The sequence below is a fragment of the Pseudoalteromonas sp. JC3 genome, assembly GCF_030291895.1.
GTDB lineage: Bacteria > Pseudomonadota > Gammaproteobacteria > Enterobacterales > Alteromonadaceae > Pseudoalteromonas.
Map to the genome: position 1 here is coordinate 2,023,014 of NZ_CP127855.1, position 57,671 is coordinate 2,080,684.

Sequence of the window (57,671 nt, forward strand, 5' to 3'; positions counted from 1 at the left end):
GGTTTTCAACTCGCATTGAAATATAGCCATTTTCGGAGCGAATTTGGCCAGCAGACATGTTCGCTGAGAAGCTCTTTACTGCATCCGAAATTGCTCTAAAACTTAGGCCGTATTCGCGCATTTTATCCGGGCTTATCTCAATAGAGATTTCGTAGTTCAGGCCACCATCAAAGCGTACAAGGTTAACGCCAGGTAACGACAGCATTTCTTCATGAATGCGATTACCAAGCTCTTTAAGATCATGGGGACTCAAGTCGCCATTGAGTGACAACCACATCACTTCTTGGTTCTCTTTTTCGTGACGTACAATAGGACGCTCCATCCCTGATGGGAAAGTTGAGACGGAGTCTACTTGCATTTTTATTTCGTCGAGTACTTCTTTAGTGTTGTACTGCTCGTCTACTTCTATCCAAGTTTGCGAGTAACCGCGGTTAGAGTAGGTGATCAAGCGCTTGATCCCTTCTAGACCTTCCATGGATTCCTCGATCTTAATCGTGATCCCTTCCTCGACTTCTTGAGGTGCCGCGCCCGGATACACTGCTTGAACACTTATCCAGTTACTTATATATTGCGGAAACATTTGCTTGCGGATCGAAAACGCGGTAAGCAAGCCGCCCACAATAATAAATATCATCAATAAGTTTGCTGCGACTGGGTTACGTGCAAACCAAGCAATTAAGCCTTTTTCTGTGCTTTGACTATGCATAAACCTTACTCCTCTTTGAGCGCCAATTGGGTGTTTGCGCTTTGCGAAGGAGTATCGTCTGTACGTAGTTGCATCCCTTCAGACGGATAGTCCAGCGCTGAAGTAATGATCTGTTGGCCTGACTCAACGCCGTTATCAACGACGACCATGCCATTGTACTCTCTAATAATATTGACCTTTTTGTAACTCAGCTTGTTATCATCATCCAATGTTGCAACGCGACCTTCTTTCACTAAGTGATGAGGAAGCATAGTGGCATTTTGCACTAACAAACCTTGAATATCAGCATTGATATAAGCGCCAAAACGTAGTGGTTTTACGTTGTTGTGATAAGGCTGTTCGACTTGAGCAACTAGGTAGGTCATACGACTTTTGTTATCGATAACGCCTTCACTGCGGACTATTTCACCTTTCCAACTCATCGGTTGACCAGCGACTTCAGCTGTGATCACGACATCGGTGCCAACACCTTGTTGAGGTAAGTATTTCAAATCGTTATCGGCAACAGGGAGGCGTACTTCTGCAACAGATGTCGCATTGAGTTTTCCAAAGCCATTACCGGGATTGACTACACTACCAAGGCTTACGGTACGAGACTCTATAATCGCATCGTAAGGCGCTTTGATATAAGTACGCTCTAAATTTCGGTTCGCTCTTTTCACCGCTGCCTGCGCAGCTTTAAAGCTTGCTAACTTTTCAGCGAGCTGAGGTTTTCTCAAATAGAGTTCGGAAGGTATTTTTTCGTTAGCATTTGCTTTAATCCTTTGCCATTCTGCTTTTGCTACTTGCACCTGAGCTTGTTCTATTTCTAGCGCTGAGCTGGCTTGTGCTAAAGCCGCTTCGGCTTCAATCAGCGACGCTTCATAGTCATTCGGGTCGATGCGAGCAAGCACGTCACCTTCTTTGACAAAGCCACCTTTGACAAACTTGTCAGACAATGAAATGACTTGACCGCTGACCTGAGCAACAAGCTCAGTACTGTATTTTGGCATCACGATACCGTATGACGATACGTTCAGCCTAGTTTGGTCAATATGAATAGGTTGAACCTGTACGAGAGGATGTACTATTTCTTCTTTCTTCTCTTCTGGAGGTTGTTTCATTGCAGACATGGCAACAGCCGCTGCAATTCCCACCGCAAGAACGGCAATTGGTAGAATTATTTGTTTTTTACTAGCCACGTTAAAATCCTTCCTGTTGAATGATTCTTGATGACCCAGATTAACGGCTCTAGATCATCGATAAGCTTAAGAATACGCGAATAGTTATGTCGAGGTGTTTAAATCCAGACTGAATATGTAACAAAGCTTTGCGTACCTAAATTTATCGTTACATTCTTAAAAGCGATTGATGCTTTTACGTGTAGTCGATTTTTCGATAAAATGCACCACTTATTGTCAAAATTGCGAGAAACAGAATGGATTGTAGGCTTGGTTGTGGCGCTTGTTGTATAGCACCAAGTATTTCAACACCCATTCCCGGTATGCCAAATGGTAAACCTGCGGGGGAGCGGTGTATTCAACTAGATGAAAATAATCTGTGTAAACTGTTTAACCAGCCAGAGCGCCCACAAGTGTGTTTGCAATTTAAGGCCATGGAAGATGTGTGCGGTGACAGTAATGAAGCAGCGATGCAGATCATCACAGAACTCGAAATGTTGACCTAACTAGCCTCTGGTTAACTGATAAAAAAACGCCCAGAAACTTACCTGCTAAGTTCTGGGCCTAGGGAAAGGCTCAAGATTGAGCCGTGCGCTAACTAAAAACACCTTCTAAGACTGTAGGGAGAAGTAGAAAGTACTGTTAAGTTTAGTTAACCTTTCATTCTTTTTACAAATAAATGAATGATTTATTAAGTTTATATAAAACAAAGAGTTGTTCTTTATATTCATAATTGGTCTTAAAAATATCAAAAGGGTATATTCAGGTTATACCCAAGTTATCAACAGGCCGTCTTTAATTAAATCCCGAGGCAAACTGTTTTTAACTTTATTCTTTTGCCATTTTCCTAACCCGATGGCACTGCCACATAGAGTGAGGATCACCTCTCCCGTTAGTTTGGTAACTTCATCTAGGCGTATATCTTTGCCATTAAAGTAATCTTTTGCTTGCTCTTTTGTTAGTGCTAAAGTGTTTTTAGACGCTAAGTGACCGAAAGTAGTGGCAAACTCATGCTCTAATCTTACCCCGTTTTTATGGGTAGTACCGATTAAAATCCCTATGCGAGAATATTTGATCTTATCTTGGATTGCTTCAAAGTTGTCAGGAAATAACCACACCTCTTTATCGCGCTGCATCAACTTACCGTCAAGTTGGGTAATACCAAACTGTTTTTTTAGTACGGATAACAATAGTTGAGTGGTTTTCTTGTCTAGTTCCTCAAAAGGGAAAGCGCCTTTTTTCTGCTTTGGATTTTTAACGGCAACAGAGTGTAACTTCTTAAATCGAGCAATGAAAAACCCTTCGCTATCATATAGCTGAGGCCACACATGCAAGTATCCTTCGGACGTTGTTGCTTTTTCAGCACCCTCAAATAAGGTCGACAGGTTTTCGACTGCTACTGCTTGAGGATAATTATCAATGAGGTGTTGGCATACTTGCTGATTTTCCAACGGTGTTAATGTGCAAGTTGAATACACTAAGGTGCCACCTGGCTTTAAGGCTTGAAATGCGCTGTCTATCAGTTGCTTCTGCACTTGTGCAATTTCAACATTAGACTCAATTGACCAGTTTTTAAGGGCATTTGGGTCCTTTCTAACAGTGCCTTCTCCAGAGCATGGCGCATCAAGCAAGATGTTATCAAAACATTCATGCATATAATCGCCAAAGATACAGCCGTCAAAGTGAGACAACGCAACATTTCGTATGCCCATACGTTTCATATTTGCTGCAAGCGCTTTGAGTCGAGATGACGATAGCTCATTAGCGATTAGTACGCCACGTCCATCCATATAAGCCGCGAGTTGCGAAGTTTTCGAACCCGGTGCTGACGCCATATCCAAATTAATATCATCACCGCTGATAGTCGATTTCAGTGCCGTGGGCGGCAACATGGAACTAGCTTCTTGGACATAGATGCAGCCACTTAAATGGATATCTGTGTTGCCGATAGCAAGATTAGCTTCTTCTTGCTCATTTCTTGATATCCAAAACCCTTCCTCACACCAAGGGATTGGCTCTGCCTGCCAATCACTTTTTTCGCAGTAGGCTAAGAATTCCGTGATGGACATTTTTAGGGTATTGACTCTGACTGCTCGGCGTAAAGGAGACTGGCACTTATCTATAAAGTCTTCGATGTTAAGATGGTCTGGTAAGTAGGTTTTTATGTCGTCCAGAAACGCGCTGGGAATATAAGTTGATTTGTCCACGCAGTTACTCAAGTTATAAGCTTTCTCTCATTTTACACTTTCATGAGTGAAAAATGCATATTTGTTGTGACGATGGTGATTATTAAGCAAAACTCATGGCTGACAATAAAAGACTATGGTTATATAATCCTCGCGAAATATCGCGAGGATTGCTATGTCTATTATCAAACACTTTTTGGCGGACCCTAAATTATTATTGAATGCGGTTGGAGAGGGGATCTATGGTTTTGACCTTTCTGGTAACGCTGTTTTTGTAAACCCGGCCGCAGAGCGTATGACTGGGTGGCAAAGTGATGAGCTTTTGGGGGAAAAAATACATCAGTACCATCATCATAGTCATGCAGATGGGAGTGATTATCCTGCTGATGAATGTAACATCTACAAAACGATGTTTGATGGTAAAACACGACAGGTAACCAATGAGGTGTTCTGGCGTAAAGATGGAAGTTGCTTTCCTGTGGAATATACCTCAACCCCAATCTTTAAAGATCAGCAAATTATTGGTGCAGTCGCGATATTTCGCGATGTGTCGCAACAGCACAAAACTGAAAATGCACTAAGAGAGGCGCTGAATAAAGTTCAAGTACTGACTGAGCAACTTAAAGATGAAAATGCCTACCTGCTAGAAACATTAAATGAAAATTGGCAAGACTCGGGTTTGGTGGGTAGTAGCGCAATATTTCAGGCTATGTTGGCGCAGCTAGAACTGGTTAGTCAGACTGACAGTACGGTATTGGTTTTAGGAGAAAACGGCACCGGTAAAGAGCTTGTTGCTAGAAATCTGCATCGTCTTAGTGAGCGCTCATCGCAACCTTTCGTTAAAGTAAATTGCGCTGCTTTTTCACCAACCTTGATTGAATCTGAATTGTTTGGACATGAAAAAGGTGCATTTACTGGAGCGAATGAAAGACGTAAAGGACGTTTTGAGTTGGCGGATAAAGGGACCATATTTTTAGATGAAATTGGTGAGTTACCGCTAGAAGCGCAAAGCAAGTTATTACGTGTATTACAAGAGCGAGAGTTTGAGCGTGTAGGGGGAAGTAAGTCGATTCAAGTAGATATACGTATAGTCGCAGCGACCAACAGAGATTTATGGCAAATGGTCGAGGGTGGGGAGTTTAGAATGGATTTATATTATCGTTTAAACGTTTTTCCTATTCGAGTGCCTGCACTAAGGGAGCGTATAGAGGATATACCCGTATTGGCCAACAATCTCATCGTGCAGCTCAACAAAAAGCTGGGCAAGCAACTACGCGGGATCTCTAAAAAGGCTATTCATGCGTTACAGCGTTATGATTGGCCAGGCAATATTCGAGAACTCCAAAACGTGTTGGAGCGCGAAGCGATATTATCTAAAGGTCGTTTAATTGATTTATCTCAAGCACTTAACGTTACTGAGCAGCATAAATCTGAAAACGGTGAACTGACTTTAGCGCAGGCGGAAGCTGAGCACATATTAAGAGTGCTAGAAATAAGTAACTGGAAGATCGCTGGCAGCAACGGGGCGGCTGATAAGTTAGGGCTACCCGAAAGTACGCTAAGGTCGAAAATGAAAAAACTAAAAATTGCTAAGCTTTCGTGATATTTCGCGCCTATTCGTGATATTTCGCGATATTGAAAATATAATAAAAATAAATACGATAAAAATCAAAATGTTATAAACTTTCAGATTGGTCTGAAAGTTGCAATATCAAACTCGTGTATTACCAATGTAGCAAATAACATGAAGTTTGATATCAAAGAAGAAGACATGATCATTAAGCCCTATAAACAAGAAGGGCCTATTTACGTCAGAGAGCAAAAAGGTTTTTTCCAAAAAATAAGAAGAAACCTTGGCTGGTTTTTAATGTTAACTTTCGTTCTCATTCCTTGGATCCCGTACAACGAGCAGCAGGCCATCTTGCTTGATTTTGGTAAGCAGCAATTTAGAATATTTGGTGCCACCTTTCTCCCTCAAGACTTTATGATTTTAGCCTGGATTTTTATGGTGGGTGCCTTTGCTTTATTCTTTGTCACGACTTGGCTGGGTCGCGTGTGGTGTGGTTATACTTGCCCACAAACAATTTGGATGCTGATGTTCACTTGGGTTGAGCACCGAGTGGAGGGGACTCGTAACCAAAGAATAAAGTTAGACAAATCAAACTGGGATAGCAAAAAAGTCGCGAAGAAAACGGCCAAACACGCTATTTGGTTGATAATTTCGGTGTTTACTGCCACTTCATTTATGGCCTATTTTATACCTGCAAAAGAGCTGTATCTAGACATGTTTACGCTTGAGTGGACTGGCCTTACTTCCTTCTGGGTATTCTTATTCGCACTTTGTACCTATGGAAATGCGGGCTTTCTACGAGAAAAAATGTGTACTGTGGCATGTCCATATTCTCGTTTCCAATCGGTTATGTTTGACAAAGATACGTTAGTCGTCACTTATGATAGCGAACGAGGTGAAAATAGGGGCCGTCGTAAACGCAAAGAGGATCCAAAACAGCTGGGGCTCGGCGACTGTGTAGACTGTAATTTATGTGTTGAAGTGTGCCCAGCTGGTATTGATATTCGTAATGGCTTGCAATACGAATGCATTAACTGTGGTTTATGTATCGATGCGTGTAACGAAACGATGAATAAATTCGGCTATCAGCCAGATTTGATTAAGTATCAAAGTGAGCATCAGCAAGCGGGTAAAAAATCCAATCCGTTTAGGTTAAAAATAGTAGGCTATGGTGCTATTACCGTATTGATAGTAGTCACTATGGTGATTTGGGCATTCAATCGAACACCAATAGAAGCTTCTGTCATTCGCGACCGTAATGCGCTTTATCGTGTTAATTATGAGGGGTTAGTCGAGAACCCATACACCTTAAGTGTAATAAACAAAACACAGCACGATTTAACTTACACCGTGAGCTTAAAGGGACTGCCAGATGCGAAACTTACAGCTCCAATCACAACGCATATCGCTGGCGGCGACATGGCGTTAATCCCAGTAACAGTGACCGCTGATGGCTATGAGCTTAAAGGTAAGCGCACTCCAATCCAATTCACTATAGAGTCGCAACAAGATGCCAATATTAGCATCACGAAGGACAGCTACTTCTATAAAAATTAGTTTACACTCCCCCCGACTCAAGGCGCTTGTATTATGAAGCGCCTTTTTTGTGTGCATATATGCACAATCTAACGCTAAATTTATGGCTTTCTCTCTGAACTTTTAGCATATAAGCTTACTCTTATTGAGAATGAGTTTTATTAGCTGAATATTATGTTTAAAAATACATCGCAACACTATGGTTTGTTAGCCATCATCTTTCACTGGGTTAGCGCGCTTGCGGTATTTGGCATGTTTGGTCTCGGGTTGTACATGGTTGAACTCAGTTATTACGATCCTTTCTACCGTGATGGCTTACATATTCACAAAAGCATAGGAATACTGCTAGCAGCTTTGATAGTACTTAGACTGATTTGGAAGGTTACTAACCCTAGCGTGAAACCCGAAAGCGAAGCCACTCCCATGGACAAATTGCAAAACACAATAGCACATGTCGTTCACGTCGTTTTGTATTTAGGTTTGTTTGGGCTGTTTGTCACAGGTTACTTAATTTCTACCTCAGATGGTAGAGCAATAGAGGTGTTCAACTGGTTTTCTGTTCCAGGTATTGGGGAGCTGTTTGATGAACAAAGTGATATTGCAGGCACTGTGCATTTATATATTGCTTGGGGGCTCATTGGATTAGTGGCGCTGCACATTGTGGGAGCGCTAAAACACCACTTTATTAATAAAGATCGTACCTTAGTTCGAATGCTCAAGGTACCAAACGCTACAAAAGTTGAGGATTAAAACATGAAAAAAACAATCATTGCATTAAGCATGGCAGCTATGACCTTATCGGCCGGAGTAAATGCCGCGGATTATGTAATTGATACTAAAGGTGCACATGCCTTTGTAAACTTTAAAATTAAACATTTAGGATACAGCTGGTTGCATGGTCGATTTAATAGCTTCGAAGGCGACTTCAGCTATGATGCAAAAAACCCAAATGCGTCAAAAATCAATGTAGTGATCGATACTGCTTCTGTTGATTCGAACCATGCAGAGCGTGATAAGCATTTGCGCGGTAATGATTTTTTAAACGTAAAAGCAAACCCAAAGGCGACTTTTAAGAGTAACTCGATTACTTTTAGCGATGATACAAATGCGAAGGTGAAAGGAAGCTTCACACTCAATGGGGTAACAAAGCATATCGAGTTTGATGTTAAAAAAGTGGGTGAAGGTAAAGATCCATGGGGTGGATACCGAGTTGGCTTTGAAGGTGAAACTCAGTTAAAACTTGCTGATTATGACATCGACTATGATCTAGGCCCGGCATCAACACACGTTACCATTGGTTTGCACTTAGAAGGTATTCGTAAGTAATCTCTACTAGCACCACGTGTTACTACATACGTGGTGCTGCGCTTTACACTCTAGGAGAAGTCCACTTTTCAAATGCAATATTAGTTTTAGAAAGTTAGTTTTTAAAGATACTAGCTAGCTGTGGCTGAAACTGCTCTGGTAACCAACGAGACATAGCCAGTCTAAACTGTTCGTTTTTATGGGCTTGTTTTAACGCTTCGCTAATTGCAGCTATCTGTTCCTTACCAATCGCATTGTTATTACAGCCCGCATATCCAGCTGTTATCTGCGAGGCAATACTCAATCTAACTTGTGTCAATTCATCTTGCTTATCAACATGCAATTTGTGGTAGTGGTGTTCGCTTGGGTATCCAAGTATCACATCGACTCTTTTTTTAAGTAGCATGATAGTCAAACTCTCTAACGTATCTCTTCCTGGTCTTATGAGCACTTGCTTGGAAGGCAAACTCGCCAATAACGCATCAATTTCATGGCCAAACGATCGATTTGCCGCGACACCTACAGTTAGTCCGTGCTCAGTTACGAGTTTTTCCAAATCAATTGCGCTGTTGGTAATGCCAAGTGACTGTGCAACATCTTTCCTTAGTGCGGCAGAGGTTGATAATCCGATAGTGGAATACTCTTCACTAAAAGCGATATGTCTTTGCCGCTCGACTGTTTTATAGAGGGAGATCATACAATATTGGTTGTTGAAATTAGAGAGCTCATGTATGGCCCTAGATGCGGGGAATACTTTATAATTAAAAGTGTAATCGGGCATCTGTTGTTGAATGAGTTTTATCAATAACTCGTCTCGTCCTTGCCCTTCCAAATCGTCAGCAAGGATATAATAAGGCGCGAAATCTATCGCAATCCAAGTTATTTGTTTTGCAAATACAAAACTGGATTGAAAGGCAATGAAGAGGAGTAAGATGATTTTGATCAAATTGGGTCACTCTTGCTGAACTTACAATAAGCTTAGCATTGTTTGCGATGTTGATGATTAAATTAATGTTTATTTAATTTGTATTTAATGTTTACAGAGGTTGGCGGTATGCTAGCTTTAAAAGAAGTTTTAGTTTTGGGTAAAAGCATGCTAGCAAAGCTCAGTTAAGCGATTGAATATAGAGTTTGATTGCAGTGCGTTAATCCAAATATAAGTAGATAAGGCCACATGGCAAGGAAAGTCATAAAAGCCAATAACGATAAATTATTAATAAGGAAAACCTATGGCTATATTAATCGTTACCGATATTTTCGGTCATACGGATCATATTGATCGTTTTGCTAAATCGCTTGGAAGTGACGTGCAGGTGCTTTCACCATTTATAGAAGAACCAAATAGTGTCTCAGAGTCGGATTGTTATGAGCTGTTTTTGGCTCAGTGTGGTCATCGTTTATATGCTGATAAAATATCAGCAGCGATTTCTGAATACAAACCAAAACTTATTATTGGCTTTAGTGCAGGCGGGGCTGCTGCGTGGGTTGCATTGTCTGAACAAGGTGCATCTCACTCTGTCGAGCAACTTATTGCATTTTATCCCAGCCAAATACGTAACCATCTAAATATTAAGCCCAGCTGCGATGTGTCTATCTTCTTTGCTCAAGTTGAATCTCATTTTGACGTTGAGCTCGTCATTGAGCAGTTAAAAGATAAAAAAGGGTTGAATTGTATCCGAACGCGGTATTTACACGGTTTTATGAACAAGCTTTCGGGTAACTATGACGAGTACGCATACTCGCATTATCAGTATTTTTGCCAGCGAGAAGCGCGTAACTATTTTGAGGTTGTGCAACAAGAAGCGGAGTTTTCATAACAACATACGCAAAAGCGGCTTGAGCGAACTACACTAAACACTAACTTATCATACTTTAAGGAGTGAAAGATGTATCCAGAGTTGCCTGATTATCAACATTTTTATAGTAATCCGATCGCCAAACCTCCATGCAGAATGCTAAATGCACAAATGTACGGTTTTTTTGTCAAAGGAAAAAAATCAACAATCCAAACCTATGTTGATAAAACGCTTAATTCGGTTTCTAGTAGTGAATTTGTATTCAGGGCCCTAACCGATTGGTGCTTATTGACATTTACAGATATTGAAAATATCGCGTCAAAAGTGCCGCCATTTAGTAACTATGGATATATGCAAGAAACCGATGTCATCATCTGGTTGCCAATTCTGCAAGTCAATCTCGAAACGTTAAAGGCAGAACATCTATATTGGTATCCAGCATTTATCTCGGTCAATAACATTAACGCGCTGATAAATGGTCGAGAAATATGGGGCTACAACAAATATTTATGTCGCTACGAAATGCCTGGTAACTTTGGCGACCCACTGAACTTTTCCCTCTCTCTGGAGACCTTTAAGGAATTTGATCCCAACGTCAAAATGGCATGGCATGAATTGTTATCCATTGAACCTGAGGATGACGGGGAGTCGTGGTTAAAAGAAGTGTTGGAAGTGGGTGAAGAAATTGCTGAGCTTTTCAAAGATTCAGTGTCTGATTTAAACGTCGATAGCCGATTTCTTAAGCAGTTCTTATCGGGGTTTACCCACCCGCAAATGGATCAAGTATTATTTAAGCAGTTCCCAGATGGTCATGCCGAGAAGTCTGTATACTCGGCGGTAGTACATTCCCCTTCAGAGGTGAAGAAAATCCACAAAATAGGCTTTATCAAAGATGATTTAAGCTTGAATCTACAACGAATGGATGCGTTTCCACTCGATAAAATGTTTGGCATTCCATTAGGCAAAAGCGAGGTCAAACTACCTTACTTTGTGAAAATGGACTTCGATCAGGCAGGAGTGGAAGAAATTGTTTCCAGTGCTCAGAGTATGACTAATCTCCATCGTTAGTGTATTTGTGGCATAAAAAACACGATTTTTTACTAAAGCGATATTTGCATGTTTAGTTGTCTTCCTATGTGGCTTTAGATGTTGCTCGTCAACAGGTTAGAAAAAGGAAGGTTTATGAGTAAACAAAAAGTAGCAATACTTGGCGGCGGTGTTTCGGCAATGACTGCTGCGGTATACATGACTGAACAAGACGATTGGCAAGAGCGCTATGATATTACCGTTTATCAGCAAGGTTGGCGCTTGGGGGGCAAAGGGGCGAGTGGTCGTAATGCTGAATACGGCGAACGTATAGAGGAGCACGGCCTTCACGTTTGGTTTGGTGCCTATGTCAATTCTTTTAGGGCAATTGAGACCGTTTATAATAAGCTTGAGCGCTCAAGTGATATCCCCATTCACACTTGGCAACAAGCGCTAAAACCACATAGTTTGGTGGTGTTGCAAGAATATATTGATCAGCAATGGCAAACTTGGTCAGTAGATTTCCCTGAGATCCCAGGTAATCCAGCAGATGGCACACTCGATTTACATTTTTGGCAGATTTTAAAATTACTTGCGGCTTGGCTGCACAAGTGGGTTGATGATTTGGAATGCGAAGTTGAGAAAACCCACAAATCCACACAACTCAAAACAAAAAAAGAAAGAGACAAAACGCTGCTTGCTCACTTGGGACAGGAAGTTAAAAGTTTTTTTGATAGTGTAGAAGAAAAAGCTAGAGCTCTATTTGATGACGCAGAAAACCAAGCCCAAGAGGTCGTATCCACACCAAAGCTGTTAATAACGCAACTTAGTAATTTTCTAACGGTACGTGAAGCTGATCATCGTTTAGAAAATAAGAAAGATCACTTAGTTGTTTGGTATATGGTTCGAAAAATTAGGCGCTGGTTGCAGTCTGAAGTAAATGACTTAATTGATGACAACCCTGTCATTAGACGTCTATATATATGCATAGATTTAGGTGTTGCGATGACCATTGGCATGCTCCGAGACAAAGTCTATTCACGAGGGTTTGGTTATCTTGATCAATACGATTTTAAACAGTGGCTCAAGCGCAATGGCGCAAATGAATTGCTGTCTGTGGAGTCTGCACCAGTCCGCGGCTTTTATGATCTCGTTTTTGGCTATGAGAACGGTGATTTTAAAAAGCCGAATGTTGAAGCTGGAGTTGCGGCTTTGGCCATGCTTAGGATTATGCTGTGTTATCGCGGTGGTGTGATGTGGAAAATGCAAGCGGGAATGGGAGATATTATTTTCTCTCCTATTTATGAGCTGCTCAAACATCGAGGCGTTCAGTTTGCGTTTTTTCATCAGGTTGAATCGTTACACTGTACACAGGATGATGATGGTCATTATGTTGATAGCATTCAATTAATTCAACAGGTTAAACTAAAAGAGACGCAAAGTTACGAGCCTCTGGAATTAGTCAAAGACTTGCCATGTTGGCCAAGCTCGCCACTGTGGCAACAAATTGACCCGCAGCAAGTGGCACTACTTAAAGAACATGAGATTAACCTAGAGTCTTACTGGTCTAATTGGGAGGCGGTTTACCAACAAGCATTTGGACAGAGGTTACCGAGAAAAACACTAAATAAAGGTACTGATTTCGATTTAGTGATTTTTGGGATCTCAGTGGCAAGTCTTGAGCCACTTTGTCAGCAATTATTGGCTAAAGATAACGGCTTAAAGTTGCAAGCTGAAAAGGTCAAAACTGTTGCGACTCAAGCATTACAGTTGTGGCTTACTAAAACTGACAGTGAACTGGGTTTTCACGATCCTTCTGGTAGTAATGAGCCACCAATATTAAGCGCATTTTCTCAACCTTTTGACACTTGGGCCGCGATGTCTAATTTAATTGAGGTTGAAGATTGGCCAAATACACAGCCAAATAACATTGCCTATTTTTGTAGTGCTTTTACCTGCGCAGATTATCCACCTCCGAGCGATCATGAGTTTCCTGAGCGCATGAAAGCTCAGGTAAAAGAAAACGCATTGCAAAAACTTAGATTACAGATGCAGCCACTGTGGCCAGAGGCTTATCATGGTAACGACTTCGACTGGAACGTATTGTTTGATGTTGATAATAACGAAGGTGAAGTTAGGTTCAACACTCAGTATTGGAGGGTGAATGTCGACCCCAGTGAGCGTTATGTGTTAAGTGTTGTTGATAGCAGTCAATTTCGACTGCCTACGGACGGCTGCATATTCAATAACCTCTACATTACTGGAGATTGGATTAAAACCGGTGTCAATGCAGGTTGTGTTGAAGCTGCAGTGATGGCTGGCATGCAAACGAGTAGAGCCATCACCGGATATCCTCAAAGCATTAGTGGAGAATCAGGGTTTGAGCCGTTTAAATAACCGAGTTATTACTCTTTAGGCGCTAAACGAACGCTTGATTTTTGAACCGTTAGTTGTACAACTGTATTAGCTTAACCTATATTCTACGCCCTGCAATTTGCAGGGCTCAAATTCCACCTTGGTATAATTTGTATGTATTATGAACGATAACTTGAACCTTAAAAAGGTAATCGGGTTCATTTGTTTGGGGGTCTTTTTAATTCAGCTATACTGATAGTGCAATTGCATGATATAGCTCGGGATTCAAACTATGCCACATCCAAATGTGCTGTTAAATACGATAACACTAACATTACTCTTAGCAGTCTCGATGGAAGCATCAGCACAAGTCGAAGAAGAAATCGAAGTCATTGAGGTCTACGCTCAAAAAAGAAAGCAATCTATCAATGATGTTGCTATCGCTATTAAACCCATATCCGGACAAGTCATCACTGACGCGGCGCTGAAAGATACGACCGAACTAGGTAGTTTAGTTGCGAATGTAAAAATCAGTCAAAATGCAGCTGAGGGTACGCCCCCTGCGGTCAGCATTCGAGGTGTCGGACTTGTCGATTATAACACGGCTAACACTTCTCCGGTTGGGGTGTATTTAGATGGTATATCTGTTGGGTCTGCGAATAATCAAATCATTAACTTGTTTGATGTTGAACAAGTTGAAGTGTTGAAAGGTCCACAGGGTACACTTTTTGGTAGAAATACCACTGGGGGGGCAATTTTAGTGCGCACGGCGCGCCCAACAGATGGTGATTTTACTTCTGTCAGTGTAGGGGTCGGTTCTGACTCTTTATCAAGAGCTCGTGCGACGCTCAATTATAGCCTAGATCAAAATAGCGCGGTGCGACTTGCAGCTAGCCACAATAACTATGAGTACACAACGTATAACTTACAGCCTGACGCTCCTGAGGCGTATATGGAACAAAATGATGTTCGACTAAGTTATTTTGGCGAGTTTGATAAGTTCAGTGTTTTTGTGAAATTAGATTATGGTCATTGGAATGGACTGGTTCAGCCAGTCGGGAATATCGGATTATTCTCAAACCCTTTGGATGGTTCATTATGTTCTCCAGCCCAAGCGGGCACTAGCAACTGCGTTGATGCGCTTGGCTTTAATATTGGCAGTGACGATTTTTGGGCTGTACGGGTCAATAATTATCAAAAACATCACAGTATAAGCAAAGGCGTTACAACAGAGGTCGCGTATGCACTGGATGACCGGTCTCAACTTATTTATCTTGGGGCTTTCAATCGCTTAGATAGGATACATGGATTTAATTGTGATGGAAGTCCATTTTCATTGTGTGAAGGCGAGTTAGGACTTAAAAATGAAAAGCTGGTGAATGAGCTTAGGTTTGAGCAAAGTATGGAGACCGGCTTTCTAACGGTAGGTTTATTTCAACTAGAAGAGCGTATTTATCAAGATAATTTTAATGACTTATTACGTGATTTTAGGGGAACCCCTAATGGTGCAAGTGCGGCGACCTTTTTCTATGATAATGATATTAAAGTAAAATCAATGGCCTTATTTGGTCAATATGAATATGAAGTTAGTGAGCATACAGATGTACTCGTAGGAGTAAGATATAGCGATGAAGATGTGAAGTATGACTCTTTTTCCTATTTAAATGCGCCTTTTGGAGGTAATCTCGCTGGCATTTTAGTTCCTGCCTACGACATTGAGGGAAAAGAGTCCGATAGTAATTTGTCTGGAAAATTGTCGGTTATCCATAAAGTTAAATCGGATAAAAGTGTTTATTATAGTTTATCTAATGGTGTAAAAAGCGGCGGCTATAACGGTGGCTTCCTTATTTCGAAGGATGCCGCGATACAGGCAAGTTATGGCCCTGAAGAACTAATCGCTCATGAAGTAGGCGCTAAGCTGTTATTTAATGACCTTAAACTTCGTACAAACTTGGCTGCTTTTTACTATGATTATAAAGATCAACAGGTATTTATGAATCAGGCTTCAGAAGTACTTGGAGCGCCGCCTTATCAGTTACTTGAAAACGTAGGTAAGTCCAAAATCTATGGTGCTGAGATAGAAAATACTTGGTATCTATCGGAGCAAACTCAGATAGGCTTAGATGTAGGGTATATACCTGAAGCTAACTTTGAGGAGTTTATCGATCCAGTTGGCGTTGTATTGACCGACAATCGTTTACCGTTTACATCCGAATGGAATATCTCTGGGCAAATAAATTATGCATTTAATTGGGATGAAGTTAGTATAAAAAGTAGAATAGCATTTGATTATCAAAGCGAATATTACTTTGACCAAAACGAATCTCCGTATGCTAAGCAACCCAGTTATATGCTTTGGAATGCTAATCTACAGCTGGAGTATAGAGACTGGCAGTTAGGTATTTGGGGTAAAAATCTTCTAGATAAAGAGTATAGCCACCTTAAATTTGACCTGAGTAGTTTTTTGGGAATGTTAGAAGACTTTAAAGGTGAGGGAAGAAGAGTAGGCATGGATGTAACATATCGATTTTGATTTTGCTTAATCACTATACGCATAAGTCACCTGACTTGGGGGTTGAAAACTTGCAGATACAATACCGAATCACAGGTAACTTTACTGAGGTAACAGGCTAGAATGCGTTTACTCCTGATCATTTTCAGCATAATTCTGGTTTCTAGTTTTGCCTATGCAGATCAGACTGTGTTGAAATTGACGCAGCCTTGGCAATATCAAAATTTACACCATGTTGGAAAGGCTTATGAGGCAAATTCTAGTACAAGATTTCCTCAAAACTGGGCTGAATTGAGTACGTGGGAATCTATTCATGAACCACTAAAAAACAGAGCGCTGTTTTCTGGTCGTTATTTCTTGGTTACTAAAGTCAGAAATGAAACACCCTTAAATGAATTTGTGCTTTATCCATACAATACGGTATTAAGCAAAGTTGAGTCGAGGATATATACACCGGAAACAGTCTTGCGAGTTTTCTCTGGGGGTAAGGTCGAAAATGAATTTGCATTTCATTATGGCAATCAAGTCACGTTAGAGCCTAGTCAAGATTATTATATCGTTACTCTCTTCGAGAGTGATTTCTTTTACACCCCGGTAAAGTTGACCATTGAGCCTCTTAGAGACTTTCAGCAGGAAGTGGTCTATGAAAATCTTATTATGACGCTTTGTTTTGGTGTCGGCATTGTTTTGGGGCTGTATAACTTATTAATCTACATCGGCTCTAAAGATATCACTCATTTTTATTACGCATTATTCACTTGTGTGTGGGTATTTGCGTGGAGCCATTTTTTTCATATTCCCGACGAGTTATTTGGGTTTTACTCTGCAAACTTACATTGGTTAGGTTTTGCGCTTGCGCCATTAACTAACGCGTTATTTTATATCCATCTTCTAAAACTCAAGGACGTTCATCCAAACTATGTGTCGATTTCTATTTGGCTTGGTGTGATAGCTGCGCTTGGACTACCGTTTTGTATTCTTTTCCCTGGCTTTGGTTTTATTTGGGCGACTTTAGTAACGGGGTTAGCGCTTTGCTTCGGACTATTTGTTGGTATTACGCGTTGGACTGAAGGATTTAAGCCCGCTCGCTATTTTGTAATGGCATATATTGCAATGGCGATCCCCAATATGGTGGGTAATTTAACGAACTTAAGTTTGCTGCCTGAATCGTCGAGTAACTTATATCTTTACGGTCTAATAGGTACTGCGCTTGATGCATTACTGCTGGCCTTCGCAGTTGCGGACAAGTTTAGAATTACCAGTGAAGAAAATATAGAACTCAATAAAAACCTTGAAGCAAAGGTGTTAAAGCGGACCTATGAGTTAGAGCAGGTGGCCTCAGAACTTAGAGATGCTAGTGAGGCAAAAAGTCGATTTTTGGCAAACATGAGTCATGAAATAAGAACACCAATGACGTCAATTATTGGCTATGCCGATGGCATTATGCTCGGAGATATTAAGCCACATGAGCGTAATCACGCTATCTCCGTTATTTTGCAAAACTCACGTCATGTACTTGGGCTAATTAATGATATTCTGGATATGTCTAAAATTGAGGCCAATAAACTAGAAGTTGAGTTGGTGGAGTCAAACCTTTTTCAAGCAATTGCGCATGTCGATTCATTATTGGGTAAGCAAATTAGAGATAAAGGACTGGAGTTTGCGCTGAATTATCATTTTCCGCTGCCTGATTTTGTGGTTATTGATCCCACTCGTTTGCGACAGATATTACTAAATCTCACATCTAACGCAATGAAGTTCACGACGGTTGGTAAAATCTCGATTGATGTGGCGTGTCAAAACGAGCGTCTCATGATTACAGTGCGAGATACCGGGATAGGAATGACAGCGGACGAGCAAAAAGAATTATTTAGCGCGTTTTATCAAGCTGACTCTTCCACATCAAGGAAATATGGTGGGACAGGGCTTGGACTAAATATCTCCAAAAGCTTAGCGAGAAAGTTAGATGGTGATATTTCGGTAGAAAGTGAGGTAGGCTCAGGTACTGCCTTTACTCTTACTGTTGGCCTATATACCACCGAGAAAACAAAGTGGGTGCAAAGTCTCGCTCAAATTGGTGATGTTCGTGAACAAGGCACAATACCTGATGAAATAAATCAAGAGCTTAAAGGTGAGGTGTTATTAGCTGAAGATAACACAGACAATAGTAAGCTTATTAAGCGTATTTTAGAGCGTATGGGTTTATCTGTGACGGCGGTAGAAAATGGTCAGCTAGCGGTACAGGCGGTACTAGATGGTGATTTCGATTTGATATTAATGGATATCCAAATGCCTGTAATGGATGGTGAGCAGGCGTTTAGCTTTATTCAGGCAACAGGGTGTAGCACGCCTGTGATTGCATTAACTGCCAACACCATGCAGCATGAAATTGAGCGTTACTTAAAACTTGGATTTAGTGATCATCTTGCAAAACCTATTGATAGAGTCGTGTTCAGTCAAAAGGTAGCTTATTATTTGGATATCCAAGTCGACGAGGAAGTTGATCTTCCTGAAGCCGAATTTTATCAGTTAAAACAACAGTATATTTCTGGGCTGCATGAGCAAATCATTCAGATAAAGAATCAAGCTAAGTATCAGGACTACGATGCGTTAGCAAGAACAGTTCATGCGATTAAAGGTACTGCTGCGATGTTTGATTGTATTGATATTCATAAAATTGCAAACGAGTTGGATGTTAAGCTGAAGAATAAACAACTAGAGTGTGTTGAAGTGCAGCTAACTGAGTTACTTGGTGCGATGACAACCGCTATTGAGTCAGAAAAGCAGCAAACCAAACAAGCTTAGGATTCTACGCCTTGTTAATATTTATAGCGGATAGGCATGATAATGAAAGGATTTTATACAACACCTTATCTTAATGGCTGCAGACTGTAGATTTGAGCCTTACTTAGGTCAGGGAAGTCCTTCCGCTGTTTATAGTTGGCATATAGATTGGAAAATATGGTGGTTTTGGATAGTTTATCTAGACTCGCAATAAATAAACGTCCACTGTTACGGTCTCCCGATATTACACTGCCTTTACAACACTGCTGAAATGAGGAGATAAGCGCTCTGATTGTGTTCTTATTGCCCGTATCCTGCAGTGCAATTTCTGCTTCTATAAAGAATGCAACCCCACTCCAATAGACTCTTTGTTGTGCGTTTAATGACCACATTTGTTCGCTCACTGTTTTAAGTGCTCCTTTATTCATTCGCGTATTTTTTGCGCCTCGGCTGAGCCCTGAGATTAATCTTGTACGAAACTCTGCAACATTAAAAATATCGTTCTCTAGCATAATGACATTTTGTAAATAGGTAGCAAGCCCCTCTGCAAGCCAGAAATCTGAGTGGTCAAGCAACGGGTGATAAAGGTGAGCAATTTCATGGTACAAGGTCCAATCTTTAATCAACACTCGGCTTGAGGTAAATCGTTTGATTTGGAGTAGAACAGCGTCGGGTTTGCCACGTTGAACCGTGGCCCATGGCACAGGCTCAGATGCGAATAAGCTCGGTTCAATGATAAATGGAAGTGTATCTTGTTGTAATATTCCCAAGGAACGCTCTGTTGCTTTAACACCGTGTTTTAGCCAAGTTTCCACATGTTGTCTATCACTGCCACTGATCCAGCTCTTATATTCGATTTCAATTTCGGTTGCCTGAGTGGATGCAATTAAGCCAAACAACAGTATAAACATTAATAATTTCATTATTTTCTCTACAATGGTTACTTTGTAAATAGACCTGAGAACGCATTATTTCATTCTTGATGTTGAGATTATCTCAACTGACCTGGTTGGGTGATTGTGTAAAACTGAATAAAACAACGTTAAAGGGAAATAAGATGAAAGTCACCGCACTTAGTTTATTGTTATTGAGTCCAATTGCTTTGGCAAACCCACTTTTAGGTACTTGGGAATTTGTTGAGGGAAAATATGCCACCACAGATGGCATTGTATCAGCGCAAGCGCCTAGCTTGACGTCGATAAAGTTAATTACGGAGGCTCACCACAGCTACATTACGCAAAGTGAAGGAAAGTTTAAATACGCTGGTGGAGGGAGTTACAAAATAGAGGGAGATAGATTTATCGAAACCTATGAATATGGAAATGTTACTTCCTTACTTGGTCGAACGATGTCATTCAGCTACAAGATTGATGGTAATTTATGGCATCATGAACTGTATGAAGATGGTAAGTTCGTCGAGAAGGAAGTATGGAAAAAAGTTCAGTGATCCCAAAGAAGATGCGTTATATCAGTCACGCATCTTCTCAGCTTCAAATCCAGTACACCGAAACACCAACATTGAGTGCAAAGCAAGTGCTAATCAAAGTGCATGCGTTTGGGGTTAATAGAGCAGACATTTTGCAAAAGCAAGGGAAATACCCTGCGCCTGAAGGCGATAGTGAGATATTGGGTCTGGAAGTGTCTGGAACGATAGTTCAAGTGGCGTCTCCTGAGTTTGAATATTTACTTGGTGATCAAGTGTTCTGTTTAACCTCTGGAGGCGGCTATGCTGAGTACGTGGTTGCACAAAGTGAATTACTCATGCCGTTAACCAAAGGCTTGTCATTGAGTTATGCGGCAGGCTTAGCAGAAGTATATCTTACGGCCTATGATGCGATTGTGCGAACTGGGCAGCTAAATTCCAATGGGATTTTACTGTGCCATGGCGGAGCTTCGGGTGTTGGCAGTGCTGCCATAAGGATTGCAAAAAGGCTAGGTGCAACGGTCATTACGACCCAAAGTAGCAAGGAAAAGGCCAAGTACGCAAAGGCTCTGGGGGCGGATTACACTATTAATTATTTAGACTGTGATTTTGCTGAAGAAATGAAAAAGCTTGGTTTGAAAGCAAATGTCATTCTTGATCCAGTCGGTGGTGAATACCTCAGAGCGAACCTAAGAGTTGCAGCAATGGATTGTCACTGTGTGATGCTCGCTATGCTAGGCGGAAGATATACAGAACTAGACTTTGCCAAGTTACTCGCGAAAAGGTTTAACTTGCACGGAAGTACGTTGAGAAACCGCTCATTGGACTATAAAACGGAATTAGTGAAAGATTTTCTGAATGAGTTTGGCTCGGACCTGCCGGATCAGACAATGAAGATACCAATATATAAGGAGTTATATTGGGATGAAATTGAGCAAGCCCACGATATTCTCGAACACAACCAGAACCTCGGTAAGGTGATAGTTAGAGTTAGTTGACTGTTTATTTATACAGTTGTTATGCTATCACTCTTAGTGATTAGAGGAGTGATTATTTTGACGTTCAAAATTGAAGAGAAAGTACCTTGCCCAGAGGAATATTGTGATTTGCGAATAGCCGCTGGATTATCTGCAAAATCTCTAGAAGCAGCCACAAGGGGACTACCTAACTCATTATATGGGGTTGCAATTCGACATAACGAACAACTTGTGGCAATGGGCCGGGTGGTTGGAGACGGAGGTTGCAATTTTGAAATTGTCGATGTTGCCGTCAATCCGCTTTATCAAGGGCAGGGATTAGGGCGTACAGTAATGGAATATATTGATGGTTACTTAGCATCAAATGTTTTGCCGGGCTCGTATGTTTCAATGATTGCAGACGAGCCAGCCTTTTACGAGAAACTGGGTTATCGCTTAGTAGCTCCAGCGAGTTAAGGAATGACAAAGAAGTTCACAGTAGGCTCCATTAAAAGCTCTAAAGTTTGAATTCTCAACTTTTTTCTTGGTAGATTAAGAAATAGCGATAGATATAGATAACTTTTGAAGGGTTGCAACCGAGTGGATCCGAATTATCGACCCTTGGCACGGGTTATAGAGAGTAGGTAGTGCTTTTCTTTATTTGAATTAGATCTAAGGTTGGTACAATCGAATGGATTCTTATTAGATAAGACTGAATATTTAGGAGTGGTACAACCGAGTGGATTCGAACCACCGACCCCTACCATGTCAAGGTAGTGCTCTAACCAACTGAGCTACGGTTGTATTATAAGATTTGGTACGACCGAGTGGATTCGAACCACCGACCCCTACCATGTCAAGGTAGTGCTCTAACCAACTGAGCTACGGTCGTACAATAACATTCGTTTATTAATTGTTTTCAGGTCTGTGCCTGTCAACGCGTTGTAATATATAGTGACTCAGCTAACGGATCAAGCGGCTTTCAGTAATTTTTTGATTGTTTGCCTTTTTTTTGTTCATACTGGAGGGATTTCACACAGCTCGTAAAATTTTTGCCACCATTTTACATGTGCTTTCGCAGAATCTTTAAGGTTATCCAAGTGTTGTTGAAGCGTGAGCGGATCGGCAAGGTTATTATTTTGATACAATAGGTGAATAGGCTGCCAGGCAGCGATCAACTCTTCCGTAGAAAGAGATAGCATTGCCTGATACGGCTGAAGAATGGATAAATAATACTTGTTGAAGATATTGTTTATGATCTGTGCCTGCTTTTTATTTCCGCTGCTTTTGCAAATGCCATCTTTTAGCCTAAGTTGTTGTAATTGGCGTGTAGTCGCATTATTCAGCTGAGTCTGTTTACGAACGCTCGTCACCAAAGATGAGACAAATCGCTGAGAAAGCACTTTTATAGCGGGTGTGAGTGTGGTTGGGTTGAGATTTTCTGGCGTATCCATGTTTATTGCCAGCTCTGCAAGCTCGTTAACGGCCTCTAGCATGTTGCTGTGGGCTGCTGGCAGCTCTAGTGGCACTTCTTCAGCGATTAACAAACTCAAACTTGCCAACTCTCTTTCAAATGTCATCATATGAAGAAAATAGCGTGGAAGCTGTTGATTCTTTTCCTGTACTGCTTGAGTTAATGTTTGTTGCAGCTCGTCGCTCGTGTTTGGGTGCTGAATGCAGTGAGGCGCTTGTTGAATAAATAAGATGTTGTATTTCAAGCGTTCGCTTGGGTAACTTACTTTCCCTAATTGATTATTGTGCGCAGCGATGAGATTTGTGACTTTGCAGTGTCCAGCGGTCGCGATGTCTAACATAGAAATAGTTAGCTCACTTGTCGGCAATGGTACTTTTTGTACCTCCGGATTGTAAAGTGGCGCTGGGAGTACCACCTCTATGTCTGTTGCGCTCGCCAAACGTTGTTGATATTCAACGGCAATATCGGTCGGCTGCTTGCTGCAACCGGCCAAAGTAAAAAGTAATAGCGTACTAGCTATTCGCTTGACTAATCTCAAATTTCACCCGTTTGTTTACGCATGTCACCAATAATACAGCCGCCGTACTCAAGCCAATAATAATACCAATCCAGAAGCCTTGAGGACCCATCGCAGGCGTTATTAAATCGGTCTTTGCTAATACATAGCCTAATGAAAACCCAATTAGCCAATATGATACAAAGGTAACCCAAGATATTGGCTTAGTATATTTCAGCCCCCTTAACACACCATTTGCCGAGACTTGTAATGCATCGGGCAATTGATACAAACAAGCCAGCACCATAATGCTGGTTGCAAGAGCGGCTACTTCAGTATTGTTGGTATAGAGCCAAACAATCTGATCTCTTCCTATATACGTAATGAGTGCGACAAATAGAGCAATTAAGGTGGCCAAAAGAAACGCGGTATTCACCGAAAGCTTAAGTTGGTCTAAGGCACCTTGTCCAGTTAGATTGCCGATCCGGATGGCAATAGCCATCGACAAACTTAATGGCATCATAAACAGCATTGTAGTGACGCTGGCTGCAATTTGGTGACCGGATACGGAAATAGGACCTAGATCTGCAATAAATAATGGAATGCACGCAAATAGCGTGACCTCAAAGAAGGTAGCCAGTGCAATTGGGAAACCAAGTGCTGCAACATATTTCATCATAGTTAAACTCGGTTTGGTAAAGCCGCTAATGAGGGCCTTTCCATCTATGTGTTTACTGTTCAAGCTATACACCCACTGTGCAATTGCCATTGACCAAAGCACGATGGATGTAGCGAGGCCACAGCCCGCACTACCAAGCGCTGGCGCGCCAAATTTACCATAGATGAAAATATAGTTAGCAACGACATTGATACAAAGACCAACAATACTGATGTAAAAAGCAGGCTTTGTTTGGCCAACCCCTTCGGTGACATTGCGGTATACCGTAAAGATCAAAAAGCCCAAGAGACCCCATTTCACAAAATCAATATAGCCTTGAGCGAGGGCCTGAACATTCTCACTTGCCCCAATATTTGAAAAAACAATAGAAGTAAAGTTCGCTAAAACCAAACCGACGGTAAAAAGCGCTAAAGCGAGATACAAGCTTTGCTGGAAAAATCGTTTGATCCCTGCGGGGTCATTAGCACCATGGCAATGCGCAACAATACTCGTAAGTGCAAGTAAGATCCCTTGTAAACTAAAAATCAAAGGGTTCCAAACACCCGTAGCAATAGAAAGAGCAGCTAAGTCTTCAGCACTGACTTGACCTGCCATCATCGTATCAACGACGGTCATTAAGACTAAAGTAACTTGAGCGAGAAAAACGGGGATCGCAAGTTGAAGCAAGCGCCTGGCTTCCCAAGTTGAAAAATTCATGGTGAGATACTACTTAAGGCGTAAAAACGTTAGTTTATTTTAGTGCTTTGTTTTTAGCAAAATTTTGCGGCTAGCAGTCGCAACTATTTTTATCTAGTCGGATATTCAATACAAATTAAGTACATCTCTTAGTGCGATTTCGCTACAATCTCAAGGATAAATTAAGAGGGTAGATATGTTTACAGGAATTGTTCAAACAAAAGCGACGGTGGTGTCGGCGAAGCAGGTCGATAATATTTTAAAATTAGTTATTTCTGTTGGTGCTGAATACCTCGATAAGCTGACCTTGGGTGCGAGCATAGCAATTAACGGATGCTGCCTAACGGTGGTGCACTTCGAACAGCCAGAAAATGATGTGGTAGGGCAAGTTTGCTTTGATGTGATTGATGAAACATTGAGACTCACTAATCTAGGTGAAGTACAAAGAGGGTCACAGGTAAATTTTGAGCGCTCGATGACATTTGGTACAGAACTCGGCGGTCATATAATTTCAGGGCATATTCAAACAAGCGCGAATATCAGCGAAATACATCGCAACGAAGGCAACTGTAGGATGCATGTAGCATTGTCAGAAACGTGGCATAAGTATGTTATGTACAAAGGCTTTATTGCGGTAAATGGTGCGAGTTTGACAGTGGGGGAGCTTGATCACACCGGCTTTTGGTTACACCTAATACCTGAAACGCTGGCGCTTACCAATTTGGGTACGATGCGTGTGGGAGATACTGTGAATATAGAGGTTGACCAACAAACCTATACGATTATTAATACCGTTGAAAATTACATGAAGAAGCAAACTCTATTGAAGCACAACTAGTACCTTGCCCGAGTAACGCCCTTTACCTCTATCTGCAGGTACCAAAAGCATTAGCTAAGGTTGTGTCAACTCGATAAGCAGCTCGCAAATGAGCTGCCCGTTATCTATATACTTCTACTTTGATTAAAACACTTGTTCGTCGTCGCTATCAACCCTAAGCTCAAGCTTATTGTGCAGTTGGTCTAAGTGCATATTTAGGTGTATTGGATTGCAACAAGCAGCACAGTCTTCGTAGTAGTCCTGATCGCCTTCACTTGTATCAAGATTGACAAAAATATGATGTCCACAATGCGGACATTCAATACGTTGTTGATATAGGTTTTTCATTGGCCCTCCACCTGAATTGGCCAAACTAAATACCTTTTAACTATAGCGCATTGTGACGAAAATATGGCAGTTATTTGAGCAGGGCTTGCACTTGTTCTGCCGCATCCCGTATGTACTTGCCAGCAAACAAGTTTGCCTGCACCAGAAGAGGATATAAGCGATAAATGTCTAAACGCTCAGGTGAATTTTCTGCGAGTGGATAGATAGACTCGTAACCACGATAGAAGTCATCTGGTAGTGGAGCGAATAACGAAGCCATCGCAATATCAACTTCTCTATCACCATAATAGCAAGCAGGGGAAAATAGCACGGGTTTTTGATGGCTAAAGCCAATGTTACCATGCCAAAAATTACCGTGAACCAGAGACGGTTGAACTTGGTGCGGAAGAAGTGGCTTAAGTTGCTCCACAAATGTGTCGATATCAGTGAGGATAATCCCTTTTTCAGCGAGCAGTTGTAGTTGCCAACCAATTCTTTCCTCAGCAAAAAAAACTTCCCATTTTTTGTGCCATTGATTTGGTTGCGGCAGCTCATGAATGTAATTGTCTTCTTCTAGGCCGTACATTTCCTGTTCATGACGTTGGTGCATTTTAGCAAGGCTTTGACCGCACTCAAGCCAGTTTTCATTGCGATGATCTAGTTCTAACCATTCCAGTACAATAAAACAAAATTCAACACTCGTACCCAGTGTTATTGTATCGGCAACGAGGAAATCAGAGTCGCGAATAAGCTTTTCACGATTAGATGCTTCACACTCAAATCGCTCTAAAGCTTGAATAGGAGCTACTTTGACCAAAAATTGATGGGTATCGTCTGCAATCTTATAGAGTTTTTTAGACCCATAACTTTTTAAGGTTTTTTTCGAAGAAAACTCAAAAGCGTCATGGAGAGATTCAGAGATTTGTTGGTTGACTTTGTTCCACATAAGTTAGATCCAACATATTCACTTACTCTAAAATATGGTTGAAATTCTCAAGATCACAAATACTTGAGGCCTTTTTCTAAAAAAAATAAAATATCATGTCTGTCATTTTATCCAAGGGAAGTACATTGAATAAAAATATCATCACCAATCTACTGGCGATACTGCTAACCGGTACTGGCTTCGCACTGGAAAACGATGTGTTGTTTTCGGTTGGATTGTTTGCACTATCTGGTGCAATGACGAATTGGTTAGCGGTACATATGTTATTTGAGAAAGTGCCTTTCCTCTACGGTTCAGGGGTTATTACGCTCAAATTCGAGTCGTTTAAAACGTCGATTCGAGAGCTCATCTTGAGCGAGTTCTTTAGTAAAGAAAAACTAGAAAAGTTTCTCGGCAAGGAGCACCCAAAGTTTGACTTGGCACCTATCGCTAATAAAGTCGATTTAAATCCTGCGTTCGACCGTTTGTTAAGTGTGATTGAGGCGTCTCAATTTGGCGCGATGTTACAGATGTTTGGTGGGACTGAAGCTGTACAACCGTTGCGAGAACCATTTATAGAGAAAATGCGATTAGCAATAGTTGAGCTTGGTGAACAGCCAGAGTTTGATGCTGCAATTGGTGAGTCACTCAGTAGTGGCCTACTTGGCGATGATTTACATCAAACCATTGAAAAAGCGGTAGATGAGCGACTTAATGAGCTAACGCCGCAAATGGTAAAAGAAATTGTACAAACCATGATTAAGACTCACTTAGGTTGGTTAGTTGTGTGGGGTGGGGTTTTCGGTGGTCTATTTGGGTTGTTGGCTGCAATCGTATAGTTGAACAGAGAAAAAGGCGTAGTCAGGGATTGCTACGCCTTGCTTTCTGTTTACAAACATGTCGACATGACTACTTTGAACCTGAGACAAAAATAGTCTTTTGGTCTACTTGAGCGATGTCTTTGATGCTGGTCCGTGTACTGCTGTCTACACCGAGGAAATCAGCGGCTTTGTTGAATCCATAGGTGGCTGCAAATTTACCGATTGGCATATCATTACAGTGTAGTTTTTCCTCGACAACTCGTTTTTTGAGGTGATTATCTTTAATGGTGTGGAACAGGTGGATTCTATTGTCTTTGACAACCGACATACAAACTTTGGTGGCTCTGCTATCATCCGCAGCAACAAAATCTGCTGCAGAAGCTGTTCCTACTACTAAAAGCGAGGTTGCACATACTAAATTTAACAGTTTCATGATTAGCTCCTTGGCTATCTCTAGGACACGTTATTAGTATTGCGAAAGTTTTCATGTAATGCTGTAAACCAAGTAATTCTGAATGTAATAGAGTATGTCAAATGTGTACCAGAATTCTAACTGCATGTAAAATATTGGATTATTTTATTTCTGAAGATACAGATAGTTGAAACTTTTTTTGCTATAAAATACTATTATCGATAATTTAACACCTCATTCTTACATTTACCTCTTATCTGCTACTTGTGTGTCAAAACGTGTCAATATAGATGCTAATTTACATTTTGTAATGGCAGCTAAGCCTTTTCAAATTACTCACTGATGACAACATGCGTTATAATATCTGGACGTTCGTCGTAATTACTTGTGACTGAAGCTCATAAATGCGTAAAGTGCGATGGCATGAGTTAAAGTCACAAAAAAACAATAGAGATGACAAAAAATGTATAAATTTGCTCCCTCCATAGTCGTAGCTGGCATTGCCGCAGCTTTGATGGGCTGTCAGGATAATGGCCCACAAAAAGAAAAAGTTACCATAGAGAAAAACCCATACCCAAGTACTTACAAGCCTGTACCTTCTCAATCAACCCTAATCACTAATGCAACCGTTCTGACCGGAACCGGTGAAAAGATAGAACAAGGTGATGTATTTATTGTTGACGGTAAAATCAAGCAAGTTGGTAAAGACCTATCTGTCACGGCAGATATTACCATTGATGCTGAAGGTAAATGGGTAACACCTGGCATCATCGATGTACACTCTCATTTAGGGGCTTACCCCAGCCCAAGCGTAGAATCGCACAGTGATGGTAATGAAATGATTAATCCTAATACTTCACAAGTATGGGTTGAGCATTCTGTATGGCCGCAAGATCCTGGCTTTAACCGAGCTAGAGAAGGGGGGATCACCACGCTACAAATCTTACCTGGCTCTGCAAACCTATTTGGTGGTCGTGGTGTTACCTTAAAGAATGTGCCAGCACCAACAATGCAAGCAATGAAATTCCCAGATGCGCCATATGGATTAAAGATGGCATGTGGTGAGAATCCAAAGCGTGTATATGGCTCCAAAGGTGTTGCCCCTTATACTCGCATGGGTAACATGGCAGGATACCGTGAAGCTTGGATTGAAGCTGGTGAATATAAGCGCGCTTGGGAACAGTACGAAGCCGAATATGCTGCTGGCTTGAATCCGGATGCACCAAAACGTGATATCAAGTTCGATACGCTTCGCGGTGTGCTAGATGGTGAAATCTTGATTCATAACCATTGTTACAAAGCCGAAGAAATGGCAATGATGATCGACTTGTCTAAAGAGTTTGGTTATCACGCAGGGACCTTCCATCACGGTATTGAAGCATACAAGATTGCAGATCTGTTAGGTGAAAACGGTAACTGTGCTGCGCTGTGGCCAGATTGGTGGGGCTTTAAGATGGAAGCCTATGATATGGTTCAGGAAAACGTTGCAATTGTCGATGCAGTGAAAAACTCATGTGCAATTGTTCATTCGGATTCAGATACCACAATTCAACGCTTGAATCATGAAGCCGCAAAAGTGATGAACACGGCTAACCAGTCTGGCTTTAACATCAACGAACAGCATGCAATTAAATGGATCACCTCGAACGCTGCTAAATCGTTAGGCATTCAGGATAAAACAGGATCGCTTGAGCAAGGCAAACAAGCCGATGTAGTAATTTGGAACACCAACCCGTTTAGCGTGTACTCTCGTGCAGAGCAGGTCTTTGTGGATGGTGGTAAAGTCTATGATCGTCACGATGAAAAATATCAAGCGGTTAGTGATTTTATGTTAGGTCAAAAGTAAGGAGTTGATGAGATGAAAACCATGAAACTAACCATGATCACTAGCGCACTGTTAGCTCACTCTGTTGCTTTTGCCAATGTTACCGCAATTACTAATGCAACGATCCATACCGCGACAGATGCTGGCGTACTTGAAGGTGCGACCTTAGTTATCGAAAACGGTAAAATAAAAGCGATTAACCCAGATAACGTGACTGCTGATGTAACGATTGATGCCAGCGGTAAGGTTGTGACTCCAGGTTTTATCGGCTCAATGAACCAACTTGGTTTAGTTGAAGTTGGTGCTGTTGCTGCTTCTCGTGATGCAGGCGATGACGATGCCGGAGTAGATTTTGATGCAAGCACCGCATTTAATCCACGTAGTAGCTTAATTGCCTATGCAAGAAAAGGCGGTGTAACGCAAAATTTTGTTGCACCTTGGGGTGGTAAAAGTGAGTTTGCAGGGCTTGGTTTTGTTGTTGACTTATCTGGTGAATTTAACAGTGTGACCGACAAGCAAACAGCGTTAATTATTCATCTGGGTGCCAAAAGCAAAGGGTCTCGTGCAAAAGCGTTAGATAACGTTGTTAAAAAGTTTGAAGCACAGCAAGAAAAGCTTGCTAAGAAAGACAAAAAAGACGAGGGAAAACCGAGTTCAGAAGAACAAGTGTTAACTCAAGTGCTTGCGGGTGATATGCCTGTGATTGCGACGCTTTCAAGAGCGTCGGATATTCTTGAAGCGATTAAGCTAAAAGAAAAGTTTGGTTTAGATCTGATTATTCAGGGTGCTGATGATGCGGTAGTGGTCGCTGAGCAATTAGCTGAGGCGAAAGTACCAGTTATTTTGAGTGCGGTATCAAACCTACCAGCTAGCTTTGACTCAATGCATGCAAGTCTAGATAACGCAGGTAAGCTTGAGAAAGCAGGTGTCAATGTCATCCTGTCAATTGGTGGTGACGGTAGTCATAACGTCTACCAGCTACGTTTTGATGCAGGTATTGCTGTAGCAAATGGCATGAGTCATGAAGGCGCACTTAAGGCGGTTACCGCTAACCCTGCGAGAGCACTGGGCATTGATGGCGGTGTGATTGAAGCAGGTAAACGTGCAGACATCGTAATTTGGAGTGCGGATCCTTTCGAATTCAGCACCACAATCGATAAAATCTGGATCAATGGTGAGGAAGTGTCTACTGAGTCACGCCACGATAAACTAAGAGACAGATATACGACAGATTCTGATATGCCAAGAGCGTATACGAAGTAATATTTTTATACAGGGCCTCATTTGAGGCCTTTTTTAGTTCGATTTGTCCCGTCCTAAATAACCTGAGATTTGGGTAAGGAATGAGCTAACTAATTGTTCTTAAAAATAATTAAATTATTTCCTTATCTAGCCAGTGAGTTTTAGGGATAACTCCGCTCTCGCGTCCTGCTACCGCCTAGGTACCTACATCCTTGTAGGCAAGGCGAATTTACGCACCAATAGCAGGCTATTGGAAGTGAATTCAACGCAGTTAGCGCTAAAACTGGCTGCTAGAAAGGCATTAATTATCCGAAGTTCAGGTTAAATACATTTGGCGGGTTTTGGCAACCCCGCTATTTTTGTTGCTTGTTTGGCTGGGCCTTTTGGAAATAACTTATACAAATAGATGCTATTGCCTTTATCCTCGCCTAGTGCTTTAGCCATTGCCTTTACCAGCATGCGGATCGCGGGGCTGGTATTGTATTCGAGATAAAAATTTCTCACAAACTCAATGACTTCCCAATGTGCATCTGAAAGCTCAATATTTTCTTCTGCGGCTAGAAGTGGTGCTAAATCTTTAGTCCATTGAGTATGGTCTAGCAAATAGCCTTGTTTATCTGTCTCGATAGTTTGGTTGTTAAATTCTAGCATGATGATTACCAAGTAATTGAATTGTTCATCGTAATGGTCAGCTCAACCCAATCTTTGTCAGAAATAAGCTTTACTCCGGCTTCTGGGACAATACCTCTGGCACTGGCGCAAGTTTGCAGCATCACCACATTTGCATCTCCAGCTGAGATACGCGTTTGACCAAAGCAGCCATCATTACATAATAAAATAGTGTCGTGATGGGATACAAACTGCAGCTGATCGCATGCTTCGATACTAGAAATAATATGTAGCGTACTCATAGTGTCACCACAAAGTCATGTTGTTTGATTAACGCAAGGATTTCATGTTGATTTTTGATTTCAGTATCAACAGCAAGGGAGTGTGCCGATACGTTAAACTCCTCCATAGCTGACTGGCAGGCATAAACTCGCTCGACATCATAAATTTCCAGAGTTTTTAATTGCTTAAACATGTCTTTTAAACCCAGTGTGGGCGCATTGAGGGTTTTCTGGAGCGATAGCACTGCAGGACCGGTAAAAAGCCAACTTACTTGTTGATCAATCGCTGCATAGATTAGTGCGACATCCAGCGCTTCTTTCAGACTATTTTGGTCAAATGGACTGGTTTGAGAAATGATTAACACGTTTTTACTCATTTAAACTGCATCCACTTATCAGACTTACTCGAGATCATGGCAAACTCCGCAAGGCCAGCAACGGTGAAAGGGCTAACGTCTTCGATGCTAACGCCGCGTTTTTCCGCAGCTGTGACACACAGCAACAGGGGGATCCCTTTATCTTTGATGCGTTGCCAAAGTGCGTTGACTTGCAATTCGTCGGAAGCGTGTACGATATTTTGACTGGCGTGATAAACACCATCTTGGTATAGAAAGATACACGCGATTTGATGGTCACTTTTAATAGCGGCATCGACATACCGTTCTAGTAAAGTTAACTTTGACTGTGCAGCTACGCCAAAGTGAACTGATATGGCTATTTGACTCAAATTTTACTCATAAAAAAAGCCCCGTAATGGGGCTTATTTTATCAGAAATTCTGAGTTAGTCATCCGACGCGCCTAAAAGGGCAAGGATACTGGTAAATAAGTTATAAATACTTAAATACAAGCTCACAGTTGCAAGCACGTAGTTTGTCTCGCCGCCATTGATAATTCGGCTTGTATCATAAAGGATAAAGCCAGACATTAATAACACGACTGCCGCGTTAATTGCCATAAACGCGATGCTAGATCCAATGAACAAGTTTACTAGGCTTGAGATAATAACCACGATTAAACCAACCGTTAAAAAGCCACCCATAAATGAGAAGTCTTTTTTCGTAGTTAGTGCATAAGCTGATAAACCGAAGAAAATTAACGCTGTTGTGCCAAGTGCTTGTGCTATCAACATGCCACCATTTGGTAGTGCAGCATAGTGATTAAGCATAGGCCCAAGGCCGAAGCCTAAAATACCAGTAAATAAGAATACAAGACCGATAGCAGAAGATGAGTTTGCTTTTTTACCGATAACAAAAAGCAAACCAAATGCAACTAATGAACAAACAATACCGGTAAATGCTGGTAATGCCATTGTCATTGAAATTGCGGCTGTTACTGCACTAAACGCTAATGTCATTGCCAACAGGAAGTAAGTGTTTTTCAACACTTTGTTTGTTTCCATTGTCGACATGACAGGTTTTGCAGTGTTGTATGAATGATTGAATGCCATGATTCAAGCTCCTTAATAAAACATGCTGATCCCAAAAATAACTAAGATAAGAGTATCAATTGTTATATGTTGGGGCAATGATTTCTTGATCAATATCTGTCGTTAATTGGGTCTCTACAGTAATATTTACTCAATACGTAAGACTTTGAATATTTTCAAAAGTTCGCTGAAATATCTAAAATACGCATAATTTTGACTGGTTCTTAGACGATTGAGCCAAATTTTACGCAAACGATCAAATAATTGAAAAAAAAGCTTCACAAGCGCACAGGGATTCTCTATTATTCGCCCCGCTGCGGAGAGATGGCTGAGTGGTTGAAAGCACCGGTCTTGAAAACCGGCATACGTTAATAGCGTATCTAGGGTTCAAATCCCTATCTCTCCGCCACTTATTTTAGATTCGTGCTATTAAGCGTGGATCATAGGTTTTGGAGAGATGGCTGAGTGGTTGAAAGCACCGGTCTTGAAAACCGGCATACGTTAATAGCGTATCTAGGGTTCAAATCCCTATCTCTCCGCCACATTTAAAGCCCTCATATTTGAGGGCTTTTTTGTTTCTGATAACAGAAATCTCCGGTCACCAGTATACTCTCAATAAAAATACCTATTAGACCAAAGTCGGCTAGTGCAGAGGCACTGCTTGCACAATACTCAGTAGTGTTGAATGAATAATTAGTGTAGAGAGTGTTGAATATGAAACAAGTTGGCAAAGGAGTAGGGTTCTCTTTATTATCACCGTTAATCGTGGGTGGTGTGCTTGGGATTTACTACAGCTTTACACTCGGTCGCAGTGAGATGTTCTTTAACTTACTACTCAGCGCAATTTCTAACGCATACATCGTTGGTCTTGCTATGTGCCTATTCGTTGTTCCCGGATATATCCTTATGTTTAGGTACAACAAGGTGCAATATGGTGGTCTGTTAACACTGGGCTTACTTGGTGGTGCGGTATTTAGCTATCTTTTCGCTGCACAATCGGGTGTCGGTTTTATTGTTAACGCCTTAATGTCAATGCTCGCAGCGGGGCTATTCTTGTTTGGTTTGCGGGCAGGTCATCGTAAAACTGAGTGATAATTAACCGAGCAGTCTCAGTTTTACAGATAATTAATACTTTTTCAGTCGAAAAGGTTTTAATTATTTCTCCGAAAGAGTACCTTTAGCTTTTGTCGTTCAATTCGTGAATTTGATGGTAATGCAAAAGCAAGACTTTTATCAGACTTTAGTTAAACAGGCTCAAGGGCTAATCAGTGGTGAACACAATGTGATTGCCAATATGGCAAACTTGAGTGCGCTTTTATTTACAACTCTTGAAGATATCAACTGGGCAGGCTTTTATCTTATGGATAGCGCTGAAGAGTTGGTTCTTGGGCCATTCCAAGGCAACCCAGCCTGCATCCGAATTCCTGTTGGTAAAGGGGTATGTGGCACAGCAGCTGCAACTTGTGAAACGCAATTGGTTGAGGATGTTCATGCGTTTGCAGGCCATATTGCTTGCGACGCGGCATCAAATTCAGAAATCGTGATCCCTGTTTTTAAAGATAATAAAGTGATTGCCGTGCTAGACATTGACAGTCCTAGTCTGGCAAGATTTGACGAGCAGGATAAGATCGGATTAGAAGCGTTAGTTAAAGTGTTTGAGGAAACGCTTTAATGAAAGATATGCTTCAGGTACAAGATTATTTGTTTTCTTACGCCGATGTTGGTGATTGGGAAGGCGAAGAAGAAGTTGTTGCAGAACGCTTAAATGAACTTATTCATCACGCATGGGATTTACTTCCTGAAGATTTAGACTGTGACACAATAGATAGGCTCATAGAAGGTATTTGGGAACATCTTCGCGGTGATTTAGCGCTTCTTGAAGCAGATATAGAAGAGCTAATTGACTGGGTTACACACTATATAAACTCGTCGCTCGATGAGCAGATGTAATTAATAGGTTTAAAAATGGAAACCACAAACAAGCTAAAAGACACAAATGAAGTATTAGACTTCTTATTTTCAGAATTTCCTAACTGCTTCAAGCAAAAGGAGGGGATTAAGCCATTAAAGGTTGGTATTTTCAAAGATATCGCTGAGCGTATTGAGGGTTCTGACAAAGTCAGTAAAACCCAAGTACGTCAAGCGCTTCGTAAATACACTTCAAACTGGCGTTATCTCGAAGCAGTCACTAAGAACGAGTTTCGTGTAGACCTAGACGGCAATCAGGCTGAAAAGGTTGAACAAGAGCACGTTGAACACGCAGAAAAAGCATTGGCCGAGAGCCGTGCCAAAATGGCTAAGCGTAAAAAGCCGCAGCGTCCAAACAATCGCGATGGCGAAACAAAATCTTACAAAAAGAAACCTCACTCAAGGGATCGTCAAGACCAAAAACGCCCTAAAATGAGTAATAAACCTGCTGAAGTTAAACCTAAGCGCAGTGGTAAAGTTGAACCTTTACCGGCTGAACAGGTCAAGGTTAATAACAAAGTTAAAGTTAAACTTGGTCAAGCGCTTGTTAACGCTACTATCACTGAAGTCAAAAATGATGAAGTGCACGTAGAGCTTGTAACAGGAATGCAAGTTAAAACTAAAGCAGATAGCCTATATATTCAGTAAGGAGTTGTATATGAGTAAAAAGTTACCACTCATTTCCCTAGTCGCCGCGTTCGTATCGAGTGTTACTTTAGCCTCAACAAGCACAGTCACTATTAAGGACTTGCCAGTTCTTAAACCTGAAGCGCAACACACCACGGCTAGTAAACGAGTGACTAACCTATTTACTCGGCAACACTACAAACGCTTCAGCTTTGATGACAGCTTATCGGATAAAATTTTTGATCGTTACGTAGAAGCCATCGACTTTAACAAGTCTTTGCTTTTGCAGTCGGATATCGATAGTTTTCAACAGTATCGTAAGCAATTTGATGATGCATTGATCTCAGGAAAACTGGGTTTTGCTTATGATATGTTTAACCTAAGCATGAAGCGTCGCTTTGAGCGCTATGATTTTGCCATTGGCTTACTCGACAAAGAAATGAACTTTGACAAAAAAGATGAGTTTATTTTTGATAGAGAAGAGCAAAATTACGCAACCGCGACAAGCGAACTTGACGAATATTGGCGCCAGCGCGTTAAATCTGATGCGCTGCGCTTAAAATTGACTGGGAAAAATTGGGAAGAGATCAAAGAAGTCCTTACCAAGCGCTACAAAAATGCGCAAAAACGTCTAGTCCAAACGAATAGTGAAGATGCATTTCAAGTAATCATGAATGCGTTTGCACGCAGCATTGAAGCGCACACATCTTATCTTTCGCCACGCCGTGCCGAACAGTTCAAAATGGATATGGACTTAGAGCTGGAAGGTATTGGTGCGGTATTAAGTTATGATGAAGATTATACTGTGATCCGTAGTTTAGTCCCAGGAGGCCCTGCGGACAAAACCGAAAAGCTTAAGCCAGACGACAAAATCATCGGTGTAGCACAAGATAATAAAGAATTTGTAGATGTTATCGGCTGGCGTTTAGATGATGTGGTCGATCTCATCAAAGGCCCTAAGGGGACCAAGGTTAGACTTCAATACCTTAAAGGTACCGATAGTCACGGTACGCCAAAAGTCGTTGAAATTGTTCGTGACAAAGTAAAATTAGAAGACCGCGCAGTTAAGTCTTCAGTCTTTGAAGCCAAGTATTCTGAGCTACAAAGCAAAATAGGCGTGATAGAAATCCCAAGTTTCTACAATAATCTTTCTCAAGATGTAAAAACTGAAATCGCTAAACTTAAAGAAGCCAAAGTAGATGGGGTTATCATTGACCTTCGTCAAAATGGTGGTGGCTCGCTTTACGAAGCGACCCAGCTATCCGGTTTATTCTTTGACCAAGGCCCAGTTGTTCAGATCCATACCGCTTACAATCGTGTCGAAAGTCAACAAGATAGGGATGGCATTACCTTCTACGATGGACCTTTGACTGTTTTAGTTGATCGCTACAGTGCATCGGCATCCGAGATTTTTGCTGCTGCGATGCAAGACTATGGCCGAGCAGTAGTGATTGGTGAGCAAACCTTTGGTAAAGGCACCGTGCAACAACATCGTGGCCTCGGTAAAAATTACGATTTATTCGAAAATCCTTTGGGAAGTGTAACCTACACTATCGCGAAGTTTTATCGTATCGATGGTGGCAGTACACAGCATAAAGGCGTGATCCCTGATATCTTGCTACCATCGGCAATCAACCCAGAAGAGTGGGGAGAGAGCCAAGAGGATAATGCGTTGCCTTGGGATAGTATCGTTCGTGCAAAATATGCGAGCCTCGATAATTTGTCGCCAACTATCCAATACTTGAGTAAGCGCCATGATGAGCGAGTAAAAGCAGAGCCAGAATTCGAATATATTTATAAAGATATTGAAGAATACAAAGCGCGCAAAGACGATAAGGCGATTTCATTAGTTGAAGCTGAGCGTATCAAAGAGCGTGAAGACCGCGATGATCTGGTATTAAAACGCACGAATGAAAGGCTGAAACGTCTCGGTTTAGAGCCAGTTAAAGATTTGGACGATGCACCAGAGGTTATTTCAGAATTAGACCCTTACCTTGAAGAGGCTGCGCTTATCACGCAGGACCTAATTTCATACGGGCGGGTAGCCAAAAACGAAGTTAAAAAATAAATAAAAGGCGCTTCAAGCGCCTTTTATTATGCCTTTTACACTTACTTTTACTTAACTAATTTTGTTATCATCTGCCAGATTTTCTAAGCTGATACTCTTTTGAGGCTTTTTGAGAATGGTGCGTGGCTCGACCACTGGCAACCTAGCTACTCAAAACGGCTCAAAACGGTATACTGCAAATAAAATAATTATAAGCATGGGTCGTCGTGCGTAGGAGTATTCCTTTTGAAACAACAAAAACAGCCGTCATTTATTGACGCCCTTATTCCGATCACATTGTTGGTCGCTTTGCTCGGTGCTGCGGTGTACCTCTATGGTGACAGCTCATCATCAGGTCCAAATCAAATAGCCCTACTTTTTGCAACATTCACTGCGGCGCTTGTCGGTCTAAAAAACGGTTTTACGTGGAAGACGCTTGAAGAAGCGATGATAAAGGGGATAACTATCTCTCTTGGTGCTATTATCATTTTATTGATGGTAGGTGCCTTAATCGGTACTTGGTTGCTGTCTGGAACAGTCCCAACACTGATATATTACGGACTACAAATTATCAATCCAAGTTGGTTTTATGCCGCGAGTTGTTTGATTTGTGGAATTGTGGCGATGAGTATAGGCAGCTCATGGACGACGGCCGCAACCATAGGTGTAGCGCTACTAGGTGTCGCGACGGGGCTTGGCTTAGATCAGGTCGTAACCGCGGGTGCAGTCATTTCAGGTGCTTATTTTGGCGATAAGTTAAGCCCATTATCTGAAACCACAAACTTAGCGCCTGCAGTTGCCGGTAGTGATTTATTTGATCATATTCAGCATATGCTTTGGACCACAGTACCTAGCTTTGTAATCGCACTTATTATATTTATTGTCATGGGCTTTAATGCTGAAGCGTCAAGTGAAGCGGGGCGAATAGATGAAATTGTGTCGATACTACAAACTAACTTCAACATTAACCTGCTAATGCTAGTTCCTTTGCTGGTGCTGCTTGGGCTTGCTATCAAGAAGATGCCCGCTTTTCCGGCGATTTCAATCGGCGCGGTGATGGGGGCGATATGGGCAGTGCTGTTCCAAGGAGACCTTATTGCAAGTCAAATTGATGCTAGCCAAGGTGAGTTAGTGGGCTATGTGAAATTGGTGTGGGCAACTTTCTTTGACGGTTTTGCGTTGCAAACAGGCGATGCAAAAATGGACGATTTGCTAAGTGGCGGTGGCATGTCATCAATGCTAACGACAACTTGGCTGGTGATGACGGCATTGATGTTTGGTGCCATTATGGAAAAAACTGGCTTACTTGATGTCTTCGTACGCAGCATTCTTAAAATTGCAAAAAGCACAGGCTCACTAATTGCCTCGACTATTGCAACTTGTATTGGTACAAATCTAGTTGCCGCGGATCAGTACATCGCGATTGTTGTTCCTGGTCGTATGTTCAAAGAAGAATACAAAAAGCGCGGTTTGAAGAGTGTAAACCTCTCACGTACGCTGGAAGATGGTGGCACAATCACCAGTCCACTGATCCCTTGGAACACCTGCGGCGCATATATGCAGAGTGTACTACTGATCAATCCGTTTGATTATGCCATGTACGCATTTTTTAACTTGATCAATCCTGTGCTGGCGGTCATCTACGCGTATCTTGGTATCAAGATCCTTAAGATTACGCCACCAACAGTAAACGCGGAAGAACCAAATGAGAAAGCAGGGCAAGCGTAAAATAGCGCATTTGCAATCTTGATCAGGCCTTTTCCAACAGGTCAAGTAGAAATTAAACGCCTATCCTTAGAATTGGCGATATCAAATTTGTTTTATCACTCGCCCCTTTTTGGGGCGTTTTTGTAAGGACTATATATGACTCAAAAACCACAAGCCAAATTTCTTAAAGATTACCTTGCACCAAGCCATACCGTTGATGCGCTTTGCTTGACCTTTGAGTTAAGCCCAAGAAATACCTTAGTGACTGCTGTAAGTCAGTTTGTCGCTGTGAGCGATGCGACACAATTAATTTTGGATGGTGTCGACTTAGAGTTAGTATCTTGTCAGGTAAATGGTGAAGAGTGGCAAAGCCTTGAAAAATCTGACTCAGAATTGATTCTTTCTAACTTGCCAAAGGCCTTTGAGCTTAAAATTGTCACTAAAATTTCGCCGCAAACAAACACCTCACTTGAAGGCTTATACCTCTCTGATGGCGCTTATTGTACGCAATGTGAAGCGGAAGGTTTTAGAAAAATCACCTACTTTATGGATAGACCTGATGTACTGACGACATATACGGTGACGATCATCGGTGAGTCAAAGTATCGTTACTTATTATCAAATGGCAATAAAGTTGAAGAAGGAAGCTTAAGTGACGGCAGACATTTTGCAAAATGGCACGATCCGCACAAAAAACCAAGCTACTTGTTTGCCTTGGTTGCTGGCGATTTTGATGTATTAGAAGACAACTACAGCACTAAGTCGGGTAGAGAGGTGAAGTTGGCGTTATTTGTCGATAAAGGCAATTTACATAAAGCTCCCCATGCTATGACGTCACTAAAAAAGGCCATGGAGTGGGATGAGTCAAGGTTTGATTTGGAATACGATCTCGATATATACATGATTGTCGCGGTTGATTTTTTCAATATGGGGGCAATGGAAAATAAAGGTCTGAATGTTTTTAACAGTGCCTGTGTGTTGGCAAGCCAAGAGACTGCGACAGACCGAGACTTTCACACCATTGAATCGATAGTTGGACATGAATACTTCCATAACTGGACTGGGAACCGGGTTACTTGCCGTGATTGGTTTCAGCTTAGTTTAAAAGAAGGCTTAACCGTATTTAGAGATCAGGAGTTTAGCAGCGATCTAGGTTCTCGAGGCCTAAACCGTATTGACGCGGTAATGGCGATGCGTACGCACCAGTTTGCAGAAGACGCGGGGCCAATGGCACATCCGATAAGGCCACAGCAAGTTATTGAAATGAATAACTTCTATACCGTAACTGTTTATAACAAAGGTGCTGAAGTGATCCGTATGATGCACACCTTATTGGGGGAAGCAAACTTCCAAAAAGGGATGAAGCTCTACTTTGAGCGTCATGACGGACAAGCTGTGACGTGCGATGATTTCGTTAATGCAATGATGGATGCTTCTGGTGTTGATTTAACGCAATTTAAACTATGGTACGAGCAATTCGGCACGCCAAGAGTAAAAGTGGCTACCGAGTATGACAAACAGGCACAAACATATGCAATTACGGTGAGCCAAAGCCATGCTGATTGCGACCCCGTAAAAGCGCCACTGCATATTCCTTTTAAGCTAGAGCTTTTGGATGAGCAAGGTGAAAGCATTCCGTTGCTAACAAAGCACGGAGAAATACAACGAGCGTTAGATATTACTGAATTTGAACAGCGGTTTGAGTTTGAGCAAGTTGTAAGTAAACCAGTTCCTGTATTACTAGAAGATTTCTCAGCACCTGTGCTTATGGAGTACAGCTATACTATTGATGAGTTACTACACATATTGCGTTTTGCACGTAGTGATTACGCTCGTTGGGAAGCAGTGCAGCAAATCTTTATGATTGAAGTTAAACGAGCGGTTACGTCAGACGACTTCGCACTGGATTCAAAAGTCCTCGGTGCATTGTCCTCATTGGTGGAAGCGTTAGATGGAGACCTTGCGCTACTGGCTGAGCTATTGACTTTACCAACGTTTGATACGTTAGCCAGTCAATTTGAAATTATCCCAGTAGACAAACTCGTTTCAATTTCTGATGCATTTGAAATGCAAATTGCGCAATCACTGCAATCGGTGTTTGAACACGCTTATTTATCTTTGCAAGACTCAGGCTCATTAGAAGCAAAGGATGTCGCGATCAGAGCCTTTAAAAATAAAGCGCTTTATTACTTAGCGAAAACAGATTCCGATAGTGTTGACAGCGCGCTAGATAATCAATTTTCTTCAAGCAATATGACCACTAAGTTGGCATCATTAAAAGCAGCCGTCGCCGCGCAGCACACAAAGATGGAAAGCTTGTTCAGTCAATTTGATAGTCAATGGCGTCACGATAGTCTAGTCATGGACAAATGGTTTGCATTAAGTGCAAGCTTATCCAACGACGAGGTGATATCGAATATAAATACGCTTTATGCGCATCCTTGTTTTGACAAAGGCAATCCTAACCGTGTTCGCGCATTGATAGGAAGCTTCGCAAGAACTAACCCTGCGCAATTCCATCGTACAGATGGTAAGGGCTATGCGTTATTGGGAGACCTATTAGTGGAGCTAAACAGTATCAATCCACAAAATGCGTCTCGTATGATCACGCCGTTCATGTCATGGAAGCGTTATGATGAAACGCGGCAACAGCTGATGCGGGCACAGTTGAGTCGTTTGGCTAACTTAGAAGGCTTAAGCGACGACTTATATGAGAAGGTAGAGAAGGCGCTAGCGCAGTAGATGAAAGAGTACTTCTTTTACATGGATTTGAGTTATGACAAGTGCCTCGGTTACTACTACGGGCACTATACTTCAGTGCAAGTGATTGAAGATGGGGGCAAGAGTATTCGCTTCCCCGCAGAGCGTATTCGCCCCTTTATTTCATCAATTGGGATCAGGGGGAGATTCCGTCTCATCTTGGATGATAGCAATAAGTTTCTATCGTTAGAAAAAGTCACTTAATCGAAGTAGAACTGCAAAACATATTTTATTTTTGTTAAATGAGTTTGTTATAAGCTTGAAATACGTGTTATAAATTATCTGGTAGGACGTCTTACCAAGAGTAAAATACGCCCCTAGAGGCGAAAAAGCGTTGATTTAGTGGAGCAGTATTTGTATTTTCGCGGTTTCGCTTCTATCGTTTAGACAACAAAAAACAATAACTCTAAGAGCTTAAGCTCTAGACATGACCCGCCAAAAGGGGGAGAAATAATGATAAAAAGATCGCTCTTTGTGAAAAACAAAATCATGCTCGGTCTTAGTGCGGCAGTAATGGGAGCTGCCGCCACGTCAGTACACGCGGCCAGTTTTGAGGTTGGTGATTTCGAAATTACCTTCGACTCGACTTTTTCTTATGGTCAAAGCATTCGCGTTGAAGATCGTAACTTTGATTTCATCGGTAAAAGTAATCATCCACAGTTTAACTGGGATGGTTATAAAGCAACCACTGGCAATACCATCTATTCTTCGTCACAGATCTGGTCACAACAGGGTGCCTATTCAAATAATGGTGATGCTGGTAACCTAAATTTTGACTCTGGAGATACTTTCTCTCAGTTGTTAAAAGGTACCCATGATTTAGCAATTACCAAAGATAACTATGGTTTGTTCACTCGTTTCATGTATTTCTACGACTTTGCGATGGAAGATGGGGATTTTGCGTATAGCAACCCTGTTTCAGGCAAAAAAGTTGACCCGTGTGAAGACGACGATACCAGAAAACAAGTCTGTTCGGATTTACGCTTGCTAGATGCATTTGTTTGGGCGGATTTTGACCTCAATGATGGCAAAAACCCGCTCTCCGTGCGTTTAGGTCAGCAAGTCGTTAACTGGGGTGAAAGTACGCTTATTTCCCACGGCATTAACGTCAACCCAGTGGATATTGACCGTTTGAAAGCGCCTGGCTCTGAAGTAAAAGAAGCCTTTATCCCTGTCGGTATGCTTTGGGCGTCGATTGGTTTGTCTGAAAACGTTAACCTTGAAGGCTTTTATCAGTATCAATGGCATGAAACCAGATTGCCAGCAACAGGTAGTTACTTCTCAACCAATGATTTTGCATCTGAAAACGGTTATATGCAAAACGTTCAGCTTGGTTTTACCTCAAACCCTGATATTGATCTGTATCACCTAACGGATGCATTAAACAGCTTATATGCTGATGCAACGGCCGCATTGGTTGCTCAAGGTGTAGTACCAACAGCACAAGCAGTTGGCAGCGCTGCAGCGTCCATGTATATGGCTTATCCGACTAAAGTGGCGCTTAAAGGAAAAGGGAATAACGGTAAGAGCGAACCTGATGATGGTGGTCAGTACGGTTTACGCTTAGGTATTTTCTCTCCAGAGCTAAACGACACTGAATTTGGTTTGTATTACATTAATTACCACAGCCGTAGACCTCTGATTTCTGGTAAAGCTTCTAACTTTACAGAGCAAGCGATCATGGCTGATTTAGCTTACATCGCACAAAATCAAATTACCGCAGACAATGTCACTAACTTAAATGCCTTTACTCAAGCGCAAATTACCTACCCAGAAGACATCAAACTGTATGGTTTAAGTTTTAATACCGCGATCGGTGAAACCGCATTTGCTGGTGAAGTGGCATATAGACAAGATGAGCCACTACAGATAGATGACGTTGAACTACTTTACGCAGGTATGGTTGAGCAGTTAGCCGCTGCGGGTCTGCGTGATGATTTGGCTGGTTTATCTCAGCTTAGTCAAGGGGACGATATCGCTTTTGTGGGTCCTGGTGAAGTGGCGCAAGGTTATATCTTGCGAGACACTATTCAAGCACAGTTTACAGCAACACATTTGTTCGGCCCATCGCTCGGTGCAGATAGTTGGGCTGTGGTTGGTGAAGTAGGCGCAGTTACTATTAAAGATATGCCAGAGTACGATGAGCTTCGTTTGAATGTTTCAGGTACTGGCCGAAGTGGCACGATTGAGGGGCTTTCTGGCCGAGATTACAATCTTATCCACCAAGCGGTTTCAAATGGTCCAGAGACCAATCCATTCCCATCGGCTTCTGCATGGGGCTATCGCCTTATTGCAAAGGGTGAGTATAACAACCTATTCAGTGGTGTGAATTTTTCTCCACGCGTAGTGTTCTCTCATGATGTTAACGGTATCACCCCTGATCCTATGTTCTTGTTCATTGAGGATCGTAAATCGCTGGGCATTAATCTTAACTTTAACTACCTAAATTCGTGGTCATTTGATTTTGGCTATAACACGTTTTGGGGTGGTGGTAAGACGAATACCTTTGCGGACCGTGATTTCATCTCATTCAACATTAAGTATTCAATTTAAGGGCTTTCGATATGTTTAGAAAACCTACATTTATCGCAGCAACAATAATTACAATGCTGTCTGCCAGCAGCGCTATGGCTAAGATGAGCGCTGACGAAGTTGCACGTTTAGGTAAAGACTTGACGCCTATCGGTGCAGAGAAAGCGGGTAATGCTGATGGCAGTATTCCGGCTTGGAATGGTGGGATCACAGCGCCTCCAGCTGGTTATGAAGTGGGCATGCACCATCCAGATCCATTTGCTGATGACAAAGTATTGTTTACAATTGATAAATCAAATTTAGATAAATACAAGTCATTATTAAGCCCTGGCCAAATTGCGTTATTTGAAACGTATCCAGAAACGTTCAAAATGAACATTTACCCAACTAGACGCAGCGCGTCTTATCCGCAGTTTGTGTATGATGCAACAAAGAAATACGCTTCAACAGCAGAGCTGATCGAAGGTGGTAACGGCATTAAAAATACCGCTATCGGTATTCCGTTTCCGGTGCCGAAAGATGGCTTAGAAGCTATCTGGAACCACCTATTGCGTTTCCGTGGCTTGTCGATTGCACGTTACGGCGGTCAAGCGATGCCCACGGAGTCAGGTGCTTACAACATTATCGGTTTCGATGAGCAATTACTGGTTAAGTACTCTGCAACAGATGCAACGCCTGAAGCGTTGCAAGAGTCAAATATCTTGTTTAAGTTTAAGCAGCAGGTGACAGAACCTGCACGTCTCGCTGGAACTGCATTGCTTGTACATGAAACCATGGACCAAATTTTGACACCTCGTCAGGCTTGGACCTATAACGCAGGCCAGCGTCGTGTAAGACGTGCGCCAAACGTTGCATATGATGCACCAGGAACTGCGTCAGATAGCTTACGTACAACAGATGACTTTGATATGTTTAACGGCTCTCCAAACCGTTATGATTGGAAACTTGTTGGCAAAAAAGAGATGTATATCCCTTACAACAGTTACAAGCTACATAGCGACAAGTTGAAGTATGATGATATCTTGATGGCTGGCCACATCAACCCTGAACACGTACGTTACGAAAAACACCGTGTATGGGTAGTCGAAGCTAACCTGAAAGAAGGCACTCGCCATATTTACAAAAAGCGTGTGTTCTATATTGATGAAGATAGCTGGCAAATCCACGTAACGGATATCTATGATAACCGTGATCAGATGTATCGCGTCGCGATGGCACATGGTCTTAATTACTACGAAGTGCCGACGCATTGGAGTACGTTGGATGTCTATCATGATCTAAACTCTCGTCGCTACCTTGCGATTGGGTTAGATAACGAAGAAGACATGTATGACTTCAGTCAGTCTTTCAACGATAACGAGTTTACTCAGGGTGCGCTGCGCCGTGAGGGTCGCCGTTAATCAAATATTATCAGGCTGAAGCAACCTCGCTTCAGCCTTCTTCCTCCTTTCCTCTCACAACTCGAGTGTTTTCTCATGATGAAGAAGTTAGTAGCAGCCTCGATTTTAACTATGGCGCATGTAGCAGTAGCCGAAAGTAGTGATCAGATTTCAGCAAAATCAGCCCTGATGGTCGCTCACCCAGAACAAACGCTTTTCACGGATATTACAGATAACGGTGATGCGTTAATTGCGGTAGGTAAACACGGCACAATAATTATTAAACAAGAAGGGCAAAACTGGACGCAGGCAGAGGTGCCAATTCAATCACTGTTGACCTCTGTGACATTCAAAGGCAAAGATATTGGTTGGGCTTGTGGCCACGACGCTAGCATAATCAAAACCACAGACGGTGGTAAAACATGGGCGCTAAAACAATATCTACCAACATTGGAAAAGCCTTGTCTTGATATTGAGTTTATTGACCAACAACACGGCTTTGCTGTGGGCGCTTATGGCATGTTTTTTGAAACCACTGATGGTGGTGAGTCTTGGACAAAACGTTTTATCAGTGAATTTGTTCACCCCGATGATGTCGACTACTTAGCCGATTTAAAAGAGCAAGACCCCGCGGCATACGAACAAGAAACGGCGTTTATTCTTCCCCATTTTAATCGCCTGTTGATCGCCGAAGGCATGATGTACCTTGCCGGTGAAATGGGACTTGTGGCACAAAGTGATGACTTAGGAAAAACATGGCAAAAATTTGAGCCTTTTTATCGCGGTTCATTTTTTGCTGTTGATCAAACCTCAGATAAGCAACTTATTGTTGCGGGCCTTAGGGGTAACGCATTTATTGGCAATGCACAGCAAGTAGTTCAACTTGATACTCAAAAAACGGCGACAATAAATAGTATTGCCCACAAAGATAATGTGACCTATATGTTTGCTAACAGCGGCGTAATATTCACGTTGAAAGCAGGTAAGCTAACCTCAAAACAACTAAAAACCGGCCACTCTATTTTAGCAGGTGTGGTTAAAAAGAATCAGCTAATTCTAGCTACGGAGCAGGGGATTGCTGAGGTAGAGGTGAACAACTAATGCAAGCGTTTTTAAATCAATTGGTATACGCCATCTTTAGGCATCGTATTACCGTCGTGTCTTTTTTCGTACTGACGACGATATTTTTGGGCTTCAAAGCCACGCAAATTCAGCTCGATGCTTCATTTAACAAAAATATTCCACTAAATCATGAATACATGAAAGTTTACTTGAAGCACGAAAAACAGTTTGGTGGTGCAAATAGTATTCTTATTTCTGTTTGTGATAAAGATGGTGACATCTTTAATGAGCCATTTTTCACTCAGCTAAAAGCGGTGCATGATCAGCTCTATTTTATCCCAGGTGTTAATCGTCCACTGGTGAATTCAATCTTTGCACCCAGTGCGAGATTCGTTGAGGTGGTAGAGGACGGCTTTGCCGGTGGACCTATTATTCCCGCTAATTTTCAACCTACTGAACAAGGCCTAGCGGTTGTAAAGCAGAACATTGAAAAAGCAAAAGTTGTGGGTCGTATGGTTGCGAGCGATTATTCTTGTGCCATGGTAACCGCTCAGCTAATGGAAACCGATCCGCAAACTCAAGAAAAGCTTGATACCTTAGCCTTTGCGCAAAAATTAGAGTCTGAGATCCGAGCGCCTCTTAGCACTGACAAAGTGAGCATACATATTATTGGCTTTGCGAAAATGGCCGGTGACATTGCTGATGGTGCGAAAGGTGTAGTGCTTTTCTTTGCGTTAGCAATTGCTTTTACCTTTATTATGGTCTGGATGTTCTGTAAGAGCTTTAAGCTTACGCTACTTCCGATTGTTTGTTCATTTATTGCTGTGATTTGGCAGATGGGCTTACTCAGTACTTTGGGTTTTGGTGTTGACCCTATGTCTATTTTGGTGCCTTTCTTAGTCTTCGCTATTGGCGTGAGTCACGGTGTGCAAATGATCAACGCGATAGGTAAAAAAGTAGCGGAAGGGGTAAGCTGCAAAGTGGCTGCTGAAGCGAGTTTTAAAGCATTACTTATCCCAGGTGGCATTGCTCTACTTTCGGACACCGTTGGCTTCTTAACCTTACTGGCAATCGACATCGGCATTATTCGTGAACTTGCTATTACTGCCAGTTTAGGGGTTGCAGTTATTATCTTTACCAACTTGGTACTGCTTCCTGTAATGGCATCGTTCTTTGAGTCTGCAAATATTAAGCGACTTGGTGATGGTAAAAACGCCAGCCATGGTATGTTTGAGGCAATGCGAGAGGCCTTGGTGAAAACCACAGACAAAAAAGTGGCCAGAGTGATTTTACTTATCAGTGCAGTACTATTCGCATTTGGCTACTGGCAATCTGAAAAAATGCGTATTGGTGATTTACATGCTGGTGCACCGGCGCTACATGAAGATGCCAGATACAACCAAGACACTTTTCTTATCTCAGACCGTTATGCAATTTCTTCTGATATCTTAAAGGTCATTGTCGAAGCGACACCTGCGGCTTGTACTGAGCACGATACAATGGAGCGTATTAGTCGTTTCCAATGGCGCGTAGAAAATTTGGCCAGTGTACAATCGGCAGTTTCTTTGAGCTCTGTTGCACAAGCGGTTAATGCTGGGTACAACGAAGGTAACTTAAAATGGCAGACGTTACCAAGAAATACTGCTTCTCTAGTTCAAGCTACCTCTCGAGTGGAAACAAGCTCAGGGCTACTTAACGGTGATTGTTCGGTGATGCCTATTATCATCTTTATGGCAGATCATAAGGCCGAATCTATCGACCATGTGATTGCGAAGATAAAAGCGTTCTCAGAAGAAGAGGGAACTGATGACGTTGCCTTTAAATTAGCATCAGGTCCAATCGGTGTGATGGCGGCAACAAATGAATCCGTTTCCGAGGCGCAGGTTCCTATGATGATCTATGTGTACGGCGCGGTGATCCTGTTGTGCCTAGCGAGCTTTAGGAGCGTGCGAGCGACTATCGCAGTGGTACTACCTTTATATGTGGTATCAACGCTGGCTCAGGCGCTTATGGTGCAGCTTGAAATCGGGTTAACAGTATCGACGTTACCAGTAATTGCTTTGGGTGTGGGAATAGGTGTCGATTATGGCATTTATATTCTATCCTCTATGATGGGACAGCTTAAGCAAGGTATGCCGTTGTCGGTCGCCTATCGAAATGCACTTGCTGAACGAGGCAGTGCGGTACTGTTTACGGGTATCACATTGGCGATTGGCGTAAGCACATGGATTTTCTCTGCGCTTAAGTTCCAGGTTGATATGGGTATCCTTTTAACCTTCATGTTCTTGGTAAATATGCTGGGTGCTGTGCTGCTTTTACCGGCAATTGGAATGCTCATCTGGTCTGACCAGAAAAAATAATGTGAATAATTGTGCTCCTTTTTATTTGGTATTGGCGATTTATATCTATTTTTTGTGAATAGATGAGCAAACAGCTGAAAAGCTTGAAATGTTTTCGTCAAAAAGGCTGTTTATTAGCGTCAGAAAGGTTAGAATTTACCTGACTCCACGCTAATAAATGGCTGTACAAATAATCTACCGTTCAAAGGTGGTATAGATTAAGGAACACATAATGACACAAAATGAAGGCACAGCTTCTGTTATCCTAGATAACGTCTGCAAGCTTATCCATAAAAAAGTCCATGCTGACAAAGTGTCACTTGTCGAAACGTTTGCCAAAACCTTGTACAGCAACATGTCTAAAGAGGATTTGGCACATCGTAACGACAGTGACTTATACGGCGCAGCATTGAGCCTTTGGAATGCCCTTGATAAAAACAAGTCTGACGATGCCGTCATTCGCGTTTTTAATCCTGAGGTTGCAAAGGATGGATGGCAATCATCGCATACGATTGTCGAGATAATCGCTAAAGATATGCCGTTTTTGGTTGATTCAGTGCGCATGGCGATGAATCGCAAAAACATAGTCTCTCACCTATTACTTCATTCTCCACTTAAGTTACAAAGAAATGATGCAGGTGCAATCACCGCAGTTTCTAACTTAAAAGCAGAACAAGAATCTACGTCTACTAAGACCGTATTCTTTATCGAAATCGACAGGCAAACAGATGATTCGGTGATCGCTGATTTTACAGCTGAGCTTGAATCTGTCTTAAATGATGTTTCTGTTGCGGTTGCTGATTGGCTACCAATTCGCGATAAATTGGTGAGCGTAAGTAAAGAGCTGCCGACCCGTCATTATAGTTGTTCAAAAGAAGAAGTTGCTGAAGCCGTCGAGTTTTTAGACTGGCTGGTTAGCGACAACTTTACCTTTATGGGCTATCGCCAATATGATTTGACTCCAGTTCAAGGTGACTATGAGCTGAAGCCAGTTGAAGGCACAAGTCTCGGCCTGATGAAGAACTCTGGTGACGATCACAGCCGTTTATTGTCTGAACTGCCTGAAGTTGCGCGCAAAGAGGCACGCAGTAACAACTTGTTGATCTTAACCAAGACAAATTCACTTTCACGCGTTCATAGACCAGCGTATATCGACTATGTTGGTATCAAGCGTTTTGATGATGAAGGTAACGTGATTGGTGAAGACCGTTTCATTGGCTTGTTCTCTTCTAGCTTCTACAACAACAGTGCGGTAGATGTTCCGGTACTTAAGAGTAAAATTAACCGTATCATGGAGCAATGTGACTTTGCTAAAGGCACACATGCATACAAGGCGGTACTCAATATTCTTGAAACCTATCCTCGTGATGAGTTAGTACAGGCACGCGAAAGCGAGCTGCTTGAAGTGGCAATGGGCGTTTTACAAACTCAAGAGCGTGACATGTGTCGCTTATTTGTGCGTAAGGATGTGTATGGTCGTTTCTTCTCTTGTATGGTTTATGTGCCAAGAGAGAGATACAACACAGCGTTACGCCGTGAAACTCAACAACTGCTAGGCCGTGCATTTAAGTCTAGCGACAAAGTAGAGTTCACCACCTTTTTCTCTGAATCAACACTAGCGCGTACGCATTACATCGTGCGTGTTGATGACAACAACATAGATTACAACGTGAAAGAAATCGAAAATAACTTGGTAGAAGCCGCTCGTACTTGGGAAGACAAGTTACAATCTGCACTTCTTGAAAGAACGGGTGAGTCTCGTGGTAACGAGTTAAACCGTAAATATACGAATGCCTTCCAGTCTGCTTATAAAGATCAAGTGTTGCCGAGTGCAGCAGTAGTAGACATCGAAAAGCTAGAGCAACTAAACGAAGATAACAAACTTGAGATGCTGTTCTACAGACCTCAAGAAGAAGCAACGTCGCAACTTGTTCGTTTGAGTCTGTTCCATAAAGCAGAGCCAATTCACCTATCAGACGTGATGCCAATGCTTGAGAACTTTGGCCTACGTGTTATTGGTGAAACACCATACGCTGTGAAGACGACTGATGGTCAAGTAAACTGGATCATGGATTTCTCTATGCTTATCGACAGCAAAGGGATCACAGATTTTGACAAAGTATCAGCACGTTTCCGTGCGGCATTGACCAATGTGTGGAATAACCGCCTAGAAAACGATGGTTTCAACCGTTTAGTGTTATTAGGTGGTTTAACTGGTCGTGAAGCATCTATCTTACGCGCATATGCTAAATACATGCGCCAAATTGGTGTGACGTTCTCGCAATCTTACATCGAAAATACATTTGACCGTTACCCGCACATTGCAGCGATGATCGTTGATCTATTCGTGAAGAAGTTTGCACCGAAGAAAGTTGCCACTGAAAAGGCACTTCAGAAGGTTGTTGATGCAATCTACCTTGAGCTTGAAAACGTAGCGAATCTAGATGATGACCGTATCATTCGTTTGTACGTTGATATGATCAATGCAACGCTGCGTACTAACTTCTATCAAAAAGAAGCTGATGGCACGAATAAGTCGTATACATCATTCAAGATCCAGCCAAGCGCAGTGCCAGATATGCCATTGCCATTACCTGCGTTTGAAATCTTCGTATACTCTCCACGCGTAGAAGGTGTTCATCTACGTGGCGGTAAAGTGGCTCGTGGTGGTCTACGTTGGTCAGACCGTCGTGAAGATTTCCGCACAGAAGTACTTGGCCTAGTTAAAGCACAGCAGGTTAAGAATACAGTTATCGTACCTGTGGGCTCTAAAGGCGGCTTTGTTTGTAAACAACTTCCAACTGAACGTGAAGCGTTCTTCAAAGAAGGCCAAGAGTGTTACAAGATCTTCATCCGTGGTCTACTAGACATCACAGATAACATCGTACATGGTGACATTGTGCCGCCAGTGGATGTTGTACGTCACGACGAAGACGACCCATACCTAGTTGTTGCAGCGGACAAAGGGACTGCGACTTTCTCTGATATCGCAAATGGTATCGCTGAATCATATAACTTCTGGCTTGGTGACGCTTTCGCGTCAGGTGGTTCAATTGGTTACGACCACAAGAAGATGGGTATTACTGCTAAGGGCGCTTGGGAATCGGTTAAGCGTCACTTCCGTGAAATGGACATTGACTGTCAGACGACTGATTTTACTGCAGTTGGTATCGGTGACATGGGTGGTGACGTATTTGGTAACGGGATGCTGCTATCTAAGCACATTCGCTTACAAGCGGCATTCAACCACATGCACATCTTTATCGATCCAAACCCAGATGCAGCAAGCTCGTATGTAGAGCGTGAGCGTCTATTTAATCTGCCACGTTCAAGCTGGGAAGATTATAATAAGGATCTGATCTCTGAGGGCGGTGGTATTTTCTCTCGTGCAGCGAAAGCAATTACGCTAAGCGCTGAAATGAAGAAGATGATAGGCACTAAGAAATCGAGCATGACACCAAATGAGTTGATCAAAGCATTGTTGAAGATGCCAGTTGATTTATTGTGGAATGGTGGTATCGGTACTTACATCAAGTCTAAATCTGAAACTGACGCTGAAGTAGGCGACCGTGCAAACGACGCGCTACGTATCAACGGTGGTGAGCTTGGTGCGAAGATCTTTGGTGAAGGTGGTAACTTAGGTGCTACTCAGCTGGGTCGTATCGAATTTGCTTCAAACGGCGGTCGCATCAATACTGACTTTATCGACAACGTAGGTGGTGTTGCCTGTTCGGATAATGAAGTTAATATCAAGATCCTACTTAACGGCCTAGTTGCTGAAGGTGAATTGACGAATAAGCAGCGTAACGAATTACTGTATTCAATGACAGATGAAGTATCAGAATTGGTACTGAAAGATTGTTACCGTCAAACGCACACGCTTTCGGTTACTAAGTCTAAAGGTCCAGCGACGCTGAAAGAGAAAGTACGCTTTATCCATGCACTTGAAAAAGACGGCAAGTTAAATCGTGCAATCGAATTCTTACCAACTGATGAAGAGCTAGCAGAGCGAGCGGCGGCAGGTAAAGACCTAACACGTCCTGAGCTATCTGTACTGGTTTCTTACTCTAAGATGGTATTAAAAGAGACATTAGTTGTTGATGAGATCTCAGAAAATCCATACTACCGTCAGTTGCTAGTGAACTCGTTCCCAGCACCGCTGCGCGAGCGCTTCAATGCTGCGATGGATAATCACCCGCTACGTAAAGAGATCATTGCAACGAAACTTGCAAACAATATCGTTAACGATATGGGTCTAAACTTCATGGTTCGTATGCACGAAGAGACAGGTGCAACGGATGCAGAAATTGCGGTTTGCTACTCAATTGCAAGTGCAATCTTTGAAATGAAGGAAACGTGGTCAGCGATTTCTGCGCTTGATAATAAGATCCCAGCGGCAGTTCAAACGGAAATGCTATATCAATTACGTCGTACGGTTCGCCGTGCAACGCGTTGGTTCTTACGTCACCGTGACAAGTCTCAAACTATCGAGCAAACCATTGCGTTCTTTGCACCTACATTTAAAGATTTAAGTGCAAATCTACACAACTACATGGTTGCAAATGAAAGCGAGCAGATCGTTGATAAAGCACGTGACCTTGAGTCTCAAGGTGTACCTGCTGAGATTGCACTGCGTATCGTGTCACTTTCAAGCTTGTTCTCGGTCATGGACTTAGCGGAAGTTGCACATAGCTCAGGTCGTAAGATCGGTGTTGTGTCTAATACTTACTTCACGCTTGGTGCAAACATGGGTCTACATTGGTTCCTTGACCAAATCACGGCTCAACCTGTGGCAAACCATTGGCAGGCGCTTGCTCGTGCTTCATATCGTGAAGAGCTTGATTGGCAACAGCGTTCATTGTCAGAGGTTGTGTTAAACAGCTTTGCTGGTGATGACAGTGATATCAATGAACAGATTGAACAGTGGATGGATAAGCAAGCTGGCTTACTACACCGTTGGCAGCAAATGTTAACTGAGTTTAAGACCTCGCAAAGTCATGACTTTGCTAAGTTCTCAGTTGCACTTCGTGAGCTAATGTTACTAAGCCACAACTGCGATACTTCCAAATAATCTAGAAATCGCTACAATACCCCAGCTTTGACTGGGGTATTTTTTTGTCCAATGCCATTGGCATAATCCATTTAGCTAAAGTTACGCTTGGGTAATTTTAGCTAAGTTGATTACGTTACCAATACTGAGGAGCTACCATGTTTTACGATCTTGCGCGTCGTTTTATGTTTAATAAAGATGCGGAGTGGGCACACGATTTTGCCCTAAACAACCTGCGCCGCTTTGCGAATACGCCAATGAGCCTTGCATGGTCTCAATCAGTTCAAGACAAACCTGTTAATTTTCTAGGGTTAGAGTTTAAAAATCCAGTCGGGTTGGCCGCCGGTCTTGATAAAAATGCTGAGTGTATCGAAGCATTTGCGCAAATGGGTTTTGGTTTCATTGAAGTGGGAACTGTCACGCCGAGACCACAAGCGGGCAACGACAAGCCTCGGATCTTTCGTTTACCAGAGGCAAATGCAATTATTAATCGCATGGGGTTCAATAACAAGGGCGTCGATTACCTAGTCAACAATGTAAAAGCAGCAAAATACGATGGGATCCTTGGGATCAACATTGGTAAGAATAAAGATACACCAAATGAACAAGGTAAAGATGACTACATTCACTGTATGAGAAAAGTATTTGAGCATGCCTCATATATCACCGTGAATATCTCTTCACCAAATACACCGGGCCTTAGAGATCTACAATATGGCGAAGCGCTAGATGATCTATTGCAAAGCCTGAAAAATGAACAGATGGATCTGATCGCCAAGCATAATAAGTCAGTGCCTATGTTGGTAAAGATCGCACCAGATGTTGATGGCGTTCAGTTAACCCAGATCGCAGAATCGTTAGTTAATAATCGTATTGATGGTGTTATTGCAACTAACACAACATTAGCCCGAGATGCGGTAGAAAACCTAGAGTACGGTAATGAAGCAGGTGGTTTGTCTGGTAGACCTGTTCGTGAAAAATCGACGCATGTTGTCAGCGAATTGAAGCGTATTACCGACGGTAAGCTACCAATCATCGGTGTAGGTGGTATTGACAGTGCGGAATCTGCAAAAGAGAAATTTTCAGCTGGTGCAGATTTAGTACAAGTCTACACAGGCTTTATTTATGAAGGGCCTGCACTTGTTAAAAAGATCGTTTCGTCCTTATAAGGATCGGTCATATAACCAAATGATCCAAAACAAAACGTTATTATAAAAAATTTCATCATTGCGTTTTTCGCGTTATACTCCCACTTACTAGTTGAGCTAATTGGTTGGTGGGAGAGAAGTTTTGCAAGCTTCAAAAGAGTGGCAATGGATCCGCTGCACAGAAAGGAACAGGTTGTTAATTGATTTGGGTGAAGAGCTTCAGCTTTGCACGCCTTTTCGGTTGCGCCACCTTACTGAAGACTCAACCGCTAATCCCAATTTTAGTCTCAGCGAAGCTGAATTTTATCAGAGTGTATTTTCTTACCTTTGCGGTTTTGGTGTTTGGAATGAGCCCAGATGCTGTCAAATCGCTTTGAATGCAACTGCGGCAAAGTTTCATCTGCAACCGATGCAAGCAAAAAGCTGGTTTTTTAAGCCATATTTTGGTGGTGAACCTGTGAGTGAGGCGGTTGTGTGTTTAAATTCCAAGTTAAGCCGTGGCGAGTTTCTAATTATCGAGCATGATGGTCAGTCAAGTCTTTGTTTAAGCTTGAACGAGCAATTTATTCTTGATGAAGGAATAGAGCTTGAACAATTTCAAGCGATAAAAGTACTGAACGATCGGTTAGCGCCTCTTGTGTTAACACACCAAGTTCATCAAAGCGCATAGCCAATTTCATCCCATCGTTTTATTGACCAGCAATTATTTCCTGTATTAACCTGTACCTAATTTGAATTGTTTGCTGATCGAGGGATTAGAATGCGCTGCCTCTGCGATAAAACATTAAAACTAACTTATGCCGACGCTGAAGGACATTGCGGTTATCAATGTCAGTCATGCGGTGCCATTTGGTTGCCGCGCAAATTTATTGATTCCATTAAACATACTTATCACTTTAGTTATACCGATTTTATTGCAAAGCGGTCGTTGGTTGAGCGTGACGTTTTACAATTATGCCCTGATGATGGTCATACACTTAAAGACTATACGCTCTTTGAAGCTAGTTTTAGTGAGTGCGGGTGCTGTGGTGGCGTGTGGTTTGAAAAAGGGGAGCTCCATAACTTACTGCAAAATTACCAAAGTAGGAACTCGAACATAAGCGCGCTAGATAAGTTAAATTTTCTGAACTTGCTAAATTTTTAACGTAATTTATCCCCATACAACCAAGCTCAACTAATAACTAACGATAACTTGTGTGTTATACTGCGCCCAGTTGAAATTTAAGGGTATTCAAATTGCAATTTATCGCATTGACATCTATTGGTGTAGAGCAGTTACTGGTTGAAGAATTAACCGAGTTTGGTTTTGAAATAAACAAGCAAACCGTTGGTTCAGTTAAGTTCACAGGTGCTAATCTAGACGTACAAAAGTTCTGTATGATGACACGATTTGCAACGCGCGTGATGTTGCTTATTGATGACAAACCAGAAGTGAATGACAAAGATTCTCTCTACAAGTTTGTTCGTTTTCAGGCATGGCAAGATTGGTTTAGCCCAAAGCAGACCTTTGCAGTAGAGTTTAATGGTACGAATAATGCGCTTAAAAATACGCAATTCTCTGGCTTGGTGGTTAAGGATGGGATCGTTGACTACTTCAATGACCTGTTTGAGCAACGTCCAGATGTTGACAAACAGACACCGGATATTCGCATCATAGCGAAATTATCTAAGCAAGGCTGTGCGCTATATATCGATTTCTCGGGACCTCGCTTATCTGATAGAGGTTA

49 protein-coding genes and 4 tRNA genes (2 of these 53 cut by a window edge) are annotated in these 57,671 nt (G+C 42.0%); 36 read left to right on the forward strand and 17 right to left on the reverse strand.

What is annotated here, in order from left to right:
* Both QSH61_RS08395 and QSH61_RS08400 read right to left on the reverse strand, forming a co-directional pair.
* Positions 1–706: the start of an efflux RND transporter permease subunit gene (locus QSH61_RS08395; RefSeq protein WP_206472810.1), read on the reverse strand. The gene continues 2,465 nt to the left of window position 1, outside the view; 706 of the gene's 3,171 nt are visible here — the first part of the coding sequence; its start codon is at positions 704–706; its stop codon lies off the left edge, out of view.
* Positions 707–711: 5 nt separating this feature from the next.
* On the reverse strand, positions 712–1,887 hold the full coding sequence (locus tag QSH61_RS08400; protein ID WP_206472812.1) for an efflux RND transporter periplasmic adaptor subunit: 1,176 nt from the start codon (positions 1,885–1,887) through the stop codon (positions 712–714).
* A 236-nt stretch (positions 1,888–2,123) separates the two neighbouring features.
* Between QSH61_RS08400 and QSH61_RS08405 the strand changes: the two genes are divergently transcribed.
* The gene (locus QSH61_RS08405; protein ID WP_010371625.1) at positions 2,124–2,372 is read left to right on the forward strand and encodes a YkgJ family cysteine cluster protein; all 249 of its coding nucleotides are present in this window, start codon (positions 2,124–2,126) and stop codon (positions 2,370–2,372) included.
* A gap of 261 nt (positions 2,373–2,633) precedes the next feature.
* Here the strand turns inward: QSH61_RS08405 and rsmF are convergent, their stop codons facing one another.
* Positions 2,634–4,073, reverse strand: coding sequence for a 16S rRNA (cytosine(1407)-C(5))-methyltransferase RsmF (rsmF, locus tag QSH61_RS08410; protein ID WP_174168978.1), 1,440 nt, complete (start codon positions 4,071–4,073; stop codon positions 2,634–2,636).
* Positions 4,074–4,227: 154 nt separating this feature from the next.
* Between rsmF and QSH61_RS08415 the strand changes: the two genes are divergently transcribed.
* The 4 genes from QSH61_RS08415 to QSH61_RS08430 all read left to right on the forward strand — a co-directional run bounded on the left by QSH61_RS08415 (position 4,228) and on the right by QSH61_RS08430 (position 8,484).
* The gene (locus tag QSH61_RS08415) at positions 4,228–5,655 is read left to right on the forward strand and encodes a sigma-54 interaction domain-containing protein (RefSeq protein ID WP_174168977.1); all 1,428 of its coding nucleotides are present in this window, start codon (positions 4,228–4,230) and stop codon (positions 5,653–5,655) included.
* A gap of 141 nt (positions 5,656–5,796) precedes the next feature.
* Positions 5,797–7,179 carry a cytochrome c oxidase accessory protein CcoG gene (gene ccoG / locus QSH61_RS08420; protein ID WP_010371615.1) on the forward strand — a complete coding sequence of 461 codons (1,383 nt, stop codon included), beginning with the start codon at positions 5,797–5,799 and terminating at the stop codon, positions 7,177–7,179.
* A 153-nt stretch (positions 7,180–7,332) separates the two neighbouring features.
* Complete coding sequence (locus tag QSH61_RS08425; protein WP_174168975.1) at positions 7,333–7,908, forward strand: cytochrome b; 576 nt, start codon at positions 7,333–7,335, stop codon at positions 7,906–7,908.
* Positions 7,909–7,911: 3 nt separating this feature from the next.
* A complete protein-coding gene (locus QSH61_RS08430; protein WP_174168974.1) occupies positions 7,912–8,484 on the forward strand; it encodes a YceI family protein in 573 nt (190 codons plus the stop codon).
* A 94-nt stretch (positions 8,485–8,578) separates the two neighbouring features.
* On the opposite strand, the gene QSH61_RS08435 is transcribed toward QSH61_RS08430, so the two are convergent.
* On the reverse strand, positions 8,579–9,409 hold the full coding sequence (locus QSH61_RS08435) for a transporter substrate-binding domain-containing protein (protein WP_174168973.1): 831 nt from the start codon (positions 9,407–9,409) through the stop codon (positions 8,579–8,581).
* Positions 9,410–9,692: 283 nt separating this feature from the next.
* Here QSH61_RS08435 and QSH61_RS08440 point away from each other — a divergent pair, with 283 nt between their 5' ends.
* The 5 genes from QSH61_RS08440 to QSH61_RS08460 all read left to right on the forward strand — a co-directional run bounded on the left by QSH61_RS08440 (position 9,693) and on the right by QSH61_RS08460 (position 18,957).
* A complete protein-coding gene (locus QSH61_RS08440; RefSeq protein WP_206472814.1) occupies positions 9,693–10,280 on the forward strand; it encodes a dienelactone hydrolase family protein in 588 nt (195 codons plus the stop codon).
* Between the two features lie 69 nt (positions 10,281–10,349).
* Positions 10,350–11,327 carry an acetoacetate decarboxylase gene (locus tag QSH61_RS08445; protein ID WP_206472816.1) on the forward strand — a complete coding sequence of 326 codons (978 nt, stop codon included), beginning with the start codon at positions 10,350–10,352 and terminating at the stop codon, positions 11,325–11,327.
* 114 nt (positions 11,328–11,441) lie between these two features.
* Positions 11,442–13,682 (forward strand): NAD(P)-binding protein, encoded by a 2,241-nt coding sequence (locus QSH61_RS08450; protein WP_174168971.1) that lies wholly within the window; start codon positions 11,442–11,444, stop codon positions 13,680–13,682.
* Positions 13,683–13,932: 250 nt separating this feature from the next.
* Positions 13,933–16,173, forward strand: a complete 2,241-nt coding sequence (locus tag QSH61_RS08455) for a TonB-dependent receptor (RefSeq protein ID WP_206472818.1) — start codon at positions 13,933–13,935, stop codon at positions 16,171–16,173.
* A gap of 102 nt (positions 16,174–16,275) precedes the next feature.
* Entirely contained in the window at positions 16,276–18,957 is a 2,682-nt protein-coding gene (locus tag QSH61_RS08460) for an ATP-binding protein (RefSeq protein WP_206472820.1), read from the forward strand.
* Between the two features lie 65 nt (positions 18,958–19,022).
* On the opposite strand, the gene QSH61_RS08465 is transcribed toward QSH61_RS08460, so the two are convergent.
* Entirely contained in the window at positions 19,023–19,859 is an 837-nt protein-coding gene (locus QSH61_RS08465; protein WP_206472822.1) for a M61 family metallopeptidase, read from the reverse strand.
* A 134-nt stretch (positions 19,860–19,993) separates the two neighbouring features.
* On the opposite strand from QSH61_RS08465, the gene QSH61_RS08470 reads away from it, so the two are divergent.
* The 3 genes from QSH61_RS08470 to QSH61_RS08480 are packed head-to-tail and all read left to right on the forward strand — an operon-like array spanning position 19,994 to position 21,792.
* Positions 19,994–20,383 carry a hypothetical protein gene (locus QSH61_RS08470; protein WP_010604606.1) on the forward strand — a complete coding sequence of 130 codons (390 nt, stop codon included), beginning with the start codon at positions 19,994–19,996 and terminating at the stop codon, positions 20,381–20,383.
* The gene (locus tag QSH61_RS08475) at positions 20,365–21,357 is read left to right on the forward strand and encodes an NAD(P)H-quinone oxidoreductase (RefSeq protein ID WP_206472824.1); all 993 of its coding nucleotides are present in this window, start codon (positions 20,365–20,367) and stop codon (positions 21,355–21,357) included. The genes QSH61_RS08470 and QSH61_RS08475 overlap by 19 nt, the downstream gene beginning before the upstream one ends.
* Positions 21,358–21,414: 57 nt before the next feature.
* Positions 21,415–21,792 (forward strand): GNAT family N-acetyltransferase, encoded by a 378-nt coding sequence (locus QSH61_RS08480; protein WP_206472826.1) that lies wholly within the window; start codon positions 21,415–21,417, stop codon positions 21,790–21,792.
* A gap of 250 nt (positions 21,793–22,042) precedes the next feature.
* On the opposite strand, the gene QSH61_RS08485 is transcribed toward QSH61_RS08480, so the two are convergent.
* The 4 genes from QSH61_RS08485 to QSH61_RS08500 form a co-directional block, all read right to left on the reverse strand.
* A tRNA-Val gene (locus tag QSH61_RS08485) sits at positions 22,043–22,119 on the reverse strand.
* An 11-nt stretch (positions 22,120–22,130) separates the two neighbouring features.
* Positions 22,131–22,207: transfer RNA gene (locus QSH61_RS08490), tRNA-Val, on the reverse strand.
* 124 nt (positions 22,208–22,331) lie between these two features.
* A complete protein-coding gene (locus QSH61_RS08495; protein WP_206472828.1) occupies positions 22,332–23,327 on the reverse strand; it encodes a DUF3080 family protein in 996 nt (331 codons plus the stop codon).
* A complete protein-coding gene (locus QSH61_RS08500) occupies positions 23,302–24,660 on the reverse strand; it encodes an MATE family efflux transporter (RefSeq protein ID WP_102056702.1) in 1,359 nt (452 codons plus the stop codon). The genes QSH61_RS08495 and QSH61_RS08500 overlap by 26 nt, the downstream gene beginning before the upstream one ends.
* A gap of 175 nt (positions 24,661–24,835) precedes the next feature.
* Here QSH61_RS08500 and QSH61_RS08505 point away from each other — a divergent pair, with 175 nt between their 5' ends.
* Entirely contained in the window at positions 24,836–25,477 is a 642-nt protein-coding gene (locus QSH61_RS08505; protein WP_010604611.1) for a riboflavin synthase, read from the forward strand.
* A gap of 123 nt (positions 25,478–25,600) precedes the next feature.
* On the opposite strand, the gene QSH61_RS08510 is transcribed toward QSH61_RS08505, so the two are convergent.
* Complete coding sequence (locus QSH61_RS08510; protein ID WP_010604612.1) at positions 25,601–25,804, reverse strand: CPXCG motif-containing cysteine-rich protein; 204 nt, start codon at positions 25,802–25,804, stop codon at positions 25,601–25,603.
* A gap of 70 nt (positions 25,805–25,874) precedes the next feature.
* The gene (locus tag QSH61_RS08515; protein WP_010604613.1) at positions 25,875–26,729 is read right to left on the reverse strand and encodes a fructosamine kinase family protein; all 855 of its coding nucleotides are present in this window, start codon (positions 26,727–26,729) and stop codon (positions 25,875–25,877) included.
* A 125-nt stretch (positions 26,730–26,854) separates the two neighbouring features.
* Between QSH61_RS08515 and QSH61_RS08520 the strand changes: the two genes are divergently transcribed.
* A complete protein-coding gene (locus tag QSH61_RS08520; protein WP_174168964.1) occupies positions 26,855–27,547 on the forward strand; it encodes a DUF445 domain-containing protein in 693 nt (230 codons plus the stop codon).
* A 70-nt stretch (positions 27,548–27,617) separates the two neighbouring features.
* Here QSH61_RS08520 and QSH61_RS08525 read toward each other — a convergent pair whose 3' ends face one another.
* On the reverse strand, positions 27,618–27,962 hold the full coding sequence (locus QSH61_RS08525; RefSeq protein ID WP_010604615.1) for a DUF3718 domain-containing protein: 345 nt from the start codon (positions 27,960–27,962) through the stop codon (positions 27,618–27,620).
* Between the two features lie 442 nt (positions 27,963–28,404).
* On the opposite strand from QSH61_RS08525, the gene QSH61_RS08530 reads away from it, so the two are divergent.
* Together QSH61_RS08530 and QSH61_RS08535 are read left to right on the forward strand one after the other, a co-directional pair.
* Positions 28,405–29,787, forward strand: coding sequence for an amidohydrolase (locus QSH61_RS08530; protein WP_010604616.1), 1,383 nt, complete (start codon positions 28,405–28,407; stop codon positions 29,785–29,787).
* A gap of 12 nt (positions 29,788–29,799) precedes the next feature.
* Positions 29,800–31,029 carry an amidohydrolase family protein gene (locus QSH61_RS08535; RefSeq protein WP_206472835.1) on the forward strand — a complete coding sequence of 410 codons (1,230 nt, stop codon included), beginning with the start codon at positions 29,800–29,802 and terminating at the stop codon, positions 31,027–31,029.
* 300 nt (positions 31,030–31,329) lie between these two features.
* Here the strand turns inward: QSH61_RS08535 and QSH61_RS08540 are convergent, their stop codons facing one another.
* Genes QSH61_RS08540 through QSH61_RS08560 form a run of 5 tightly spaced genes read right to left on the reverse strand, consistent with a single transcriptional unit; the run spans position 31,330 to position 33,346 of the window.
* Positions 31,330–31,659 (reverse strand): TusE/DsrC/DsvC family sulfur relay protein, encoded by a 330-nt coding sequence (locus tag QSH61_RS08540; RefSeq protein WP_045989037.1) that lies wholly within the window; start codon positions 31,657–31,659, stop codon positions 31,330–31,332.
* A gap of 5 nt (positions 31,660–31,664) precedes the next feature.
* Positions 31,665–31,919, reverse strand: a complete 255-nt coding sequence (locus tag QSH61_RS08545; RefSeq protein WP_174168962.1) for a DsrH/TusB family sulfur metabolism protein — start codon at positions 31,917–31,919, stop codon at positions 31,665–31,667.
* Positions 31,916–32,275, reverse strand: coding sequence for a DsrE family protein (locus QSH61_RS08550; protein ID WP_174168961.1), 360 nt, complete (start codon positions 32,273–32,275; stop codon positions 31,916–31,918). Before QSH61_RS08550 ends, QSH61_RS08545 begins: the two co-directional genes overlap by 4 nt.
* Positions 32,272–32,625: a sulfurtransferase complex subunit TusD gene (tusD, locus tag QSH61_RS08555; protein WP_010604621.1), complete on the reverse strand. Its 354-nt coding sequence runs from the start codon at positions 32,623–32,625 to the stop codon at positions 32,272–32,274. Before tusD ends, QSH61_RS08550 begins: the two co-directional genes overlap by 4 nt.
* Before the next feature lie 55 nt (positions 32,626–32,680).
* Entirely contained in the window at positions 32,681–33,346 is a 666-nt protein-coding gene (locus QSH61_RS08560; RefSeq protein WP_010604622.1) for a Bax inhibitor-1/YccA family protein, read from the reverse strand.
* A gap of 297 nt (positions 33,347–33,643) precedes the next feature.
* Between QSH61_RS08560 and QSH61_RS08565 the strand changes: the two genes are divergently transcribed.
* From QSH61_RS08565 to rlmKL, 19 genes are all read left to right on the forward strand, one after another.
* Positions 33,644–33,734: transfer RNA gene (locus QSH61_RS08565), tRNA-Ser, on the forward strand.
* Between the two features lie 42 nt (positions 33,735–33,776).
* Positions 33,777–33,867, forward strand: a tRNA-Ser gene (locus tag QSH61_RS08570).
* Positions 33,868–34,039: 172 nt separating this feature from the next.
* Positions 34,040–34,417 (forward strand): hypothetical protein, encoded by a 378-nt coding sequence (locus QSH61_RS08575; RefSeq protein ID WP_010371562.1) that lies wholly within the window; start codon positions 34,040–34,042, stop codon positions 34,415–34,417.
* Between the two features lie 121 nt (positions 34,418–34,538).
* The gene (gene msrC / locus QSH61_RS08580) at positions 34,539–34,997 is read left to right on the forward strand and encodes a free L-methionine (R)-S-oxide reductase MsrC (protein WP_010604624.1); all 459 of its coding nucleotides are present in this window, start codon (positions 34,539–34,541) and stop codon (positions 34,995–34,997) included.
* On the forward strand, positions 34,997–35,275 hold the full coding sequence (locus tag QSH61_RS08585) for a hypothetical protein (protein WP_010371557.1): 279 nt from the start codon (positions 34,997–34,999) through the stop codon (positions 35,273–35,275). Before msrC ends, QSH61_RS08585 begins: the two co-directional genes overlap by 1 nt.
* A gap of 15 nt (positions 35,276–35,290) precedes the next feature.
* Positions 35,291–35,941, forward strand: coding sequence for an RNA chaperone ProQ (gene proQ / locus QSH61_RS08590; protein WP_010604625.1), 651 nt, complete (start codon positions 35,291–35,293; stop codon positions 35,939–35,941).
* 10 nt (positions 35,942–35,951) lie between these two features.
* Positions 35,952–37,988, forward strand: a complete 2,037-nt coding sequence (prc, locus tag QSH61_RS08595; RefSeq protein ID WP_102056710.1) for a carboxy terminal-processing peptidase — start codon at positions 35,952–35,954, stop codon at positions 37,986–37,988.
* Between the two features lie 225 nt (positions 37,989–38,213).
* Positions 38,214–39,695, forward strand: coding sequence for a Na+/H+ antiporter NhaC (gene nhaC / locus QSH61_RS08600; RefSeq protein ID WP_010371552.1), 1,482 nt, complete (start codon positions 38,214–38,216; stop codon positions 39,693–39,695).
* 135 nt (positions 39,696–39,830) lie between these two features.
* Positions 39,831–42,416 (forward strand): aminopeptidase N, encoded by a 2,586-nt coding sequence (gene pepN / locus QSH61_RS08605; protein WP_174168960.1) that lies wholly within the window; start codon positions 39,831–39,833, stop codon positions 42,414–42,416.
* The gene (locus QSH61_RS08610) at positions 42,417–42,638 is read left to right on the forward strand and encodes a DUF2835 domain-containing protein (protein ID WP_010604628.1); all 222 of its coding nucleotides are present in this window, start codon (positions 42,417–42,419) and stop codon (positions 42,636–42,638) included.
* A gap of 249 nt (positions 42,639–42,887) precedes the next feature.
* The gene (locus QSH61_RS08615) at positions 42,888–44,987 is read left to right on the forward strand and encodes a DUF1302 domain-containing protein (protein ID WP_010604629.1); all 2,100 of its coding nucleotides are present in this window, start codon (positions 42,888–42,890) and stop codon (positions 44,985–44,987) included.
* An 11-nt stretch (positions 44,988–44,998) separates the two neighbouring features.
* On the forward strand, positions 44,999–46,366 hold the full coding sequence (locus QSH61_RS08620) for a DUF1329 domain-containing protein (RefSeq protein ID WP_039495726.1): 1,368 nt from the start codon (positions 44,999–45,001) through the stop codon (positions 46,364–46,366).
* 78 nt (positions 46,367–46,444) lie between these two features.
* Positions 46,445–47,446: a WD40/YVTN/BNR-like repeat-containing protein gene (locus QSH61_RS08625; protein WP_248298729.1), complete on the forward strand. Its 1,002-nt coding sequence runs from the start codon at positions 46,445–46,447 to the stop codon at positions 47,444–47,446.
* Positions 47,446–49,767, forward strand: coding sequence for an efflux RND transporter permease subunit (locus tag QSH61_RS08630; protein ID WP_206472836.1), 2,322 nt, complete (start codon positions 47,446–47,448; stop codon positions 49,765–49,767). Before QSH61_RS08625 ends, QSH61_RS08630 begins: the two co-directional genes overlap by 1 nt.
* A 211-nt stretch (positions 49,768–49,978) precedes the next feature.
* The gene (locus tag QSH61_RS08635; protein ID WP_010604634.1) at positions 49,979–54,817 is read left to right on the forward strand and encodes an NAD-glutamate dehydrogenase; all 4,839 of its coding nucleotides are present in this window, start codon (positions 49,979–49,981) and stop codon (positions 54,815–54,817) included.
* Between the two features lie 137 nt (positions 54,818–54,954).
* On the forward strand, positions 54,955–55,965 hold the full coding sequence (gene pyrD, locus QSH61_RS08640) for a quinone-dependent dihydroorotate dehydrogenase (protein ID WP_039495731.1): 1,011 nt from the start codon (positions 54,955–54,957) through the stop codon (positions 55,963–55,965).
* 121 nt (positions 55,966–56,086) lie between these two features.
* Positions 56,087–56,614 carry a cell division protein ZapC domain-containing protein gene (locus QSH61_RS08645; protein ID WP_174168957.1) on the forward strand — a complete coding sequence of 176 codons (528 nt, stop codon included), beginning with the start codon at positions 56,087–56,089 and terminating at the stop codon, positions 56,612–56,614.
* Positions 56,615–56,704: 90 nt separating this feature from the next.
* The gene (locus tag QSH61_RS08650; protein ID WP_174168956.1) at positions 56,705–57,088 is read left to right on the forward strand and encodes a zf-TFIIB domain-containing protein; all 384 of its coding nucleotides are present in this window, start codon (positions 56,705–56,707) and stop codon (positions 57,086–57,088) included.
* Positions 57,089–57,180: 92 nt separating this feature from the next.
* Positions 57,181–57,671, forward strand: partial view of a bifunctional 23S rRNA (guanine(2069)-N(7))-methyltransferase RlmK/23S rRNA (guanine(2445)-N(2))-methyltransferase RlmL gene (gene rlmKL, locus QSH61_RS08655; protein WP_174168955.1) — the start only. It continues 1,621 nt past the right edge of the window; only the first 491 of its 2,112 coding nucleotides appear in the window; it begins with the start codon at positions 57,181–57,183; its stop codon lies beyond the right edge, outside the window.

What these genes read in the sequence shown, in the direction of transcription:
- ccoG (WP_010371615.1), top strand. Translation starts at nt 5,797, where the DNA reads ATGAAGTTTGATATCAAAGAAGAAGACATGATCATTAAGCCCTATAAA.
- prc (WP_102056710.1), top strand. Translation starts at nt 35,952, where the DNA reads ATGAGTAAAAAGTTACCACTCATTTCCCTAGTCGCCGCGTTCGTATCG.
- QSH61_RS08635 (WP_010604634.1), top strand. Translation starts at nt 49,979, where the DNA reads ATGACACAAAATGAAGGCACAGCTTCTGTTATCCTAGATAACGTCTGC.
- QSH61_RS08540 (WP_045989037.1), bottom strand. Translation starts at nt 31,659, where the DNA reads ATGCTAGAATTTAACAACCAAACTATCGAGACAGATAAACAAGGCTAT.
- QSH61_RS08620 (WP_039495726.1), top strand. Translation starts at nt 44,999, where the DNA reads ATGTTTAGAAAACCTACATTTATCGCAGCAACAATAATTACAATGCTG.
- QSH61_RS08405 (WP_010371625.1), top strand. Translation starts at nt 2,124, where the DNA reads ATGGATTGTAGGCTTGGTTGTGGCGCTTGTTGTATAGCACCAAGTATT.
- proQ (WP_010604625.1), top strand. Translation starts at nt 35,291, where the DNA reads ATGGAAACCACAAACAAGCTAAAAGACACAAATGAAGTATTAGACTTC.
- pepN (WP_174168960.1), top strand. Translation starts at nt 39,831, where the DNA reads ATGACTCAAAAACCACAAGCCAAATTTCTTAAAGATTACCTTGCACCA.
- QSH61_RS08535 (WP_206472835.1), top strand. Translation starts at nt 29,800, where the DNA reads ATGAAAACCATGAAACTAACCATGATCACTAGCGCACTGTTAGCTCAC.
- QSH61_RS08430 (WP_174168974.1), top strand. Translation starts at nt 7,912, where the DNA reads ATGAAAAAAACAATCATTGCATTAAGCATGGCAGCTATGACCTTATCG.
- msrC (WP_010604624.1), top strand. Translation starts at nt 34,539, where the DNA reads ATGCAAAAGCAAGACTTTTATCAGACTTTAGTTAAACAGGCTCAAGGG.
- QSH61_RS08510 (WP_010604612.1), bottom strand. Translation starts at nt 25,804, where the DNA reads ATGAAAAACCTATATCAACAACGTATTGAATGTCCGCATTGTGGACAT.
- QSH61_RS08560 (WP_010604622.1), bottom strand. Translation starts at nt 33,346, where the DNA reads ATGGCATTCAATCATTCATACAACACTGCAAAACCTGTCATGTCGACA.
- QSH61_RS08585 (WP_010371557.1), top strand. Translation starts at nt 34,997, where the DNA reads ATGAAAGATATGCTTCAGGTACAAGATTATTTGTTTTCTTACGCCGAT.
- QSH61_RS08545 (WP_174168962.1), bottom strand. Translation starts at nt 31,919, where the DNA reads ATGAGTACGCTACATATTATTTCTAGTATCGAAGCATGCGATCAGCTG.
- QSH61_RS08550 (WP_174168961.1), bottom strand. Translation starts at nt 32,275, where the DNA reads ATGAGTAAAAACGTGTTAATCATTTCTCAAACCAGTCCATTTGACCAA.
- QSH61_RS08525 (WP_010604615.1), bottom strand. Translation starts at nt 27,962, where the DNA reads ATGAAACTGTTAAATTTAGTATGTGCAACCTCGCTTTTAGTAGTAGGA.
- QSH61_RS08575 (WP_010371562.1), top strand. Translation starts at nt 34,040, where the DNA reads ATGAAACAAGTTGGCAAAGGAGTAGGGTTCTCTTTATTATCACCGTTA.
- QSH61_RS08475 (WP_206472824.1), top strand. Translation starts at nt 20,365, where the DNA reads ATGGAAAAAAGTTCAGTGATCCCAAAGAAGATGCGTTATATCAGTCAC.
- QSH61_RS08470 (WP_010604606.1), top strand. Translation starts at nt 19,994, where the DNA reads ATGAAAGTCACCGCACTTAGTTTATTGTTATTGAGTCCAATTGCTTTG.
- QSH61_RS08610 (WP_010604628.1), top strand. Translation starts at nt 42,417, where the DNA reads ATGAAAGAGTACTTCTTTTACATGGATTTGAGTTATGACAAGTGCCTC.
- QSH61_RS08500 (WP_102056702.1), bottom strand. Translation starts at nt 24,660, where the DNA reads ATGAATTTTTCAACTTGGGAAGCCAGGCGCTTGCTTCAACTTGCGATC.
- pyrD (WP_039495731.1), top strand. Translation starts at nt 54,955, where the DNA reads ATGTTTTACGATCTTGCGCGTCGTTTTATGTTTAATAAAGATGCGGAG.
- QSH61_RS08415 (WP_174168977.1), top strand. Translation starts at nt 4,228, where the DNA reads ATGTCTATTATCAAACACTTTTTGGCGGACCCTAAATTATTATTGAAT.
- QSH61_RS08460 (WP_206472820.1), top strand. Translation starts at nt 16,276, where the DNA reads ATGCGTTTACTCCTGATCATTTTCAGCATAATTCTGGTTTCTAGTTTT.
- QSH61_RS08630 (WP_206472836.1), top strand. Translation starts at nt 47,446, where the DNA reads ATGCAAGCGTTTTTAAATCAATTGGTATACGCCATCTTTAGGCATCGT.
- QSH61_RS08650 (WP_174168956.1), top strand. Translation starts at nt 56,705, where the DNA reads ATGCGCTGCCTCTGCGATAAAACATTAAAACTAACTTATGCCGACGCT.
- QSH61_RS08455 (WP_206472818.1), top strand. Translation starts at nt 13,933, where the DNA reads ATGCCACATCCAAATGTGCTGTTAAATACGATAACACTAACATTACTC.
- QSH61_RS08515 (WP_010604613.1), bottom strand. Translation starts at nt 26,729, where the DNA reads ATGTGGAACAAAGTCAACCAACAAATCTCTGAATCTCTCCATGACGCT.
- QSH61_RS08465 (WP_206472822.1), bottom strand. Translation starts at nt 19,859, where the DNA reads ATGAAATTATTAATGTTTATACTGTTGTTTGGCTTAATTGCATCCACT.
- QSH61_RS08440 (WP_206472814.1), top strand. Translation starts at nt 9,693, where the DNA reads ATGGCTATATTAATCGTTACCGATATTTTCGGTCATACGGATCATATT.
- QSH61_RS08615 (WP_010604629.1), top strand. Translation starts at nt 42,888, where the DNA reads ATGATAAAAAGATCGCTCTTTGTGAAAAACAAAATCATGCTCGGTCTT.
- QSH61_RS08425 (WP_174168975.1), top strand. Translation starts at nt 7,333, where the DNA reads ATGTTTAAAAATACATCGCAACACTATGGTTTGTTAGCCATCATCTTT.
- QSH61_RS08530 (WP_010604616.1), top strand. Translation starts at nt 28,405, where the DNA reads ATGTATAAATTTGCTCCCTCCATAGTCGTAGCTGGCATTGCCGCAGCT.
- QSH61_RS08505 (WP_010604611.1), top strand. Translation starts at nt 24,836, where the DNA reads ATGTTTACAGGAATTGTTCAAACAAAAGCGACGGTGGTGTCGGCGAAG.
- QSH61_RS08625 (WP_248298729.1), top strand. Translation starts at nt 46,445, where the DNA reads ATGAAGAAGTTAGTAGCAGCCTCGATTTTAACTATGGCGCATGTAGCA.
- QSH61_RS08445 (WP_206472816.1), top strand. Translation starts at nt 10,350, where the DNA reads ATGTATCCAGAGTTGCCTGATTATCAACATTTTTATAGTAATCCGATC.
- QSH61_RS08450 (WP_174168971.1), top strand. Translation starts at nt 11,442, where the DNA reads ATGAGTAAACAAAAAGTAGCAATACTTGGCGGCGGTGTTTCGGCAATG.